This is a genomic window from Planomonospora antibiotica, assembly GCF_014647955.1.
Lineage (GTDB): Bacteria > Actinomycetota > Actinomycetes > Streptosporangiales > Streptosporangiaceae > Planomonospora > Planomonospora parontospora.
The window spans coordinates 171,348-227,916 of the sequence record NZ_BMQE01000003.1 but is presented as its reverse complement, the minus strand read 5'-3'; the positions used below and the strand labels follow the sequence as shown (position 1 = coordinate 227,916).

The 56,569-nt window shown below is 73.6% G+C and carries 50 protein-coding genes (2 of these 50 only partly in view); 27 read left to right on the top strand and 23 right to left on the bottom strand.

The window, feature by feature from the left end; translation table 11 throughout:
- Positions 1–273, top strand: the final stretch of a protein-coding gene (hpf, locus tag IEZ06_RS04290) for a ribosome hibernation-promoting factor, HPF/YfiA family (RefSeq protein WP_189235315.1). The gene continues 375 nt to the left of window position 1, outside the view; the window shows 273 of its 648 coding nt (coding positions 376–648); its start codon lies off the left edge, out of view; it ends in the stop codon at positions 271–273.
- 94 nt (positions 274–367) lie between these two features.
- Positions 368–1,072: a response regulator gene (locus IEZ06_RS04285; RefSeq protein ID WP_189235314.1), complete on the top strand. Its 705-nt coding sequence runs from the start codon at positions 368–370 to the stop codon at positions 1,070–1,072.
- A gap of 51 nt (positions 1,073–1,123) precedes the next feature.
- Here the strand turns inward: IEZ06_RS04285 and IEZ06_RS04280 are convergent, their stop codons facing one another.
- Positions 1,124–2,302 (bottom strand): winged helix-turn-helix domain-containing protein, encoded by a 1,179-nt coding sequence (locus IEZ06_RS04280; protein ID WP_189235313.1) that lies wholly within the window; start codon positions 2,300–2,302, stop codon positions 1,124–1,126.
- A 95-nt stretch (positions 2,303–2,397) separates the two neighbouring features.
- Positions 2,398–2,769 (bottom strand): HGxxPAAW family protein, encoded by a 372-nt coding sequence (locus IEZ06_RS36095; protein ID WP_229797769.1) that lies wholly within the window; start codon positions 2,767–2,769, stop codon positions 2,398–2,400.
- A 253-nt stretch (positions 2,770–3,022) separates the two neighbouring features.
- On the opposite strand from IEZ06_RS36095, the gene secA reads away from it, so the two are divergent.
- Positions 3,023–5,821: a preprotein translocase subunit SecA gene (gene secA / locus IEZ06_RS04270; protein WP_189235312.1), complete on the top strand. Its 2,799-nt coding sequence runs from the start codon at positions 3,023–3,025 to the stop codon at positions 5,819–5,821.
- Positions 5,822–5,977: 156 nt separating this feature from the next.
- Here secA and IEZ06_RS04265 read toward each other — a convergent pair whose 3' ends face one another.
- The 3 genes from IEZ06_RS04265 to IEZ06_RS04255 form a co-directional block, all read right to left on the bottom strand.
- On the bottom strand, positions 5,978–6,487 hold the full coding sequence (locus IEZ06_RS04265) for an Rv3235 family protein (protein ID WP_189235311.1): 510 nt from the start codon (positions 6,485–6,487) through the stop codon (positions 5,978–5,980).
- 389 nt (positions 6,488–6,876) lie between these two features.
- On the bottom strand, positions 6,877–8,217 hold the full coding sequence (locus tag IEZ06_RS04260) for a PTS transporter subunit EIIC (RefSeq protein WP_189235310.1): 1,341 nt from the start codon (positions 8,215–8,217) through the stop codon (positions 6,877–6,879).
- A gap of 94 nt (positions 8,218–8,311) precedes the next feature.
- On the bottom strand, positions 8,312–9,052 hold the full coding sequence (locus tag IEZ06_RS04255) for a GntR family transcriptional regulator (RefSeq protein WP_189235309.1): 741 nt from the start codon (positions 9,050–9,052) through the stop codon (positions 8,312–8,314).
- Positions 9,053–9,213: 161 nt separating this feature from the next.
- On the opposite strand from IEZ06_RS04255, the gene IEZ06_RS04250 reads away from it, so the two are divergent.
- The 6 genes from IEZ06_RS04250 (at position 9,214) to IEZ06_RS04225 (ending at position 14,798) form a co-directional block, all read left to right on the top strand.
- A complete protein-coding gene (locus IEZ06_RS04250; RefSeq protein ID WP_189235308.1) occupies positions 9,214–10,248 on the top strand; it encodes an SIS domain-containing protein in 1,035 nt (344 codons plus the stop codon).
- A 46-nt stretch (positions 10,249–10,294) separates the two neighbouring features.
- Positions 10,295–10,531, top strand: coding sequence for a PTS sugar transporter subunit IIB (locus IEZ06_RS04245; RefSeq protein WP_189235307.1), 237 nt, complete (start codon positions 10,295–10,297; stop codon positions 10,529–10,531).
- Positions 10,532–10,733: 202 nt separating this feature from the next.
- Positions 10,734–11,180 carry a PTS sugar transporter subunit IIA gene (locus IEZ06_RS04240; protein WP_189235306.1) on the top strand — a complete coding sequence of 149 codons (447 nt, stop codon included), beginning with the start codon at positions 10,734–10,736 and terminating at the stop codon, positions 11,178–11,180.
- Positions 11,181–11,437: 257 nt separating this feature from the next.
- Positions 11,438–11,695, top strand: coding sequence for an HPr family phosphocarrier protein (locus tag IEZ06_RS04235; protein ID WP_068894585.1), 258 nt, complete (start codon positions 11,438–11,440; stop codon positions 11,693–11,695).
- Positions 11,692–13,377 (top strand): phosphoenolpyruvate--protein phosphotransferase, encoded by a 1,686-nt coding sequence (ptsP, locus tag IEZ06_RS04230; RefSeq protein WP_189235305.1) that lies wholly within the window; start codon positions 11,692–11,694, stop codon positions 13,375–13,377. Before IEZ06_RS04235 ends, ptsP begins: the two co-directional genes overlap by 4 nt.
- A gap of 77 nt (positions 13,378–13,454) precedes the next feature.
- Positions 13,455–14,798: a glycoside hydrolase family 3 protein gene (locus IEZ06_RS04225; RefSeq protein ID WP_229797768.1), complete on the top strand. Its 1,344-nt coding sequence runs from the start codon at positions 13,455–13,457 to the stop codon at positions 14,796–14,798.
- Positions 14,799–14,960: 162 nt separating this feature from the next.
- Here the strand turns inward: IEZ06_RS04225 and IEZ06_RS04220 are convergent, their stop codons facing one another.
- The gene (locus IEZ06_RS04220; protein ID WP_229797767.1) at positions 14,961–16,406 is read right to left on the bottom strand and encodes an MFS transporter; all 1,446 of its coding nucleotides are present in this window, start codon (positions 16,404–16,406) and stop codon (positions 14,961–14,963) included.
- Between the two features lie 223 nt (positions 16,407–16,629).
- On the opposite strand from IEZ06_RS04220, the gene IEZ06_RS04215 reads away from it, so the two are divergent.
- From IEZ06_RS04215 to IEZ06_RS04190, 6 genes are all read left to right on the top strand, one after another.
- Entirely contained in the window at positions 16,630–17,001 is a 372-nt protein-coding gene (locus IEZ06_RS04215; protein ID WP_189235303.1) for a YciI family protein, read from the top strand.
- Complete coding sequence (locus IEZ06_RS04210; RefSeq protein WP_189235302.1) at positions 16,998–18,206, top strand: RNA polymerase sigma factor; 1,209 nt, start codon at positions 16,998–17,000, stop codon at positions 18,204–18,206. The genes IEZ06_RS04215 and IEZ06_RS04210 overlap by 4 nt, the downstream gene beginning before the upstream one ends.
- A gap of 91 nt (positions 18,207–18,297) precedes the next feature.
- Entirely contained in the window at positions 18,298–18,942 is a 645-nt protein-coding gene (locus tag IEZ06_RS04205) for an HAD family hydrolase (protein WP_189235301.1), read from the top strand.
- Between the two features lie 271 nt (positions 18,943–19,213).
- Positions 19,214–19,720, top strand: a complete 507-nt coding sequence (locus tag IEZ06_RS04200; RefSeq protein WP_189235300.1) for a DUF6912 family protein — start codon at positions 19,214–19,216, stop codon at positions 19,718–19,720.
- Positions 19,721–19,783: 63 nt separating this feature from the next.
- Positions 19,784–20,419, top strand: a complete 636-nt coding sequence (locus IEZ06_RS04195; RefSeq protein ID WP_189235299.1) for an HAD family hydrolase — start codon at positions 19,784–19,786, stop codon at positions 20,417–20,419.
- Between the two features lie 168 nt (positions 20,420–20,587).
- Positions 20,588–21,301 (top strand): HAD family hydrolase, encoded by a 714-nt coding sequence (locus IEZ06_RS04190; protein ID WP_189235403.1) that lies wholly within the window; start codon positions 20,588–20,590, stop codon positions 21,299–21,301.
- Here the strand turns inward: IEZ06_RS04190 and IEZ06_RS04185 are convergent.
- The gene (locus IEZ06_RS04185) at positions 21,276–21,494 is read right to left on the bottom strand and encodes a hypothetical protein (protein WP_189235298.1); all 219 of its coding nucleotides are present in this window, start codon (positions 21,492–21,494) and stop codon (positions 21,276–21,278) included. The genes IEZ06_RS04190 and IEZ06_RS04185 overlap by 26 nt on opposite strands.
- A gap of 118 nt (positions 21,495–21,612) precedes the next feature.
- Here IEZ06_RS04185 and IEZ06_RS04180 point away from each other — a divergent pair, with 118 nt between their 5' ends.
- From IEZ06_RS04180 to IEZ06_RS04160, 5 genes are all read left to right on the top strand, one after another.
- Positions 21,613–22,548: a LysR substrate-binding domain-containing protein gene (locus IEZ06_RS04180; protein WP_189235297.1), complete on the top strand. Its 936-nt coding sequence runs from the start codon at positions 21,613–21,615 to the stop codon at positions 22,546–22,548.
- Positions 22,545–23,459, top strand: a complete 915-nt coding sequence (locus IEZ06_RS04175; protein WP_229797765.1) for a serine hydrolase — start codon at positions 22,545–22,547, stop codon at positions 23,457–23,459. The genes IEZ06_RS04180 and IEZ06_RS04175 overlap by 4 nt, the downstream gene beginning before the upstream one ends.
- A 200-nt stretch (positions 23,460–23,659) precedes the next feature.
- A complete protein-coding gene (locus IEZ06_RS04170; protein ID WP_189235296.1) occupies positions 23,660–25,699 on the top strand; it encodes an acetoacetate--CoA ligase in 2,040 nt (679 codons plus the stop codon).
- 63 nt (positions 25,700–25,762) lie between these two features.
- On the top strand, positions 25,763–27,226 hold the full coding sequence (locus IEZ06_RS04165) for an AAA family ATPase (protein ID WP_189235295.1): 1,464 nt from the start codon (positions 25,763–25,765) through the stop codon (positions 27,224–27,226).
- A gap of 284 nt (positions 27,227–27,510) precedes the next feature.
- A complete protein-coding gene (locus IEZ06_RS04160) occupies positions 27,511–28,359 on the top strand; it encodes an endo alpha-1,4 polygalactosaminidase (protein ID WP_229797764.1) in 849 nt (282 codons plus the stop codon).
- A gap of 91 nt (positions 28,360–28,450) precedes the next feature.
- Here the strand turns inward: IEZ06_RS04160 and IEZ06_RS04155 are convergent, their stop codons facing one another.
- The gene (locus IEZ06_RS04155; RefSeq protein WP_189235293.1) at positions 28,451–29,104 is read right to left on the bottom strand and encodes a GNAT family N-acetyltransferase; all 654 of its coding nucleotides are present in this window, start codon (positions 29,102–29,104) and stop codon (positions 28,451–28,453) included.
- Here IEZ06_RS04155 and IEZ06_RS04150 point away from each other — a divergent pair.
- Positions 29,103–30,257: an ATP-binding protein gene (locus IEZ06_RS04150; RefSeq protein ID WP_189235292.1), complete on the top strand. Its 1,155-nt coding sequence runs from the start codon at positions 29,103–29,105 to the stop codon at positions 30,255–30,257. The two genes, IEZ06_RS04155 and IEZ06_RS04150, sit on opposite strands and share 2 nt — an antisense overlap.
- 58 nt (positions 30,258–30,315) lie before the next feature.
- On the opposite strand, the gene IEZ06_RS04145 is transcribed toward IEZ06_RS04150, so the two are convergent.
- The gene (locus IEZ06_RS04145) at positions 30,316–30,585 is read right to left on the bottom strand and encodes a winged helix-turn-helix transcriptional regulator (RefSeq protein ID WP_229797763.1); all 270 of its coding nucleotides are present in this window, start codon (positions 30,583–30,585) and stop codon (positions 30,316–30,318) included.
- Here IEZ06_RS04145 and IEZ06_RS04140 point away from each other — a divergent pair.
- Together IEZ06_RS04140 and IEZ06_RS04135 are read left to right on the top strand one after the other, a co-directional pair.
- Complete coding sequence (locus IEZ06_RS04140; protein WP_268245573.1) at positions 30,551–30,931, top strand: NAD(P)-dependent oxidoreductase; 381 nt, start codon at positions 30,551–30,553, stop codon at positions 30,929–30,931. The genes IEZ06_RS04145 and IEZ06_RS04140 overlap by 35 nt on opposite strands.
- 175 nt (positions 30,932–31,106) lie before the next feature.
- A complete protein-coding gene (locus IEZ06_RS04135; RefSeq protein WP_189235290.1) occupies positions 31,107–31,781 on the top strand; it encodes a hypothetical protein in 675 nt (224 codons plus the stop codon).
- Here the strand turns inward: IEZ06_RS04135 and IEZ06_RS04130 are convergent.
- The 5 genes from IEZ06_RS04130 to IEZ06_RS04110 form a co-directional block, all read right to left on the bottom strand.
- A complete protein-coding gene (locus IEZ06_RS04130; RefSeq protein WP_189235289.1) occupies positions 31,753–32,382 on the bottom strand; it encodes a response regulator in 630 nt (209 codons plus the stop codon). The two genes, IEZ06_RS04135 and IEZ06_RS04130, sit on opposite strands and share 29 nt — an antisense overlap.
- Positions 32,379–34,532 (bottom strand): sensor histidine kinase, encoded by a 2,154-nt coding sequence (locus IEZ06_RS04125; RefSeq protein ID WP_189235288.1) that lies wholly within the window; start codon positions 34,530–34,532, stop codon positions 32,379–32,381. The genes IEZ06_RS04130 and IEZ06_RS04125 overlap by 4 nt, the downstream gene beginning before the upstream one ends.
- Positions 34,529–34,786, bottom strand: coding sequence for an FAD-binding oxidoreductase (locus IEZ06_RS04120; protein ID WP_189235287.1), 258 nt, complete (start codon positions 34,784–34,786; stop codon positions 34,529–34,531). Before IEZ06_RS04120 ends, IEZ06_RS04125 begins: the two co-directional genes overlap by 4 nt.
- A 527-nt stretch (positions 34,787–35,313) precedes the next feature.
- Positions 35,314–36,570: an NAD(P)-binding domain-containing protein gene (locus tag IEZ06_RS04115; RefSeq protein WP_189235286.1), complete on the bottom strand. Its 1,257-nt coding sequence runs from the start codon at positions 36,568–36,570 to the stop codon at positions 35,314–35,316.
- Positions 36,571–36,652: 82 nt separating this feature from the next.
- Positions 36,653–37,942: a carboxylate--amine ligase gene (locus tag IEZ06_RS04110; RefSeq protein ID WP_189235285.1), complete on the bottom strand. Its 1,290-nt coding sequence runs from the start codon at positions 37,940–37,942 to the stop codon at positions 36,653–36,655.
- Between the two features lie 344 nt (positions 37,943–38,286).
- On the opposite strand from IEZ06_RS04110, the gene IEZ06_RS04105 reads away from it, so the two are divergent.
- Positions 38,287–39,342 carry a glycoside hydrolase family 26 protein gene (locus IEZ06_RS04105; protein WP_189235284.1) on the top strand — a complete coding sequence of 352 codons (1,056 nt, stop codon included), beginning with the start codon at positions 38,287–38,289 and terminating at the stop codon, positions 39,340–39,342.
- On the opposite strand, the gene IEZ06_RS04100 is transcribed toward IEZ06_RS04105, so the two are convergent.
- The 7 genes from IEZ06_RS04100 to IEZ06_RS04070 all read right to left on the bottom strand — a co-directional run bounded on the left by IEZ06_RS04100 (position 39,261) and on the right by IEZ06_RS04070 (position 47,899).
- The gene (locus IEZ06_RS04100) at positions 39,261–40,655 is read right to left on the bottom strand and encodes a glycosyltransferase (RefSeq protein WP_203871798.1); all 1,395 of its coding nucleotides are present in this window, start codon (positions 40,653–40,655) and stop codon (positions 39,261–39,263) included. The genes IEZ06_RS04105 and IEZ06_RS04100 overlap by 82 nt on opposite strands.
- Positions 40,652–41,431, bottom strand: a complete 780-nt coding sequence (locus IEZ06_RS04095) for a Wzz/FepE/Etk N-terminal domain-containing protein (protein WP_189235283.1) — start codon at positions 41,429–41,431, stop codon at positions 40,652–40,654. Before IEZ06_RS04095 ends, IEZ06_RS04100 begins: the two co-directional genes overlap by 4 nt.
- The gene (locus IEZ06_RS04090; protein WP_189235282.1) at positions 41,428–42,666 is read right to left on the bottom strand and encodes a glycosyltransferase; all 1,239 of its coding nucleotides are present in this window, start codon (positions 42,664–42,666) and stop codon (positions 41,428–41,430) included. Before IEZ06_RS04090 ends, IEZ06_RS04095 begins: the two co-directional genes overlap by 4 nt.
- Positions 42,663–43,379: a polysaccharide deacetylase family protein gene (locus IEZ06_RS04085; RefSeq protein WP_229797762.1), complete on the bottom strand. Its 717-nt coding sequence runs from the start codon at positions 43,377–43,379 to the stop codon at positions 42,663–42,665. Before IEZ06_RS04085 ends, IEZ06_RS04090 begins: the two co-directional genes overlap by 4 nt.
- The gene (locus IEZ06_RS04080) at positions 43,376–45,076 is read right to left on the bottom strand and encodes a lipid II flippase MurJ (protein ID WP_189235281.1); all 1,701 of its coding nucleotides are present in this window, start codon (positions 45,074–45,076) and stop codon (positions 43,376–43,378) included. Before IEZ06_RS04080 ends, IEZ06_RS04085 begins: the two co-directional genes overlap by 4 nt.
- On the bottom strand, positions 45,073–46,626 hold the full coding sequence (locus IEZ06_RS04075) for an O-antigen ligase family protein (protein WP_189235280.1): 1,554 nt from the start codon (positions 46,624–46,626) through the stop codon (positions 45,073–45,075). Before IEZ06_RS04075 ends, IEZ06_RS04080 begins: the two co-directional genes overlap by 4 nt.
- Positions 46,627–46,708: 82 nt before the next feature.
- Complete coding sequence (locus IEZ06_RS04070) at positions 46,709–47,899, bottom strand: sugar transferase (RefSeq protein WP_189235279.1); 1,191 nt, start codon at positions 47,897–47,899, stop codon at positions 46,709–46,711.
- Positions 47,900–48,539: 640 nt separating this feature from the next.
- Between IEZ06_RS04070 and IEZ06_RS04065 the strand changes: the two genes are divergently transcribed.
- On the top strand, positions 48,540–53,453 hold the full coding sequence (locus tag IEZ06_RS04065) for an NAD-glutamate dehydrogenase (protein ID WP_189235278.1): 4,914 nt from the start codon (positions 48,540–48,542) through the stop codon (positions 53,451–53,453).
- Positions 53,454–53,559: 106 nt separating this feature from the next.
- Here IEZ06_RS04065 and IEZ06_RS04060 read toward each other — a convergent pair whose 3' ends face one another.
- A complete protein-coding gene (locus IEZ06_RS04060; protein ID WP_189235277.1) occupies positions 53,560–54,609 on the bottom strand; it encodes a DUF8094 domain-containing protein in 1,050 nt (349 codons plus the stop codon).
- 123 nt (positions 54,610–54,732) lie between these two features.
- Between IEZ06_RS04060 and prfB the strand changes: the two genes are divergently transcribed.
- Positions 54,733–55,851, top strand: coding sequence for a peptide chain release factor 2 (gene prfB / locus IEZ06_RS04055; protein ID WP_189235276.1), 1,119 nt, complete (start codon positions 54,733–54,735; stop codon positions 55,849–55,851).
- A 44-nt stretch (positions 55,852–55,895) separates the two neighbouring features.
- On the opposite strand, the gene IEZ06_RS04050 is transcribed toward prfB, so the two are convergent.
- On the bottom strand, positions 55,896–56,087 hold the full coding sequence (locus IEZ06_RS04050; RefSeq protein ID WP_068894616.1) for a hypothetical protein: 192 nt from the start codon (positions 56,085–56,087) through the stop codon (positions 55,896–55,898).
- A 234-nt stretch (positions 56,088–56,321) separates the two neighbouring features.
- Here IEZ06_RS04050 and ftsE point away from each other — a divergent pair, with 234 nt between their 5' ends.
- Positions 56,322–56,569, top strand: the 5' portion of a protein-coding gene (gene ftsE, locus IEZ06_RS04045; protein ID WP_043620538.1) for a cell division ATP-binding protein FtsE. It continues 442 nt past the right edge of the window; 248 of the gene's 690 nt are visible here — the first part of the coding sequence; its start codon is at positions 56,322–56,324; its stop codon lies beyond the right edge, outside the window.

Below are 56,569 nucleotides of genomic sequence, written 5' to 3'. Positions count from 1 at the left end.
CGGCTGAAGACGGCCGAGGAGGAGCCGGAGGCCGGCGGCGAGGTCCTCGAGGACAAGACCATCGTCCCCATCGAGATGGAGGGCGACGGCCCCCTGGTGGTCAGGGAGAAGTTCCACAAGGCCGACCCGATGACCATCGATCAGGCCCTCCTGGAGATGGAACTGGTGGGCCACGACTTCTATCTCTTCCGCGACAAGGAGAGCGGCCTGCCCAGCGTCGTCTATCTGCGCAAGGGCTACAACTACGGCGTGTTGCGGCTCGTGGAGCCCTGACCGCAGCGTTCGAAGATCCTCTCCGACCAACCCGAGGACCCTGAACCCGTGTAATCATGGCGGTCCAACGGCTCTGGCCCCCCGAGGAGGAGGCGTGACGGAACCCGACGAGGCGGCCCGCGCTGCCGAGCGCGGCGATCCGATCCGCGTGCTGATCGTCGACGATCACGCGCTGATCCGCCGCAGCCTGGAGATGGCCCTGGCCGCGGAGGCGGACATCGAGGTGGTCGGCGAGGCGAGCGACGGCCAGGAGGCGGTCGAGCTCGCCGACCGCCTCACCCCCGACGTCGTGCTCATGGACGTCCGGATGCCCCGGCGGAGCGGCATCGAGGCCACCCGCGAGATCAAGGCCTCCGCGCCGAGCATCCGGATCATCATGTTGACCGTGAGCGACGAGGAGGAGGACCTCTTCGAGGCGATCAAGGCGGGGGCCACCGGCTACCTGCTGAAGAACGTCCAGCTCGACGAGGTCCCCGAGGTCGTGCGCGGTGTCCACGAGGGGCAGTCGCTCATCAACCCGGCGATGGCCACGAAGCTCATCAACGAGTTCGCGACCATGAGCCGGAAGGAGGCCGAGCGGCCTCCCCAGCTCCCCGTCCCCCGGCTGACCGACCGGGAGATGGAGGTGCTCCGCCTGGTGGCCAAGGGGATGAACAACCGCGAGATCGCCAAGCAGCTGTTCATCTCCGAGAACACCGTGAAGAACCACGTCCGCAACATCCTGGACAAGCTCCAGCTGCACTCGCGGATGGAAGCGGTGGTCTACGCGGTCCGGGAGCGGATGCTCGAGATCACCTGACCGCGCGGTGGCCGGGACCCGGCCACCGCGCGGCCCGCGGCGCCCCCCGGGTCAGGGGATCGCCGCGGCGAGGGCCTGCCGGAGGGCGGGCTCGGCGCGCTCGACGCGGACGGCGTCGCAGCCGACCCAGCCCGCCGCCTCGCGCAGGGCCTCGGCCAGCGGCTCGACCGCCCTGCGCGGGTCGATCCCCGGCTCGACGCCGATCTGGCGGGCGACCAGGGTGGAGCCCTCGCGTGCCGGGTCGACCCGGCCGATCAGCCGTCCCCCGCTCAGCACGGGCATCGCGAAGTAGCCGTGGACGCGCTTGTCCTTGGGGACGTACGCCTCCAGGCGGTGGTTGAAGCCGAACACGCGGGCGGTGCGGGCGCGGTCCCAGACCAGCGAGTCGAACGGCGAGAGCAGGGTGGTCCGGTGGCGGCCCCGGGCCGGGGCCGCCAGCGCCGCCGGGTCGGCCCAGGCCGTCGACGAACGACCGGTCCAGCCCTCGACCCGCACCTCGGCGAGCCCCGCGGCGCCGTCCGACAGCGCCGTGTCCAGCAGCGCGGAGTGCGGGCCGGTCAGGCGGAGGAAGTCGACGAGGTCGGCCCGGGTGGCGACACCGAGGGCGCGGCCGGCCGTGCGGGCGAGGCGGGCGACGCACTCGGCGTCGGTCAGGTCCTCGGCCAGCAGGGCGGCGGGCACGGCCCGCTCGGCGAGATCGTAGACGCGGCGCCAGCCGACGCGCCGGGTGCAGACGACCTCCCCGGTGTCCAGCAGCCACTCGATGGCGATCTTGGTGTCGGACCAGTCCCACCAAGGGCCGCCGTTCTTGGCGCCGCCGAGGTCGGTGGTCGTGACGGGGCCGCTCTCGCGGACCTGCTCCAGCACCTTGTCCACGACCGGCGGGACCTCGTGCCAGCGGTACTTCCGCTCCCGGAACGCGCGCCGCCGGAAGGCGTAGAGGGGCCAGTCGCCGAGGGGCAGGATGCAGGCGGCGTGGCACCAGTATTCGAAGGCGCGGGGCGGGACGTCCCAGTAGGCCTGCTCGACCTGCCGCCTGCCGACCGCGCCGAGGCGCGCGTAGGCGACGAGCTCGTGGGAGCGGGCCAGCACGGAGATCGTGTCGAGCTGGACGGCGCCCAGGCGGCGCAGGGCGGCGGGGGCGCCGCCGCGGCGGGCCTCGGCGCCCAGGAGGCCCTGGGCGCGCAGGATGATCCGGCGGGCCTCGTCGGCGGGGAGCGTGACCGTCACGGCCGCCCCCCGAGGGGATCCAGGAGGGAACAGCGCATCAGCATGAGGCGAGGCTAACGTCTCACACCGACGAGAACACTACGGCGGTGTTCCGGTCAGCCGAGGACGCCCTCCTGCCGTCCGGCCCGGGTGCGGGGGGCGTCGACGACCACGTCGCCGAAGGCGCCGAAGGCCAGCAGGAGGACCCCGCCCAGCGCGCACACCGCCGCGCCCAGCCAGAAGACGAACCAGTCGGGGCCGGCGGTCAGCCCGACGCCCCCGATGGCGAAGCCCAGCACGCTCACCGTCACGGCCAGCCAGGAGGAGGCCCTGCCTCCGTGGCCGCCGCCGGAACCCCCGTGCTCCCGGTCGCCGCGGTCTCCGTGGCCGTCGCGGCCGTCGCGGCCGCCGCGGTCTCCACGGCCGTCGCGGCCGTGGCCGCTCCCGTGGCCGGTCTCGGGCGCTGGGCCGGGTGCGGTCTCGGCCATGTTCCACGTCTCCTCGTGCAGGGTGGCGCGTCCGCCGTCTTTTTCGTGCGATGTGCGACAGCAGGCGACCTACCCCTCCACGCTGGGCCGTACTCCCCGCGAAGGGGACGCGGGAACACCGCGGCCGCGGGGCGCGTCATCCATGGTGGATGTGTCTGGTGATGGAACCGCCTACGATGGCAGCGGAGAACTATGTCTCGTCCTCATCCGGGCCTGCCCGGCCGCGGAAGACCTGCGAGGAGCTTTACCTAAAGTGCCAGCCTTTCTCGACAAGATTCTTCGCGCAGGCGAAGGCAAGCTTCTGCGTAAGCTCAAGCGGATCGCCGACCAGGTCAATTCCATCGAGGACGACTTCACGAGCCTCACCGACGCCGAGCTGCGCGCGCTCACCGAGGAGTACAAGCAGCGCCACGCCGACGGCGAGTCCCTCGACGATCTGCTTCCCGAGGCCTTCGCCACCGTCCGCGAGGCGGCCCGCCGCGTGCTGGGCAAGCGCCACTTCGACGTGCAGATCATGGGCGGGGCCAACCTGCACATGGGCAACATCTCCGAGATGCGCACCGGTGAGGGCAAGACCCTCACCTCGACGCTCCCGGCCTACCTCAACGCGCTGTCCGGCAAGGGCGTGCATGTCATCACGGTCAACGACTACCTGGTCACGATGGGCGCCGAGGAGATGGGCCGGGTCCACCGCTTCCTCGGCCTCGAGGTCGGCATGATCCTGGCCAACATGCCGCCGGACGAGCGCCGCAAGCAGTACAACGCGGACATCACCTACGGCACGAACAACGAGTTCGGCTTCGACTACCTGCGCGACAACATGGCCTGGTCGCTGGAGGAGTGCGTCCAGCGCGGCCACAACTTCGCCATCGTCGACGAGGTCGACTCGATCCTCATCGACGAGGCCCGCACCCCGCTGATCATCTCCGGCCCGGGCGAGCAGTCCGGCAAGTGGTACGCCGAGTTCGCCAAGATCGTCCCCCGGCTCCGCAGGGGCACCGAGGGCAAGGACGGCGAGGAGAGCACCGGCGACTACGCCGTCGACGAGAAGAAGCGCACGGTCGGCATCTTCGAGTCGGGCGTGGAGAAGGTCGAGGACTGGCTCGGCATCGACAACCTCTACAAGCCCGAGCACACCCACCTGGTCGGCTTCCTCAACAACGCGCTGAAGGCCAAGGAGCTCTACAAGAAGGACAAGGACTACATCGTCGTCGACGGCGAGGTCCTGATCGTGGACGAGTTCACCGGTCGCGTCCTGCACGGCCGCCGCTACAACGAGGGCATGCACCAGGCCATCGAGGCGAAGGAAGGCGTCAAGATCAAGGACGAGAACCAGACTCTCGCCACGATCACGCTGCAGAACTACTTCCGCCTCTACAAGACGCTCGCGGGCATGACCGGAACCGCGGTCACCGAGGCCAACGAGTTCCACCAGACCTACAAGCTCGGCGTCGTCCCGATCCCGACCAACAAGCCGATGATCCGCAAGGACCAGCCGGACGTGGTCTACAAGACCGAGGACGCCAAGTTCCTGGCCTGCGTCGAGGACATCGCCGAGCGCCATGAGAAGGGCCAGCCGGTCCTGGTCGGCACCACGAGCGTGGAGAAGTCCGAGCGGCTGTCCAGGGAGCTCAAGCGCAGGGGCGTCAAGCACGAGGTGCTCAACGCCAAGAACCACGCTCGCGAGGCCGCGATCGTGGCGGAGGCCGGTCGCAAGTACGCGGTCACCGTGGCCACCAACATGGCCGGCCGGGGCACCGACATCATGCTCGGCGGCAGCGTCGACTTCCGCGCCGACCTGGAGCTGCGCAAGCGCGGCCTGGACCCGGTCGAGACCCCGGCGGAGTACGAGAAGGCCTGGCCCGAGGCGCTGGAGAAGGTCAAGGAGGCGGTCAAGGCCGAGCACGAGGAGGTCGTCGAGCTCGGCGGCCTCTACGTCCTGGGCACCGAGCGGCACGAGTCGCGCCGCATCGACAACCAGCTCCGCGGCCGTTCCGGCCGGCAGGGCGACCCGGGCGAGTCGCGGTTCTACCTCTCGCTCGAGGACGACCTGATGCGCCTGTTCAACTCGGCCCGGGTCGAGATGATCATGACGCGGCTGAACATCCCGGACGACGTCCCGATCGAGTCGGGCATCGTCTCCAAGGCCATCGCCTCCGCCCAGCACCAGGTCGAGCAGCAGAACTTCGAGATCCGCAAGAACGTTCTGAAGTACGACGAGGTCATGAACCGGCAGCGCAAGGTGATCTACGCCGAGCGCCGCCGCGTGCTGGAGGGCGCGGACCTGCACGAGCAGATCCGCGGCTTCGTGGGCGACGTCATCGACGACTACATCGCCGGTGCCACCGCCGAGGGCTTCGCCGAGGAGTGGGACCTCGACAAGCTGTGGAAGGCGCTCGGCCAGCTCTACCCGATCACCCTCACCGTCGACGGCGTCGTCGAGGAGGCGGGCAGCCGCGAGGAGCTGTCCGCCGGGTTCCTCGCCGAGAAGGTCAAGGCCGACGCCCTGGCCGCCTACGACCGCCGCGAGGAGGAGCTCGGGCCGGAGGCCATGCGCGAGCTGGAGCGCCGGGTCATCCTGTCGGTCCTGGACCGCAAGTGGCGCGAGCACCTCTACGAGATGGACTATCTCCAGGAGGGCATCGGCCTGCGCGCGATGGCCCAGCGCGACCCGCTGATCGAGTACCAGCGCGAGGGCTTCGACATGTTCTCCCAGATGCTCGAGGGCATCAAGGAGGAGTCGGTCGGCTATCTGTTCAACCTCGAGGTCGAGGTGCAGACCAGCCCGATCGTCGAGGAGGCGGCGGCCGACGAGGACGAGTCGGTCGCGGAGGCCCGCTCCATCATCGCCCGCGGCCTGCGCGGTCCGCAGCGGCCCAGCGAGCTGCAGTACACCGCGCCCGGCGAGACCGGCGAGGTGGAGCACACCCGGGTCAGCACGAAGGAGGAGCGGGACGCCTACGGCGACGTCGAGCGCAACGCCCCCTGTCCCTGCGGCTCCGGCAAGAAGTACAAGCGCTGCCACGGCGACCCGAAGCACGCCGGGGCCTGATCCCGGGACCGCGGGACCTCCCGCGGACCCGGAGCCCGGACGGTGGGAGAACGGCCGGTGGCGGCGGACTTCGGTCCGCCGCCACCGGCCGTTCGGTTGCGGGGTGGGCTGTGCCCGGCCGTTCGGGCGCGGGGCCCCGGGTCCGAACGGCGGAGGTCAGGGGGTCGTCTCGAAGTCGGTGCACAGCCACTGCACGCCCCGGCGCTCCAGCCTGAGGGCCAGCCCGCGGGAGCGCTCGCCGCAGCGTACGAGCACGCACATCTCCACCGCTCCGTCCCGGGGCTGGGAGACGTGCGGCGCGCCCACCACCGGGGGCCGCGCGCAGTCGATGATCTTCCCTGTGCGGATCAGCTCCGCGTGGGCCCGGCGGGTCAGGTGGCGGGAGACGCTCGCCGGGGGCCGCCGTCCGGCCAGGATCTCGGCCACGGCCTGCGCCAGGGCCCGCAGCCGCCGCTCGTCCGGGACCGCGCCGGGCGGCCCCCAGACCAGCGGCCGCCGGATCGCGGGGGCGGCGGGCTCCGGCTCGGGGGCGAGGGCGAGGGCGCCCTGCACGTACGGCGGAGCGGCCGGAGACGTGCGGGCGGCCCGCTCGTCGTCGCCGGGCGGCTCGGCCAGGGGCGACGGGGCGATCCGGGGGAGTGGCGCTGGGGACGACGCGGGGGACATGGCGACTCCGGTTCGAAGGTCGGTGCGGAACTGACACCTCTAGGAGTTTCCGGTCCCCCGCCCAGATACGTCGCGCACCAGCTTTCCGGAGAACCGCGGCCGTTCCGTCCGTTGTGCGGGGAAGATCACCTCAAGCTGGAGTGGTTCCCGCCCACCGGGAAGCGGGTTCCGGACGCGTTCGCGGTTTCCGGAGGATGACCGGAACCGGCTTCGCGGAGGCGGCCGGGGTTCCCGGGAGGAGGGGTTCGAAAGGCTGCCTGAGTTCCCGGGAGGAGGGGTTCGAAAGGCTGCCTGAGTTCCCGGGAGGAGGGGTTCGAAAGGCTGCCTGAGTTCCCGGGAGGAGGGGTTCGGGAGGTGGCCGGGACCGGGGTTTCCGGGAGGAGGCGGGTTCAGGAGGAGGCGGCACCCGGCGCCGCGTCGCCGGAGTCCACGTCCGGCTCGGGTTCGCGGCCCGGCGTCATGATGTCCAGGCGTCTGATCAGGAAGCCGAACACCGCGTAGTAGACCACCGCGTAGACCAGCCCCATGGCGATGACGACCGGCACCCCGTGCGCGTTGGGGGCGGTGCCGTACAGGCCGAGGTCGATCAGGCCGGAGGAGAAGCTGAAGGCGAGTTTGGCCCCCAGCGCCGAGGCGACGGCGAGGGAGACCCCGGTCAGGACGATGTGCACGACGAACAGGACCGGCGCCACGAAGATGAAGGCGAACTCGATCGGCTCGGTGATCCCGGTGAGGAAGGCGGTGAGTGCGGCCGAGACCATGATGGAGCCGACCGCGGTGCGCCGGTGCGGCGGGGCGGCCCGCCAGATGGCGATCGCCGCGGCGGGCAGGCCGAACATCAGGACCGGGTAGAAACCGGCCTCGAAGCCGCCGTAGCCCTGGACGCCGTTGTTGAAGCAGACCAGGTCGCCCGCGAGCCGCTTGCCGGTCTCCGTCACGCAGGCGGGGACCTGGGTCCAGACGATGTTGTTGACGATGTGGTGCAGGCCGAGGGGGAGCAGCGCCCGGTTGACCATGCCGTAGACGCCGGCTCCGAGCGTGCTGTTCTCGGCGAGCCAGACCCCGAAGGCGCGGACCCAGCCGCCGAGGACGGGCCAGACGAAGCCGACGGCCACCCCGATCACCAGTCCGGCGAAGGCGGTGAGGATCGGCACCAGGCGGCGGCCGCTGAAGAACGCCAGCGCGGTGGGGAGCTTCGTCCGGTGGAAGCGCTGCCAGAGCGTCGCGGAGACCAGGCCCATGGCGATGCCGCCGAGCACCCCGGTCGGGTTCTGCGCGCCGAGGTCGAGCACGATCTTCGGCACGCCCGGGGTGGCCGGGTCGAAGACCTGCGTGGTGATCGACTTCTTCAGGCCGTCGTCGAACAGTGTGAAGAACATCTTCATGCTGACGGCGTGGAAGACGAGGTAGCCGACGAGCCCGGCCAGCGCGGTGGAGCCGTCGGCCTTCCTGGCGAACCCGATGGCCACGCCGATCGCGAACAGGACGGGCAGGTTGTCGAAGAGCGTGCCGCCCGCGGTGCCGAGCACGTGGGCCGCGTCGTCGGCGAAGGCGTTGTCCGTACGGCCCAGCAGGTCGTCCTGGCCCAGCCGGAGCAGCAGACCGGCGGCGGGGAGGACCGCGATCGGGAGCATGAGCGAGCGGCCCAGCCGCTGGAGCACGCCCATCACGGCGGAGCCGGGACCCGGTCCGGATCCGGACGCCGCCGCGCCCGCTGAGGTGGAGCTCATCGATTGCCTCCAGCGTGCAGATCCCCGCCCTCGGACCGGGAGCGTGTGACCGGACGTTTCCCCGGTGGGCGGGCGGGGCCGGGAGGGGGCGGGGTCAGGCGCGGCGCGCCGGCGTCTCCAGCACCGTGCGGAGCTGGTAGCGGTCGGCGCGGTAGGTGGAGACGCCGAGCTCGGCGCAGACGCCCCCGGCGAACGAGCGCCGCTGGAGCAGCAGGACGGCCCCGCCGCGCGGCAGCTTCAGCAGGTCGGCGTCGCCGGGGTCGGCGATGCCCGCGTCGATGGTCAGCTCGCCCGCGTCCAGCATCAGCCCGTAGCGGGTCTCCAGCAGGGCGTAGAGGGAGCGGCCCGTCAGGTCGTGGGCGGCGAGGTCCGGCGCGAGGGAGACGGGGATGTGGGCGCGCTCGATGCACATGGGTTCACCGGCCGCGGTGCGCAGCCGCTCGATGAAGTGCACCTCGTCGCCCGGCTGGATGCCCAGCTCCCTGGCGAGGTGGGCGCTGGCGCGGACCACCCGGCGGTCCAGGTCGCGCGAGCCGGGCTCCATGCCGCGGGCGCGCATCTCGTCGCTGAACGAGGTCAGCCGGAGCGGCATCTCGATCTTGGGCCGGGCCACGAAGGTGCCCTTGCCCGCGACGCGCTGCAGCCTGCCCTCGGAGACCAGGTGGTCGACCGCCTGCCGTACGGTCATGCGGGAGAGCCCGAAGCGCTGGCAGAGCTCGCGCTCGGACGGGATCGCCGTGCCGATGGCCAGTTCGTGGCTGTCGATGAGGTCGAGCAGGATCTCGCGGAGCTGGAAGTACTTCGGGATCGGACTGTCCGGATCGATCTGCGCCATGGGATTCCGCCCCCTCTCGATATGAAATGTCTGATGGGCTATGGTTCGTACTGGTCTAGTCCGGACTAGACCACAGGCCGGAAAAGGGTGTCAACGTACGGACCGGCGACGGATCGATAACGGCCCGATCGCGCCTGTCCCAACCGGAGGATGAGCGCGAGATGACGACCAAGATGCGCAGCGAGATCGCCGAGCAGCCCGCTGCGCTGCAGGCCACGCTGGACGCCCTTCTCCCCAGGGTCGGGGAGGTGGAGCGCCTGGCGCGGGAGACCCGGCAGCTGCTGTTCGTCGCCCGTGGCACCTCCGACAACGCCGCAGTCTACGGCCGATACCTCATCGAGGCGCACGCGGGCCGCCTGTCCACCCTCGCCGCCCCCTCGATCGCCACCACCTACCGGCGCCGGCTCGACCTCGACGGCGTCCTGGCCGTCGGCCTGTCCCAGTCCGGCCGGACCGAGGAGATCGTCGAGACCCTCGCCTGGGCCAGGGACTGCGGCGCCCGGACCGTGGCGATCACCAACGGCGGCGAGGGGAGCCCTCTGGCGCAGGCCGCCGACCTCGCCCTGTGCACCCTGGCGGGCGAGGAGAAGGCCGTCCCGGCGACCAAGACCTACACCACCCAGCTCGCCGCGCTGGCCGTGCTCGGCCTCGGCCTGGGCGCCGATGTCGACCCCGGCGACCTGCGGCGGGTCCCCGAGGCGGTGGAGAAGCTGATCGGCGACCCGGGCGACCTGGACGGCGTCGTCGAGGGGCTGGCGGACAAGCCGGGCGTCGTGGTCTCCGGCCGCGGCCTGGCCTTCTCCACCGCCCTGGAGACGGCGCTCAAGCTGAAGGAGGCCTGCTACCTGCACGCCATGGGCCTGTCCTACGCCGACCTGCTGCACGGCCCGATCGCCGTGGTGGACGCCGACACCCCCGCGATCCTGGTCGCGGCCGGGGACGGCCCGACCCTGGACGGCACCGTGGCGCTCGCCGAGCGGGTCACCGGCGCCGGCGCCGCGGCCTTCACCGTGGGCGGCGGCCCCCGGCTCGCGGCGGCGGGCACGGCGGCGCTGAACGGGCCCGACCTGCCCGAGTGGGTCGCCCCGCTCGGCCTCGTCGTCCCGGGCCAGCTGCTCACCGAGGCTCTCTCGCGCCGGCTGGGGATCGACCCCGACGCGCCGCGCGGCCTCAACAAGGTGACCCAGACGGACTGACCCCCGGACCTAGTCTGGTCGGGGACCGTCAAGGCAGGAGGGCGATATGGCGGCAGACGCCGGCGCGATCATCGCGGGGCTCGGTGGCGCGGAGAACATCATCGACATCGAACCGTGCATCACGCGGCTCCGGACCGAGGTGCGCGACGCCTCGAAGGTCGACCAGGCCGCGCTGCGGGCGGCCGGCGCCCACGGGGTCATGGCCGCGGGCAACGTCGTCCAGGTGGTGGTGGGGCCCCAGGCCGACACCATCGCCGGAGACATCGAGGACATCATCGGCTGAGGGCCCGGCAGGAGCCCGGCAGGGCGGGCCCGTCGGGCCTGTCGAGTCGGCAGTGCCCGCCGGGCCTGTCGGGTCGGAGGGCCCCCGGGCCTGCCGTACCCCCGGGCCTGCCGGGGCCCGCGGGCCGAGGGGCGCGGTGCAGGCCGAGGAGCGCAGTGGACCGTCCCCGCCGGCGCGGGCACGTACGGCCCGAGGGAGGGTGATGACCGCAGTTCTGGCCCCGGTCGCGGGGACGGCCGTCGGCCTCACGGCGGTTCCCGATCCCGTGTTCTCCGAAGGGCTGGTCGGGCCGGGGGCGGCGATCGACCCGGCGCGCCGGCCCGGTCGGGTGGTCTCGCCCATCGCGGGGCGGATCCACAAGCTGCACCCGCACGCGTTCGTGGTGGTGGGGGACGACGGCCGGGGGATCCTGGTCCACCTGGGCATCGACACCGTGCAGCTGCGGGGGGAGGGCTTCGAGCTGCTGGCCGCCGAGGGCGACCGGGTGAGCGCGGGCCAGCCCGTGGTGGCCTGGAACCCCGCCGGGATCGAGGCGGGCGGGCGTTCCCCGGTCTGCCCGGTGGTGGCGCTGGACGCGTTCGCCGAGGCCGTCACGGAGATCGCCGACGGGGTCGTGGACGCCGGGGACGAGCTGTTCCGATGGGCCTGAGGTCCGGGTGCGACGGCGGTGGAGGCGGAAAGTGGATCTTCGGGAAGAATAGGACTTAAGTGCAATTTGCGCTCTCGGGGGGAACGAGGCCCCGTGACCCGGTCTCGCGGAGGAGAGAGGCCGGGTCACGGGGCGGAAGCGCCGGGGACCGCGGGCCCGTCCCGCGGCCGTGACCCGGCGGGGCCGACCGGCCTTCCCCTGCCATATGGCGAGCCGGGTGGTCTAGACCGCCCGGCCGGATCTTTCAGGAGGAGCCCGTGCCCGAGCGTCACGTCATCGTCAAGGCCGAGGTCGGTCTGCACGCCCGTCCCGCCGCGACGTTCGTGCAGACCGCGGCCAAGGCCGCGCTGGACATCACGGTCGCCAAGGCCGGCGGCAAGCCGGTCAACGCCAAGAGCATCCTCGGCGTCCTCTCGCTCGACGTCCGCCAGGGCGACACCGTGGTGATCAGGGCGGAGGGCGAAGGGGCGGAGGAACTCCTCGACCGGCTGGCGGAGATCGCCTCGGCGCCGTGAGCGGGACGCTCCAGGGGACCGGAGTGAGTCCCGGCGCCGGGTTCGGACCCGCCCGCGTGATGTCCCGGGCGGCCCCGCCGCCTCCGGCCGACGTCCCGCACGGCGGGGACGCCGGAGCGGAGCGGGACCGGGCGCTCGGGGCGCTGGAACGGGTCGCCGCGGACCTCCAGGAGCGGGGGGAGCGAGCCGGCGGCGAGGGCGGCAAGATCCTTCAGGCCCAGGCCCTGATGGCGCGCGACCCCGGCCTGTCGGACGAGGTCGCCGAGCTGGTCCGGGCCGGGAAGAGCGCCGCCCGCGCGGTCTACGAGGGATTCGGCCGCTACCGGAGCATGCTCGCCGAGGCCGGCGGCTACCTGGGCGCCCGCGTCGCGGACCTGGACGACGTCCGGGACCGCGCGCTCGCGGTCCTGGACGGCCGGCCGGTGGCGGACGCGGTGCCCGCCGGGGCGGGGCCGTACGTGCTCGTCGCCCGCGACCTGGCCCCCGCGGACACCGCGCTGCTCTCCCCGGACCAGGTGGCCGCGTTCGTCACCGAGGAGGGCGGCCCGACCAGCCACACCTCGATCATCGCGCGGGCGATGGGCGTGCCGGCCGTGGTGGCGTGCCCCGGCGCGACCGCCGTCGCGCCGGGCACGCCGGTGCTCGCCGACGGATCCTCGGGCCTGGTACGGCTCGCGCCCTCCGCCGAGGAGGTGGCCGCCGCCCGCGGGGCCGCCGCCGCCCGCCGGGCCGCGCTCGCGGCGGTCACCGGCCCCGGCGCGACCGCGGACGGGCACGCCGTGCCGCTGCTGGCCAACATCGGCGGGCCGCAGGACCTGGCGGACGCGCTGGAGCACGGCGCGGAGGGCGTGGGGCTCTACCGGACCGAGTTCCTCTTCCTGGGCCGGGCGGAGGCGCCGTCCGCCGAGGAGCAGGAGGCGGCCTACCTGGAGGTGCTGGAGGCGTTCCCCGGCGGGCAGGTCGTCGTGCGCACGCTCGACGCGGGGGCGGACAAGCCGCTGGCGTTCCTGCCGCCGCCGGGCGAGGAGCCGAACCCGGCGCTGGGAGAGCGCGGGATACGGCTCCTCCGGCTCCACCCCGAGGTGATGGAGACCCAGCTGGCCGCCCTGGCGCGGGCGGCCTCCCGGGGTACGGCCGTGCTCCGGGTGATGGCCCCGATGGTGGCGACCGCCGAGGAGGCGGCCCTGTTCGCGGCCGCGTGCCGGGAAGCGGGCCTGCCGTCCGCGGGCGTCATGATCGAGGTGCCCTCCGCCGCCCTGCGCGCCGCCGACCTGGCCGCCGAGGCCGACTTCTTCTCGGTCGGCACCAACGACCTGGCGCAGTACGCCTTCGCCGCCGACCGCCAGGTGGGTGCGCTGGCCGCGCTGCACGACGCCTGGCAGCCCGCCCTGCTCGACCTGGTCGCCCTGGCCGCGGCCGGGGCCGCGGGGCGGGACCGGCCGTGCGGGGTGTGCGGAGAGGCCGCCGGGGACCCGGTCCTCGCCTGCGTGCTGGTCGGGCTCGGCGCGGCTTCGCTGTCGATGAGCGCTCCCGCGCTGCCCGCCGTACGGGCGGCTCTGGCGCGGCACAGCCGGGAGCAGTGCCGGCTCGCCGCGCGGGCCGCGCGGGCGGCCGCCTCGCCCGCGCAGGCGCGGGACGCCGCCCGGGAGCACCTGCCGGGCCTGTCCGAGCTGGGACTGTGAGACGGGGGACCGGCGGGATCTAAAGAGACGGCGAAGCGCCGGGCCGTCCGGTCGCCCGCGCGGATAGCGTGGTCGCCATGGTTCGGTGCATTCGTACGACGGGTCTTGCAGTGATCGTGACGATGGTGGCCGGCTGCGCCGGTTCGGGGGCGGCCTCGCAGGCCTCCGGCGGCCCCTCCGCGGGCAGGGCGAACGAGGCCGCCCCGGCGGTGCGGGAGACGGCCGCCGCCCGGCCGGAGGCGACCTCCGAGGGCGCGGCGCGCTCGTCCTCCTCCTCGGTGGAGGGCGTGCTCGCCGGGATGAGCGTCGAGGAGAAGGTCGGCCAGCTCTTCATGCCCGTCCTGTACGGCTCGTCGGCCACCACCTCGTCCGGGGAGAACCAGGCCCGCTTCGGCGCGGCCACACCGGCCAAGGTGATCGCCAAGTACCGGCCCGGCGGGGTGATCCTGTTCCCCTGGGCGGACAACGTGAAGAGCGTCCGGCAGCTCGTCGCCCTGACCAACGGCATGCAGAAGGCCTCGCCCGGTGTCCCGCTGCTCGTCGGCGCCGACCAGGAGAACGGGCAGATCTCCCGGCTCGCGCCGCTGGTCACCGAGCTGCCCGCGGCGAAGGTGATCGGTTCCACCGGTGACCCCTCGCTGGCGCGCAGGGCCGCGAAGGTGACCGGGACCGAGCTGCGGGCGCTGGGCGTCAACCTCGACTTCGCCCCGGTCGCCGACGTGAACGTCAACCCCCGCAACCCGGTGATCGGCCCGCGCGCCTACGGCTCGGACCCCGGGAAGGTCGCGCCGATGGTCGCCGCCGCGGTCAGGGGCTTCCACGACGCCGGGGTCGCCGCCACGGCCAAGCACTTCCCCGGCCACGGCGACACGAGCGTCGACAGCCACACCGGCCTCCCGGTGATCAAGCACTCCCGCTCCCAGTGGTCGAAGCTGGACGCGCCGCCGTTCGCCGCCGCCATCGAGGCGGACGTCGACGCGATCATGAGTGCCCACGTGGTCATGCCGAAGCTCGACCCGTCGGGGGACCCGGCCACGCTCTCCAAGCCGATCCTGACCGGGCTGCTCCGCGAGAAGCTCGGCTTCGAGGGCGTCGTCTCCACCGACGCGCTGAACATGGCGGGCGTGCGCGAGAAGTACGGCGACGGGGAGGTGGCCGTGCGGGCCGTCCTGGCCGGGGCGGACCTGCTGCTGATGCCGCCGGACTACCCGAAGGCGCACGGGGCGGTGCTGGCCGCGGTGCGGTCCGGCCGGATCTCCGGCGAGCGCCTCGACGAGTCCGTCCGGCGGCTGCTGAAGCTGAAGGCCGCCCGGGGCCTCCTGACGAAGGCGCCGGTGGCGGACCCGGCCGAGGCGGAGCGGGTGCTGCGCTCGGCCGCGCACCGCAAGGTCGCCTCGCTGATCACCTCCAGGGCCCGCTAGGCCCTGTGCGGAGCCCGGCCTGCAGCGGGGCCGACCATGGTGGAAGGAGGACTGGACGGGACCGGCGGTGGGCCCGTCGCCGACGGCCTGACGGGCCGGCCGACCGGCTCGCTCCGCCGGTCACCGAGCAGCCCGCGGCGGGAACGTCGGCCACGGCGGGCACTACGAGCGAGTCGCCTCGTAGTCGGGCAGCGCAGCCGGGGCGGCCGGGCGCATGGTCAGGACCAGTACGGCCAGCCCGGTGAAGATGATCGCGGCGACGGCGGCGGTGACGTGCAGACTGGCGGTGAACGCCTCCCGCGCGGTGTGCAGCAGTTCCGTGCCTTGACCGGCGGGCAGGTGCCGGCCGGCGGCGACCGCGTCGGCCAGTGAGTCGGACGTGCCGTCCATCCGGTTGCGGTAGACCACCGCGGCCACCACGCCGAGCAGCGCGAAGCCGAGCGAACCGCCGAGGTAGTTGCCGGTCTCCGACATCGACGCCGCCGAACCGGTCCACTCCGGCGGTACGGCCCCGACGACCAGCCCGGTGCCCAGCGCGAACAGCGGGCCGGTGCCCAGCGCCAGTACGGCGATGCCGACCATCACCAGCGGCAGGGAGCCCGCGCCGCCGACACCGACGAGCAGCAGGCTGCCCAGCGCCGCTCCCGCCATCCCGCCGGCGATCGCGGTCGTCCGCCTCATCCGTCGGGCCAGCGCCGGCGCGGCCATGGTCCCGGCCGCCACGCCCAGGCCCATCGGTGCGAACAGCACCGCCGACGCGACCGGAGAGAAGTCCAGCACGCTCTGCAGATACTGGGTCACCAGCAGGCCCGTACCGGCCATGGCGATGCCGGCGCCGACCAGCGCGACGAGTACGGCCGTGAACAGGCGGTTGCGCAGCAGCCGCAGGTCCAGCAACGGGGTCTCCAGCCGCAGCTGCCGCCGTACGAACAGCGTTCCGACAGCCGTGCCGACGACCAGGGCCGCCGCCGGCACGGCCCGCGCGCCTTCGACGGACAGCTGTTTGACGCCGTACACCGTCAGGAGCACCGCCGCGAGCGACAGCCCGACGCTGGCCGGATCCAGCCGACCGGTCCGGTCGCTGCGGAACTCCGGCAGGAGGACCGGCCCGGCGAGCACCAGCAGCGCCATCGCCGGCACGGCGGCCAGGAACACCGATCCCCACCAGAGGTGCTGGAGCAGGAATCCGGCGAGGACGGGTCCGAGCGCGCCGCCGGTGAACTGGCAGGCCGCCCAGATCGCGATGGCCCTCCCACGCTCTCGTTCGTCGCGGAACATGTTGGTGAGCAGGGCGAGTGTGGACGGCGCCAGGGTCGCGCCCGCGACGCCCAGCAGCGCACGCGCGACGATCAGCAGCAACGGGTCGGTCGCGAAGGCGGCCACGACCGACAGCACCGCGAACGCCGCCGCGCCGATGATCAGCAGCCGCCGCCGGCCGATGCGGTCGGCGAGTGTGCCCATCGTGATGACGAGGCCGGCCACCAGGAATCCGTAGCCGTCACTGATCCACAACTGCTGGACGCCGGTGGCACCCAGGTCGGCGCTCAGCTGCGGGAGCGCGAGGAGCAGCGCCGTCGTGTCCACCGCGACGACGAATGTCGGCAGCATGAGGAGGGCCGCTCCCAGCCATGCCCGGTTGATTCGCATATCCGAAGCTCTCTGTTCTCTCGATGTTTCGCCGGTCGGTCGGAGCGGTCGGGGGCTTCTTGACATCGGCGCGGGCGAGAATCCGTGCGAAAGTTCCGGCGGGGGATGTCAAGACGGAGACGACGGCTCCGACCGACCGGTCGAAGGGCCCGGTCCGGGGCCCGTGAACCACGAGGGGTGCGAGATGCAGTTCCTGATCAGCATGCACATCAACCCGGCCGTGCTGGATGCGCTGACCGACGAGGAGAAGGCGGCGATCGGCGACGGCCACGGCAGGTTCATCGAGGCGCTGAAGAGGTCCGGCGAGCTGATCACCACACAGGCGCTGGTCGACCCGTCGCAGGCCGCCGTGGTGTCCGTACGCAACGGTCAGCCGGTGGTGACCGACGGGCCCTTCCTGGAGGCCAAGGAGTATCTGGGCGGCTTCTACCTGATCGACTGCGAGAACAGGGAACGGGCGATCGAGCTGGCGGCGCGGATCCCGGACGCCGCGATCGAGGGTCTCGGGGTCGAGGTGCGGCAGGTGATGTTCGCTGACGGACAATTGGAGGCATGACGGCATCGGCCATCGAGGACCTGCTGCGCGAGCTCACGCCGCAGGTCCTCAGCGCGTTGGTACGCCGGTACGGCCGGTTCGAGGAGTGCGAGGACGCCGTGCAGGAGGCCGTCCTCGCCGCAGCCGTGCAGTGGCCGGCTAACGGCATGCCGGGCAATCCGCGAGGCTGGCTGGTGGCCGTCGCGTCCCGGCGGCTCATCGACCAGATGCGCAGTGACCGCGCGCGCCGCGAGCGGGAGTCGGCGACGGCCACCAGGGTGGCACCCGAGGTGCCGGACACCGATGACACGCTGGTCCTGCTGTTCCTGTGCTGCCATCCGGCGCTGACGGCGACCTCCCAGACCGCCTTGACGCTGCGGGCGGTCGGTGGTCTGACCACGGCCGAGATCGCCCGCGCGTTCCTGGTGCCGGAGGGCACGATGGCGGCCAGGATCAGCCGGGCCAAGCAGCGCATAAAGGCCGCCGGCAGCTCGTTCGGCCTGCCGGACGGCGCGGAGCGCGAGGAACGGCTGCGGGTCGTCCTGCACGTGCTCTATCTGATCTTCAACGAGGGCTACACCGCCTCCTCAGGCAGCGAGCTGCACCGCGTCGACCTCGCGCACGAGGCGATCCGGCTGACCCGGATGATGCACGCGCAGTTGCCTGAGGACGGCGAGGTGACCGGATTGCTCGCGCTGATGCTGCTGACCCACGCCCGCCGGAAGGCGCGGACGACGGCGGCCGGCGACCTGGTGCCGCTGGACGAGCAGGACCGTACGGAGTGGGACCGCGAGCTGATCGACGAGGGCGTCGAGCTGGTCAAGGCGTCGCTGGCCGGCCCGGCGCTGGGACCGTACCTGCTCCAGGCCGCCATCGCCGCCACGCACGCCGACGCGGCCACGGCCGGGGAGACCGACTGGCCGCAGGTGCACGCCCTCTACCTGGTCCTGGAACGGATCGCGCCCAACCCGATGGTCACCCTCAACCGGGCGGTCGCGCTCGCCGAGACCGCGGGCCCGTCGGCCGGGCTGGCCCTGCTGTCCGCCTTGGACGGTGACGAGCGCCTGGCCGGGCACCACCGGCTGCTGTCCGTGCGGGCGCACCTGCTGGAGAAGACCGGCGACACGGCCGGGGCGTACGAGCACTACCGGCGCGCCGCGCAGGCCACCGCCAGCCTCGCCGAGCGACGCTACCTGGAGTCCCGGGCAGGCCGGGTGAGGGCGTAGGCCCCGCCCGATCCCCCCACCGGCACCCGCCCGGTTCCGCCTCCCCGTCGGCTGCGCCTAACCTGTAACCCGTTCCAGACGAGGAGGCGGGATGTTCAAGGGCGTGCTGATCGACTGGGGCGGTGTTCTCACCACCGGGCTGCGCGAGGCGATCGACGTGTGGATCGCCGCCGAGCGGATCGACCCGGACCGCTACCGCGACGTGATGCGCGAGCTGATCATGCACGCCTACGAGGGCGCCGCGGACGGCGAGAACACGATCCACGCGCTGGAGCGCGGTGAGATCTCCGCCCTGGACTTCGAGCAGGACCTGGCGAGGAGGCTGCTCACGCTGGACGGCGTGCCGCCGGTCGCCGAGGGGCTGCTGACCCGGATGTTCGCCGGTTTCCAGCCGGTCCAGCCGATGTACGACATGCTGGGCGCCGCCCGCGCCGCAGGACTGAGGACCTGCCTGCTCTCCAACTCCTGGGCCAACGACTACCCCCGGGACGCGTGGGAGGACCTCTTCGACCACGTGGTCATCTCCGGCGAGATCGGCATGCGCAAGCCGGAGCCGCGGATCTTCCGGCACACCCTGGACCTGGTGGGGCTCTCCGGCCCCGAGTGCGTGTTCGTCGACGACATCGAGGCCAACATCGCGGCGGCCCGCGCGCTGGGGATCACCGGGGTGCACCACCGGGACGCGGAGACGACCATCACCGAGCTGGAGGGGCTCCTCGGCGTCGTCCTGCGCTGAGGGCGGTCTGGTCGTCCTGCGCTGAGGGCGGCCTGCCCGCCGTCCGTGCCCGCCGTCCGTGCCCGGTGTCCGTGCCCCCCGAGGGGTCGTGCCTATCGCGCCCGCCCCGCTGCGCCTACCGCGCCCGCGGGGCCCGCCCCGGAGCCCGGCTCGCCGCCGGGGGACCGGATCTCGCGGCCGGGTCGGGGGGACTGGCAGACTCGGGTGTCATCCGGCGCCGGCCTCCGCCGCCGCGCCGCAGCAGAGATCGTATGAGCAGATCGAGGAACGGATGCGCGTCTACCTGCCGGCCACGCTCCCGGCGCTGGCCCGCGTGGCCACCGCGAAGGAGTTCGGCCCGGCCCCGCTGACCGGCTACGCGGTGACCCCCGCGCTGATCGAGTGGTACGCCTCGGGCGACACCGAGGAGCTGGAGTACGTCGCCCTGACCGACGCGGCCAGGGCGTCCCTGCGGATGCTGGCCGCCGACCGCGCCGACGGCGTGGAGGTCGCCGCGCGCCGGGTGGTGATCGCGGTCGAGGTGCCGGACGAGGCCGTGGCCGTGGGCGCCGACCTCGCCGAGCGGTCGCGGGTGCGGCTCGCCCGGGCGGTCGCGCTGGAGGAGATCGCCGCCGTCCACGTGGACGAGGAGTCGGCCGCCGCCGACGTCGAGGCCGCCGTCGCCGCGCTGCCCGCGGCCGACGCCGGTGACGACGACGCGCGCTTCACCGTGGACGGCGCCGAGGCCCACGAGCTCCTGTGGTACGCCACCCAGGAGATCTCCGACCTGGCCGGCTGAGGTCCCGTCCCGGGTTTATCCCGGTGCGGGGCACGCGGGGCGCTGGCTAGGCTTGGTGGCGATATGAGACACATCGTTTGGGACTGGAACGGCACGCTCTTCGACGACATCGAGGCCGTGGTCGGCGCGACCAACGCGGTCTTCGAGCCGTACGGCGTGGGCGCCTACGACGCCGACGGCTTCCGCGCCGTCTACACCCGCCCGATCTGGACGGCCTACGAGCGCATGCTCGGGCGCCCGCTGGCCGACGGCGAGTGGGAGCTGATGGACCAGGGCTTCCACGACCACTACCACCGGCTGATGCTGGAGTGCGGCCTGACGGCCGACGCGCTCTCCACCCTGCAGGAGTGGGAGCGCGCGGGCGGCAGCCAGTCGCTGCTGTCGATGTGGTGGCACGAGCGTCTGGTCGCCAAGGTCGCCGACTACGGCATCGACCGGCACTTCACCCGCGTCGACGGGCTGCTGCACAGCGTGCCCGGCGGGCACAAGGCCGAGTCCATGGTGGCCCACCTCAAGGCCCTGGGCGTCGACCCGGCCGACGTGCTCGTGATCGGCGACAGCGTGGACGACGCCCACGCCGCGCAGCACGTCGGGGCCCGGGCGGTGCTCTACACCGGTGGCATGACCAGCCGCAGGGACCTGCAGGCGCTGGGCGTCCCGGTGGTGGACACCCTCGCGGACGCCGTCGACCACGCCTGACCGGCCTGCTCCCGGAAGCCGGGCTCCGGGAGGGGAGAACCTCTCCCGAGCCGAGAGGCTCCTCCCGGTTCCTCCCGGCTCGACCGAGCGGGACGGTTTCGGCATCGGGGGCGGCCGGAGCACGGCGGCGGCCGTACTCTGGCATCCCACCCATTTCCGGAGGCCACGATCAACCGCCTCGTTCTCTGGAACGTCGATCTGACCCTCGTCGACGTGTCCATCGTCACCCGTGACGCCTACGCCGACGCCTTCCGGCAGGTCACCGGGAGGCCGCTGGTGAAGCTGACCCAGCACAACGGCCGCCCGGACTCCGAGATCGTCTTCGAGACCCTGGCCATCAACGGGGTCGTCGCCTCCGACGAGCACCTCCCGAAGTTCCTGGACGCGCTGGCCGAGGCCTTCGGCGCCCGGCGCAGGCGGCTGGCCAAGGAGGGCAGGGCGATGCCGGGGGCGAAGGACGCGCTGAAGGCCGTGGCCCGGCTCCACGGCACGGTGCAGTCGGTGCTCACCGGCACGATCAGGAGCAACGCCGTGCACAAGCTGACCGCGTTCGGCCTGGACCGCTACGTCGACTTCGAGATCGGCGGCTACGGGGAGGAGGTCTACCCCAAGGCCAGCCTGCTCCAGGTGGCGCAGGGCCGCGCGGGACGCAGGCACGGCGCCGTCTTCGACGGGAGCAACACCGTGCTGATCGGCGACTCGGCCCGGGACGTGCAGGCCGCCCGGATCGCCGGCGCCTCGATGATCGCGGTCGCCACCGGTCGGTCCCTCCCGGCCGAGCTGCACGAGGCGGGTGCGGACGTGGTCCTGCCGGACCTGTCCGACCCGGCCCGGCTCGTCGAGGCGGTGACCCGCCTCACCGCTCCCGCCCGGACCGGCTGACGCCACCGCTTGCTCGCCGTCCCCGACCGCTCATCGGAGTCCGCCAGGGCGGCGGGAAGCGGGCGGCGAGGAAGCCCCGGGCCGTCTGCTCGGGCGAGCCCTGGATACGCAGGGCCCACACGACCCCGCCTGCTGCGACGGCCGGGACGAGCAGGGCCGCGACGGCGGCGATGACGCGGTTTCTCGGCTTCATGAGCGTCTCCCCTTGTCCCCGCCGGCAGAGAAGTCCGGAGGGGACCAGGGGAGACGCCTTTGTGTCCAATGACGATATATGTCAGCATTCAATAGCGGAAGCGATATCATCGCTGCTCATGGACCTGGTGAAGCATCTGCGCTACTTCACCGTCGTCGCCGAGGAACTGCACTTCGGCAACGCCGCGATCCGGCTCGGCATGGCCCAGCCGCCGCTCAGCCAGCGCATCCGCCGCCTGGAGGAGGAACTGGGCGTCCGGCTCTTCGACCGCTCCAGCCGCCAGGTCCGGCTGACCGAGGCGGGACGGGCGCTCCTGGCAGAGGCAAGGGAGATCGTCGACCGGGTCGACCGGCTCCGTGCCCTCGCGGAGCGGGGGGAGGGCGAGGTCCTGCGGGTCGGAGTCCCGCCCGACCTGGGCTCGGCGGTGATCGCCGCCCTGATCGACGGTTTCCGGGAGGCGGGCGGAGAGGAGCCGGACCTCCGGGTGCGGCTGGCCCCCGCCGAGATGTGGAGCACCGACCAGGTCGCCGGACTCGCCGCCGGCACCCTCGACGTGGGCGTGCTCCGGCACCCGGTCGCGGCCCCGGGGCTGAGCTTCGGCCCGGTGCTCGTGCAGCGCCCGGGCGTCCTGCTGGCCGAGCCGGACCCGCTCGCGGGACGGTCGTCGGTGCACCTGGCCGACCTGGCCGGCCGCCGGCTCGTCCTGTTCCCCGGAGAGCCCGGGCTGCAGGAGGAGACCCTCGCCGAGTGCCGCCGTCACGGGTTCGTCCCGGAGGAGGTGCACGAGGCGCAGACTCTCGGGCTGGTCATCGCCGGGACCGCCATCGCCTTCGGGCCCCGCGTGGAGCTGCCCGGCCTGCGCTGGCGGCCGCTGCTGGGGGAGCCGCTGGCCTGGCGGATCTCGACCGCCTGGCGGGGGGAGGCGGGACCGGCCGCCGCGGTCTTCGGGGCGGTGGCCGTACGAGTGCTCAAGGAGAATGCCGGGATGACGGACGACGGTGCGGCGCCGGTGCGGCGGGTGCGGACGCGCCCCGCCTCGGGATTCCTGGCGTGACGGGCGTGACGGGCATGGCGGACATGACAGGTGCGACGGGAACGGCGGGCGAGGAGGGCGCGGCGGACTTCGACGGACTGTTCCGCGCGGCGGGCGTCACCGGTTTCCTGCACGCCGTGGACCTGGACACCGGTGCCGAGATCGCCTATGGGGCGGACCGGGCCGTGGTCACGGCTTCGGTGTTCAAGGTGGCGCTGCTGGTGGAGTTCTTCCGGCAGGCGGACCGGGGGGAGCTGGATCCGGCCGAGCGGGTCAGGATCGTGGCGGACGCCCACACCCCCGGGCCCACCGGGGTGTCGGCCATGGCCGACGACGTGACGATCTCCCTGCGTGACCTGGCCTACCTGATGATCGCGGTGAGCGACAACACCGCCGCCGACACCCTGATCGGCCGGGTCGGCCTGGCGGCGGTCAACACCATGCTCGCCTCTTTCGGCCTGGTCGGCACGTGGCTGGAGCACGACTGCGCCGGGCTGTTCGCGAGCATCGTGGAGGACGCCGGTCAGGAGGACATGCCGACCGATCCGGCGGTGGTCGCCCGGCTGCGCGTGCTCGACCCGGCCCGCACCAACCGCAGCACGCCGCGTGAGACGACCCGGCTGCTCGGCATGATCTGGCGGGACGAGGCGGCCTCGCCGGAGTCCTGCGCGTCGATGCGCCGCCTGCTGGGCCTGCAGGTCTGGCCGCACCGGCTCGCCTCGGGCTTCCCGTACGACGACGTCGCCGTCAGCGGGAAGACCGGCACGCTGCCGACGCTCCGCAACGAGGCCGGGGTGGTGGAGTACCCCGACGGGGGCCGCTACGCCGTGGCGGTCTTCACCCGCTCGTACGGCACCGCGCAGAACCAGCCGCGCGCCGACGCGGTGATCGGCACCGCGGCCCGGGTCGCGGTGGAGCGGTTGCGCTCCTGAGACCGGGGTCCGGGCCGGTGGTGGAGCGGCCGCGCTCCCGGGGCGGCCCGGTTCGCGGCGGAGTGACTGCGCTCCCGGGGCGGCGCGAGAGCCGGCGGTCCGCTCCGCCGCCGGGCGGTGTGCGCGGCCCACATGCCGTGCGGCGGGGGTGTGTGGGTCCGGGGGATGACATCCGGACGGGGTGCGGGAAGGATGGGAGCATGGTCAAGGAAGGTGCGCTGCTCTGGGAACCCACCCCGGACGTCACGAAGAACGCCAAGGTCACCGCATACATGGAGTGGCTCGGCCGGCCGGTCGACTACCAGGCGCTCTGGCGGTGGTCGGTGGAGGCTCCGGAGGAGTTCTGGACGTCGGTCTGGGACTACTTCGGCGTGGTGGGGGAGCGTGGTGACGGGCCCGTCATATCAGGGACGATGCCCGGGGCCGAATGGTTCACAGGATCGGCGCTGAACTACGCGGAGAACGCGCTGCGCCGCGCCCAGGCGGAGCCCGACCGGCTCGCGGTGGTCTTCCGCGACGAGTCGGGCGGACGGCGCACGCTCACGCTGGGCGAACTGGCCGGCGAGGTCGCCCGGGTCCGCACCGGGCTCGCGGCCCTGGGGGTCGGCCGGGGCGACCGGGTCGCCGCCTACGCCCCCAACGTGCCCGAGACGCTCGTCGCCTTCCTCGCCACCGCCTCCCTGGGGGCGATCTGGTCCTCCTGCTCCCCGGACTTCGGCGCGCCCAGCGTGATCGACCGCTTCACCCAGATCGAGCCCAAGGTGCTCCTGGCGGCGGACGGCTACGACTACAACGGCAGGCACTTCGACCGGTCCGGCGTGGCCGGTGACATCGCCGCGCGGCTCCCCACGCTCGCCGCCCTGGTGCGCCTGCCCGCGCCGGGGGCGGGCCGTACGGCGGACGCGGGCACGGCGGCCACGGAGGAGGCCGGCCGTACGGCGGGCGCGGGAGACGCGACCGGCACGGCCGGCGCGGCGGGCGGTGCGGCGGGCGGCGGCGGAGCCCCGGACGGCCCCGCGACCGTGCTGACCTGGGAGGAGCTGCGCTCGGCCGACGGCCCCCTGGCCTTCGAGCGGGTCCCCTTCGGCCACCCGCTCTGGATCGTCTACTCCTCGGGCACCACCGGCCTGCCCAAACCGATCGTGCACGGCCACGGCGGCGTGGTCCTGGAGCACCTCAAGGCGCTCTCCTTCCACCAGGACCTCGGCCCCGACGACGTCTTCTTCTGGTACACCACGACCGGCTGGATGATGTGGAACTACCTCGTCGGCGGCCTGCTGGTCGGCTCGGCCGTGCTGCTCTACGACGGCTCGGCCACCCACCCGGAGACCGGAGCCCTGTGGCGGCTGGCCGCCGAGGAGGGCGTCACCTACTTCGGGACCGGCGCGCCGTACATCACCGCCTCGATGAAGGCCGGGCTGGAGCCGGGCGGGCTGGAGCGGCTGCGCGGCCTCGGCTCGACCGGTTCGCCGCTCCCGCCCGAGGGCTTCGCCTGGGTGCACGACACGCTCCCGGAGGTGCAGCTCGGCTCGTTCTCCGGCGGCACCGACGTGTGCACCGGTTTCGTCGGCGCGGTCCCCCTGCTCCCGGTCCGCGCGGGCGTCATCCCGTGCCGGTGCCTGGGCGCGAAGGTGGAGTCGTTCGACCCGTCGGGGAAGCCGGTGGTCGGGGAGGTGGGCGAGCTGGTGCTGACCGTGCCGATGCCGTCCATGCCGGTCATGTTCTGGAACGACCCCGACGGCTCGCGCTACCGGGAGAGCTACTTCGACGACTACCCCGGCGTCTGGCGGCACGGCGACTGGATCAAGATCCTGCCCGACGGCGGCTGCGTCATCTACGGCCGCTCCGACTCGACCCTGAACCGGGGCGGCGTGCGGATGGGCACCAGCGAGTTCTACCGGGTGGTGGAGCGCTTCGAGGAGATCGCCGACAGCCTGGTCATCGACACCGGCCAGCTCGGCCAGGAGGGGCGCCTGCTGCTCTACGTCACCATGGCCGAGGGCGCGGAGCTCACCGGCGACCTGGTGGCCCGCCTCCGTACGGCCCTGCGGACCGAGCTCTCCCCGCGCCACGTCCCCGACGAGATCACCGAGGTGCCCGGCATCCCGCGCACGCTGAGCGGCAAGAAGCTGGAGGTCCCGATCCGCAAGATCCTCCTCGGCGTCCCGCCCGAGCAGGCCGCCAACCTCGACGCCATGGCCAACCCGGAGGTGCTCTTCGCCTTCACTCCCGAATCCTGAGACGGGCGCATATCACTGGAGTACAGTCCACTGGTCTGTACTCCAGTGATATGCGGGGCATCCATGGCCGAGAAACCGGACCACGTCTTCGGTCGCGAGTGGGAGTGGGAGTCCCTGGCCTCCTTCGCCGCGGGCACGCAGGCCGAGGTGGCGTTCGGCGTGGTCAGCGGACGGCGCAGACAGGGCAAGACGTTCCTGCTCAAGGCGCTGGCCGAGCAGACGGGCGGCTTCTACTTCGAGGCGACCGAGGGGACGAGCATCGAACTGCTCCGGCTCTTCGGCATGGCCCTGGCGAGATACTCGGGATCGCCGGTGGGTTATCCCTTCGCGGACTGGCGGGACGCGCTGGCGTTCTTCTTCTCCATTCCGAAGGACCGGCCGCTCCCGCTGATCATCGACGAGTTCCCCTACCTGATGAAGGCCGAGCCCGCGCTGCCGTCCATCCTCAAGCAGGAGATCGACCTGCGCGGGCGGACCCACCGGGGAAGCAGCCTCGCCCGGGTGCTGATCTGCGGTTCCGCGCTCTCCGTGATGGGGAAGATCCTGTCGGGTCAGGCTCCGCTGCGGGGGCGCGCCCGGCTGGAGCTGCTCGTCCAGCCGCTGGGCTTCCGTGAGGCCGCGGAGTTCTGGGGGATCTCCGACCCCCGGCTGGCCGCACTGGTGCACGCGATCGTGGGCGGGACGCCCGCCTATCGGGACGAGTTCACGGCCGGCGACCTCCCCGCCTCGCTGGAGGACTTCGACGGCTGGGTGGCCCGCACGGTCCTCAACCGCCGCACCTCCCTCTTCCGCGAGGGACGCTACCTGCTGGCCGAGGAGGCGGACATCCGGGACCCGGCGCTCTACCAATCGGTCCTGGCCGCGGTCGCCGAGGGGAACGGCACGTGGGGCGGGATCGCGGGTCACATCGGCTACAAGTCATCCGACATCGCCCATCCGATCAACGTGCTGGAGGACTGCGGGCTCCTGGTGAAGGAGAAGGACGCGTTCAAGTCCGCCTCGCAGTACAGGATCACCGAACCGCTGATCTCCTTCTACCAGGCCGTCATGCGCCCCGAATGGACCGATCTGGGGCTGGGTCACGCGCAGGAGGTGTGGGAGCGGTCCCGGCAGCGCTTCCTCTCCAAGGTCATGGGGCCGCACTTCGAGGCTCTCTGCCGGGAGTTCGCGACCCGCCACGCGCGCGAGGTCTTCGAGGGCGGGGTGGGCGAGGTCGCGGCGGGCACCGTCGTGGACCCGTCCACCAGGAAGCAGATCCAGGTGGACGTCGCCGTCCTCGGCCCCGACTACCCGAACGAGGCCCGCGCGGTGCGTTCCCTGGGAGAGGCGAAGTGGGACAAGGTCATGGGGGTCAGGCACCTGCAGCGCCTGCGGCGGGCCCGTGACCTGCTCGCCGCCAAGGGCTACGACACCTCCCGCACCGTCCTGGCCTGCTACAGCGGAGCCGGCTTCGACTCCGCCCTCACCTCGGCCGCCCAGGGGGACGACCGCGTGCTCCTCGTGGACCTGCCCGCGCTGTACGGCTGAGGCCGGGGCGGGCGGCAGCCGCGACAAGGCGTGATATATGCATTCAGCGATGTGTTATCTAATAATTACACTGAGTATCTCCTTATGAGACGTTTAAAAATGGCGAATCGGGCGGGCCGGTAAGGCGTCGGTCTGTTAGCGTGCTGCCGCACCTGATGGCCGCTTCCGTCCGGCGTCCCCGGCCGGAAGCGGAGTGGATCCGTCCGCGTCCGGCCACCGGCCCTCCGGCATGCCCGCCGTGCGGGGTGCGGGGCGGGCGCCGAGCCGTACAGGAGAACCTCTTCGTGCCCTTCCCCCGAGCGACGACGCGTCCGACGCACCGCCTCCGCCGGAGCTCCGCGCTCCTGGCCGCGACCGCGGCCCTCCTCGGCGCCGTGCTCTCCGCCGGTACGGCGGGCGCCGCCGCGGCCCCCGCGCCGGTCCTCCCGCCGGTGAACGCCAAGGCCGACTACCAGCTCGGCGGCGGGTACACCCCGCCCGCCGGGACGCGGATCGTCTCGCGCGACCGGACCGAGGCCCCGGCCGCCGGTCTCTACAACATCTGCTACGTCAACGGCTTCCAGACCCAGCCGGACGAGACCGCCTGGTGGAAGCGGACCCACGACGACCTCCTGCTCAAGGATGCGGGCGGCGCCCACGTCGAGGACGAGGAGTGGGGCGAGCTGCTGCTCGACGTCCGGACCCCGGCCAAGCGCGCCGCCCTCGCCGGGATCGTCGGCGGCTGGATCGCCGGCTGCGCGGACAAGGGCTACGACGCCGTCGAGATCGACAACCTGGACACCTTCTCCCGCTCGGGCGGGCTGGTGAAGCAGGAGCACGCGCTGGCGTTCGCCGGGCTGCTCATCGAGGCCGCCCATGCCGAGGGCCTGGCGATCGCGCAGAAGAACTCGGCCGAGATCGCCGGGGCGGGCCGGAAAGCGGGCTTCGACTTCGCGGTGGCCGAGGAGTGCGGCCGTTACGACGAGTGCGGGACCTACGTGGGCGAGTACGGCTCCAACGTGATCGTCATCGAGTATCGCCGGGCGGACTTCACGAAGACCTGCAAGCGGTTCGGCTCGCGCCTGTCGGTGATGCTGCGCGACGTGCCGCTGCGCAGGGCCGGCCAGCGCAACTACGTCTACGACGCCTGCTGATCCGGCGTCCTGCCGCCGGGACGTCCGCCGGGCCGGTCGCTCCGCCGCCGGGCCGTGCCTTCGTCCCGGCGGTCTTCTCATGCCCCCGTTCTCACCGCTCCGTCCGGGCCGCGGTGCCGGCTCCGAAGAAGGGGAGGCACGGTCCGAGGCCGTGGATCCCGAATCCCGGCGGGGTGGTCCAGTCGTCGCGGGACAGGCGGAACCGCCGCGACTCGGCGGCCTCGCCCCGGCGGTTCAGGACCTCGAAGCCGTCGTCGCGGTAGCCGAGCTTGCGGGAGACCGCGGCCGAGGCGTGGTTGTCGGCGAACGCGCCGGAGAGCGCGTAGCGGGCGCCCAGCCCGTCGAAGGCCAGGTGGAGTACGGCGGTGCGCATCTCGGTGCCGATCCCCTGCCCGTGGAAGCGCCGCCCCAGCCAGGATCCGGTGGAGACCTGGCGGGTGACCGCGAAGTCGGTGCCCGCGATCTCCTGGGTCCCGAGGACCTGTCCCTCACGGACGACGACGAAGGAGCAGCCCCACTTCTCCGGCGACCAGGCCGACCATTGGCCGAACTGCCACCGGAGCGTGCTGAGGGCGCGCGCGGCGGGCTCCGCGTCGGTCCAGGGGACGGCGAACGGCATCTCCTGCGGGTCGTGCACGCCCTCGGCGGCCAGATCGGCGAGTGCGTCGAGGTCGTCGAGGGACGGGAGCCGCAGTTCGAGGCGGGGGGTGGTCACCCGGAGCCGGAAGACGGGAAAGCGCCGCATGCCTGCCGATCCTGCCCGCGCCGTCAAGGAGAATCCACCGGATTTCCCGGAGCTGCCTTCGATCCTCCAGCGGCACCTCGACAGACGGTGGCATGTCGACCGGGAGCCGTGTTTCGCGCGGGTCCTGCTCTGCGGCTCCGCGATGTCGGTGATGGGGCGCCTCCTCGCCGGCCAGGCGCCGCTCCGGGGGCGCGCGGGCCTCGAACTGGTCGTCAAGCCGCTGCGCTACCGCTCCGCCGCCGCGTTCTGGGGGGCGGACGATCCAGGACTCGCGGCGCTCCTGCACGCGGTGGTGGGCGGCACACCCGCCTACGGCCGCCAGTTCGTGCGCAACGACACCCCGGGCGGGCCGGCCGACTTCGACGACTGGGTCTGCCGTACGGCCCTCAACCCGCAGACGCCGCTTTTCCGGGAGGCGCGCCATCTCCTCGCGGAAGAGGTGGAAGCGCGTGACCCCGGGCTCTACCACTCCGTCCTCGGTGCGATCGCGGCCGGTAACGCCACCAACGGCGGGATCGCCGCTTACGTCGGCCGGAAATCTGCGGAGATCGCCCATCCGCTCCACGTGCTGGAGGACTGCCAACTGATCGTCAAGGATCACGATCTCATCCAGCGGAAGAAGCCCGTCTACCGTATCGCCGAGCCCCTCATCACCTTCTACCAGGCGGTGATGCGGCCCCGCTGGGCGGCGCTCGAACTGGGGGAGGCCGAACGTGTGTGGCGAGGGTCGAAGCCGCGTTTTCTCTCCCAGGTCGTCGGCCCGGATTTCGAGCAGATCTGCCGCGACTGGGCGATCCTGGCGGACGACTTCTTCGGCGAGCCGCCGGGCGAGGTCGGATCGGCCCTCCTGGTCGACCATTCGAAGAGGGAGAATAACAAGATCCAGCTTGACGTCGTGGTGATGACGCCCGCGCTTCTCGAGGAGCGGCAACGAGTGCTCTCGCTGGGCGAGGTCAAGTGGGACGAGGTTATGGGGCTTGGGCATCTGGAGAGGCTCCGCCGGGCCAGGGAGCTGCTCATCGCTCAGGGGCACCGGGCCGAGGACGCCGTGCTCGCCTGCTACAGCGGCGCGGGTTTCGACGAGGACCTCCGCGCAGAAGCGCACAGGGATCGGCGGGTCCTTCTCGTGGACCTGCCGATCCTGTACGGCTGACGCGCTCGAACCCTCCGTCCACCGGTGATCCGGTGTGAGGCGGTGGACGGTGCCCGGGTCAGCCGGTGGCGGACTGGCGGGCGGCCATGACCTCGTTCACGTGGCTCTCGGCCCAGTCGGCGACGGCCTGGATGGGGGCGTGCAGCGACTGCCCGAGCGGGGTGAGCTCGTACTCCACGCGCGGCGGGACCTCGGCGAAGACGTGCCGGGTCAGCAGGCCGTCGCGGGCCATCGCCCGCAGGGTCTGGGTGAGGACCTTGGGCGTGACGCCGCCGATCGCGTCGCGCAGCTCGGTGAACCGCCGCGGGCCGCCGCGCAGGCTCAGCACGACCGGCACGGTCGTCGGGGGCGCGGGCAGCCTGGCGGCGGCTCCGGGCGTCCGGCTCGTCGACACCCCGGACTTCCCCGCCGTCTACAAGGGCGAGGCGCTGGCCCAGGCCGAGCTGCTGGAGCTGGTCCGCGCCCAGGCCGGGGACCTGGACTGGACCTACGTCTCACCCGCGATCGTGATCGAGCCGGGCGAGCGCACCGGCTCCTACCGCCGGGGCGGCGACCAGGTGCTCGCCGACGCCGACGGCCGGAGCCTCATCAGCGCCGAGGACTACGCCGTGGCCCTGGTGGACGAACTGGAGACCGGCCAGGCCGTCGGCCGCCGCATCACCGTCGCCTACTGAGCCGCCCCTACTGAGTCGCCGCTGGGCCGCTCCTGCTGGGCCGTCCCCTCCGGTGACGCCGGCAACCCGGGGGCGGGGGCCTGCGGGACACGCCGGCCCGTCCGGGACATTCCTCCCGGGCGGGCCGGACAACGGTTCAGGCGGGCCGGGACCGCGGGCGGATTGACTCCGGCACATGCTGAAAAATCCTGACTCGTTCCGCCGGGTGGTCGCCGGGACCGCCCTGCTCGGCTGGCCGGTGCTGCTCTTCCTGGCCTTCCTGACCTCGCCCCCGGGCGCCGAGCACGATCCCGGGATCTTCCGGGAGAACCCGGGGGCGGTGCAGGTAAGCGCCCTGCTCTACCTCTGGGCGGCGCTCGCCTTCATCCCCGTCGTCCTGGGCCTGGCCCACCTGCTCAAGCACCGCGCCCCCCGGACCGGCGGCATCGGCGCGGCGCTCGGGCTGGTCGGCGCCGGGCACGCGCTGACCCTGTTCACCACCGACTTCTACGACCTGGCGCTCGCCCAGACCCTGCCCGCCGCGCAGGCCGAGCAGGTGACCGCGCGCGCGGGCGAACTGCCCGGATTCCTGTACGGCATGCTGCTGCCCGCGTTCCTCGCCCACGTCGGGCTGCTCACGCTCCTCATCGGGCTGGCCGCGACGAGGTACGCGCCCTGGTGGGTGCCGGTCGCGGCGCTCGTCGGCACGGTCGTGCCGTTCGCGACCATGGACCGACCGCCCGCCGTGCAGTCCGTCGGCGCGCTGTTCCACCTGGCGGCCTACGGCTGGATCGGGCTCCGCGTGCTGCGCGCGCCCCAGGCGGAGTGGGACCGGCCGGAGCTCACAGCCCGGCCTCCCGTGCCCGCATGATCGCCTGGGCCCGGTCGGCCACCTGGAGCTTGGCGAAGACCGCCGAGACGTGATTGCGCACGGTCTTCTGGCTCAGCCCGAGCCGGGCCGCGATCTGCGGGTTGGTGAGGTGCTCGGCCACCAGGGCGAGGATCTCCCGCTCCCGGGGGGTCAGCCCGGGCAGCGCCGGTTCGCTCCGCTCACGCTCGGCGAAGTAGGCCGTCATCCGGGCGGCGATGGCGGGGCTGAAGATCGCCTCGCCCTCGGCCGCCGCCTGCACCGACCGGACCAGCTCCGCCTTGCGGGCGCCCTTGAGGACGTAGCCGCGGGCCCCGGCCCGCATGGCGGCGAACACCGAGTCGTCGTCGTCCGACATGCTGAGCACGACCACCCGGACGTGCGGGTGGTCGCGGGTCAGCCGCTCGGTCGCGGCGACCCCGCCCATGCCGGGCATCGTCAGGTCCATGAGGACCACGTCCGGCTGCGCCCGCCCGACCAGGGCCAGCGCCTGCTCACCGCTCGCGGCCTCGTCGGCGACCTCGATCCCCTCGGCGGCCGAGAGCAGGGCCCGCAGCCCGCCCCGGAATCCGGCGTGATCGTCGACCAGCAGGATCCGGATCACCGCCGCCTCCCTTCCTCCCGGGCGGGGAGCACGACCCTGACCCGGGTCCCGCCCTCCGGCCGCTCCTCGACCGTGCACGATCCTCCCAGCTCCTCGGCCCGTTCCCGCATCGAGGCGAGCCCGACGCCCTCCCGCCCCCCGCTCTCCGGCCCGCCGTCCGCATGCCCGGCGCCTTCTCGCCCGGCTTCCCGCCACGCCTCAGGCGCGGCGCCCGCCGCCGTACCCGATCCCGGTACGGCGGGCCGCACGCCGCCGCCGTCGTCGAGGACCTCCAGCACGAGGGCGTCCCCGGCCACCGCGATCCGCAGTTCCGCGCCGGTCGCGCCCGCGTGCCGGCCGACGTTGGCCAGCGCCTCGGCCGCGACGCGGTAGGCCGCGACCTCGGTGGCGGCGGGCAGCGGCGGGATCGCGTCCGGGGCGTCGACGGTGACCCGCAGACCGGGCGGCTGCCGGGCGGCATGGGCGTGCAGCGCGCCGAGCAGGCCCAGCGAGTCGAGCGCGGGCGGGCGCAGCCCGTCCACGAGCGTGCGCACGTCGGCCGTCGCCGCCTCGGCGTCGCGGACGAGGCCGGCCAGCAGGTCCCGGGCCCGCTCGTCGGCGACCAGGTCGTGCGCGGCCTCCGCCCTCATGGTGAGCGCGGCCAGTGTGGGGCCGAGCCCGTCGTGCAGGTCGCGCCGGAGGCGGCGGCGTTCCTCCTCCCGGGCCATCACCAGCCGCTCCCGGGAGCGCCGCAGATCGGCGGAGAGCCGAACGGCGTGCGCGGCCATCGCCACCTGCCGGGCCAGATCGGACAGGACCCGCAGGTCACGCGGGCCGAAACCGCTCTCACCCGGCCGCGGGGACAGGACGAGATCACCGACCCGTGCGCCGTCGTAGGTCAGCGGCAGCCGTACCGCGCCGCCCGGTACACCCTCCCCCGCGGATGTCCAGGCGTGGCGCTCGCCGTCGGCCGTCTCCACCGCCGCGTACGGCAGGCGCAGGGCCTCGGCCACCGAGCGTGCGACCCCGGGCAGCACCGCGTCCGGCTCCCCGCTGGCCTCCAGGCGGCGGCCCAGGCGGGTGAGCGCCGCGTAGGGGTCGTCCCGCTCGCCGTACATCAGCAGGTTGACCCAGCTCTGCAGGCGCTGCCGGAGCGGAGCGAAGGCGAGGGCCACCAGGCCGGCGGCCAGCACGGAGGCCGGCAGGTCCGCCGAGGGAAGGACCGCGCCGAGATATCCGACCACCAGGACGTAGCCGCCGGTCACGCAGCCCGACAGCAGCGCGTAGACCAGAGTCCTGTTGATCACCAGGTCGATGTCGAACAGCCGGTGGCGCAGGATCGCGATGCAGATCGCGACGGGGATGAGCACCGTGGCCAGCGCGCCGACCAGCTCCCAGGCCGAGTGGACCGGCGGGTAGAGGTGCCCGGGGTCGTCGTCGGTCAGTCCCGCGGCCAGCCGCGCGTGAGCGGCCAGCAGACTGAGCGCGACCGCGTAGGCCAGCCACTTGACCTGGGCGCGCTCCCGGCCGGTGCTGCGCAGCGCCCGCACCAGCAGGTCGATCCCCCCGGCGGCGAAGACCATCGCCAGCAGGGCCACCAGCGCCGTCTCCATGACCTGGGCGGGCCCGGCCATCGCCGCGACCCCGAGCGGGTTCGGCACCCCGGGACCGGGGCCGACCTGCTCGTTCGTTCCGGGGCGTAGGGCGTTCACCACCGCGCCCGCCACCGTCACGGCGCCCACCGTCCGCACGAACGGCCGCCATCGGGACGAGGACGGCGCACCGCCGGGGAAGAAGAGGGGGACCAGGGCGAGGGAGAAGTTGGCCGGGATCCACAGCCAGGTCTGCGGCCAGGCCATGGCCTCGGCGAGGGGCGAAGGACCCGCACCGGGTGAAGCGGCCGGCCGGGTGAGCACGCCGTAGACGGCGTACTCGCCGCAGGATTCCAGGAGCGCGAAGCAGAGCGCGCTGAGCGAGAGCAACCGGCCCACCGGGTGCCCCGGCCGGTGCGCCCCGATCAGTCCGCCCGCCAGCGCGCACGCCACGTTGAGCAGCAGATGGCTCTGGGTGATCGGCTCGTGGCCGTTGAGCCGGGCCAGGACCGCGGCGCACGCGATCAGGGCCAGCGTCAGGGCGCAGGCCGCCCACGCGATGCGCGCCGCTGTGATCACTGCTCCTCCGGGTCCGGTCGGGCACACCGTACCCGCGCCCGGGCCCGGAAGGGACGGGACGGTGTCCCGGGACACGGCCCGCGCAGGGTGAAGACCGTGACCTCGCGGGCGGGGTGGGTCCGGAAGCCGAAGGAGACCGCCACCCCGAGGTTGCCGCCGCCCCCGCCGCGCGAGGCCCACAGCAGGTCGGGGTCGTGGTCCGCGTCGCAGTCCAGCACCCGGCCGTCGGCCGTGACGATCCGCACCGACTCCATACCCGCATCCGGCGGGCGAAGTTCACGCACTCGGCCACGTCGGACGGGTTCGCGCAGTAGGCGACGCCCGCCGGCCGCACCCCGTCGTAGGCGGGGTTGAACAGGCGGCGGGCGGCGTCGTAGGCGCCGTCGCCGGGCCGGACGAGCCTGCCGTCCAGCCCGCGGCCCAGCGCCTTCCAGTCCGACGGGCCGGGGCCGGAACGGGCGGGCGGCCCGGCACCGGTGGCGAGGGCGGCCAGGCCGCCGATCCGGAGGAATGCCCGCCGGTCCGGAGCGTGCTCCATGGTCTTCCCCCCGAGGGTCCCGTGTCGTCCGCTGGTGAGACGCCCGCCGGACCCGCCCGGTTCGTCACGATAACGTCACTCCCCGGTGAGCGGACGGAGCCGCACGGGGGCCGTACCGAGGCCGTACGGCGGTACCGGCGCCGCACGGGGCCATGCCGAGGCCGTACGGCGGTGCCGGCGCCGTACGGGGTCATGCGGAGCCGTACGGGGTCATGCGGAGCCGTACGGGACCGGGGCGGGGCCTCAGCCGATGTACTCGCGGGGCCGGGCCGGCCGCGCGGAGACCCCGGAGAGCATCGAGCGCGCCCGCACGGCGGCGACCAGGCCGCGGGTGACCCGGCGGGCCGCGAACTGCGTGCCGTGCACGAACCTCATGACCGGGCCGAACGTGCCGGCCGCGGCCAGCCCCACGGCGAACAGGCCGCTGACCGAGGTCTCGAAGTCCTTCGTCAGCAGGGGAGAGGTCCCGGTGCGCCGGATGGCGTAGCGGAGGTTGCCGTCGAGGACGTCCATCCGCTCCACGTCCACCAGGTAACCGGTGGCGGCGATCACGTGCTCGGTGCGGACGGTCCTGATGCTCCCGTTCTCGTCGCGGAGCGTCAGGCTCACGTCGTCGCCGTGGACCGCGCCCGCGAGCGTCTGCCCCAGCACCACGGGGACGTGCCCGTCGAACCGCTTGCGCAGCCACCACGCCCCGGCCGGGCCCAGGGTCGTGCGGACGATGCGGTGGCGGGTGGCGACGGGCAGGTGGCGCACGCTGCCGGGCAGCTCGGACCAGATCCACGAGCGCCAGCCGGTGCCCAGGCCGGAGACCGGGGACAGCAGCCGCCGCAGCGCCGAGGCGCGGGTCTCCGGCACGTTGTTCCAGAGCAGGGTGTTCACCCGGGCCACCACCCGGGGCCGGGCTCCGGCCTCCAGTAGCAGGGTCGCCGTCTCCAGGGCGGACTGCCCGGCGCCGACCACCGTGACGTCGCGGCCCGCGAACACCGACAGGTCGTGGTGCTCGGAGCTGTGCGTGCAGATCTCCGAAGGCAGGCCGGAGAGCACGGCGGGGCGGTGGGCGAAGGGCAGGAAGCCCAGCGCCAGGACCACGGTCCGGGTCATCACCGTCTCCCCGGTCGACAGCTCGACGGCGAAGAGCCTCCCCTGGGGGCGGATCTCGGTCACGGAGGAGGGGTCGAGGGCCTCCCCGACGGTCCGGGCCCGGAACCACTTGCCGTAGTCGACGAACGTCTCCACGGGCACGGGCTCGCCGTAGGCGCACGACAGGCCCCGGGGGCGGCAGTAGGCGTCCAGGCCGTAGCTCCGGTGCGGGTCGGCGAGGTTCGACGCGGCCGGCTCCGACTTGAGCAGCATCCCCCGGGGCATGTGCCGCTCCCAGGACTCCATGGGGCGGCCGTAGACGCGCACGTCCAGCCCGGCCGCGACGGCATGGGCGCCGACGGAGAGCCCGTAGGGGCCCGCACCGACGACGGCGACGTCGATTACCGGCGTGCGCATGCTTTCTCCTTGCTCATTTAAAATCCCCCGTAAAGGAATCGACCCGCGGCTGATCCCTCGTTATCCGAATGCTTCGAAAATTCTAACGCGGTGCCGCGGGAAGGCTCCGGCGGCGGCGGGCGAGGCGGTTAAAGCCTCGTTTCATTGTCTGTCTCGCCATGGTCAGGAAAGGGAGGGGGTCGTCGCCGGCGAACCAGGCGAACTCGTCGGCCTCGCGCAGCGACCGGAGCCAGCCGGCACAGGTCAGCCGGTGCGCGCGCCGGTCGTGGAGGGCGGGGAACGCGTCGTAGTTCTCGACCAGGTACGTACGGCCGTGCACGGGACGGCCCGGGGGCGGCGGTGCGCCGGTGAGGTCGAGGTGGAGCACGCGGACGAGGTCGAGGCCCCGCTCGTCGGTGAACAGCCGGAACTGCGCGCCCAGCCGGGGGTTGAAGTCCAGCAGGTGGTAGGCGTCCGCGGCGGCGTCGTACCGGAAGTCCAGGTCCAGGACGCCCCGGTAGCCCAGCCCGGAGGCGAGCGAGCGCGCCGCGGCCTCGACGCGGGGGTTGGGCAGCCACCGGCCGAGCGTGGTCAGGCCGGCGCGGGGCGGGTAGGCCCGCTCCTTGCGGCCGGCGCCGCCGAACAGGCAGGAGGAATCGTCGCCGAAGTAGCCGTGGAAGAACCAGTCGGAGCCCGCGGTGCCGGGCACGAACCGCTGGAAGAGCAGGTCGCCGCCGGGTCCGCCGGTCCGCGCCGCCAGCCGTGCGGCCTCCTGCGCGGTGCGGACCTGCGTCGTGCTGCGCAGTCCGGAGCCGGGGGGCAGCAGCCAGGGTCTGGCCCACTTGGCCATCAGCGGCAGGCCCAGCCTGCGGACGGCGGCCGCCGCGTCGCCTGCGGTCGCGATCACGTGCGTCTCCGGGTGGGAGACGCCCAGCCCGGCGCAGAGCGCGGACAGGGAGGCCTTGTCCGCCAGGCGGCGGGGCAGGCCGGGGACCTGCCCGGGCAGCAGGAAGAGGGGGGTCAGGGCGGCGGCGTGCTCGGCGGCGAAGACGGCTCCCGCGTCGTCCATCGGGATGAGGACCGCGCGGCGCCCGATGACCGAGGCGATCGCCTCCAGCGCGGAGGTCAGCGCCTGCGGGGTCCTCGGACCGTCCGGCCAGACGTGCGTCCGGACGAGGTGGCGCGAGCGGGAGGCCGGGGCGTGCCGCCCTTCGAGGACGGCGTGCACCTCCACCCCGGCGCGGCCCAGGGAGCGGACGGCCGCCAGTGTGCCGTGGTGGAGGACGTTGTCGTCCAGCCGGAGCACCAGGGCCGGGACGGCCGGGTCCAATCGGACCGCGCAGGGCCGGTCGACGTGCGGCAGGCCGCTCTCCACCGGCTCGATCGTGCTCATGAATACGCCCGCCACATGAATTGATTAATCTGGACCCGTCGTCGTCCGCCGCTCACTATATAAGCTTTCCGCGGATAACGGTGAACCGCGGGAGGCGTTTCCTGGATATGTGCAACTAATATCGGAACCCCTCCGGTAACCGGCTTCGAACATGGCTTTCACGGAAAAATCCGGACGTTGTGCGCATTCATTCGGCGGCCGTGCGGATCCCCGCCGGGCGGCGGGGGCCGAGCCCGGCGGGCGGCGGCCACCGGGAGGCGGTGTCGGGGCGGCGGGATGTCGGGGCGGCGGGATGTCGGGGCGGCGGGATGTCGGGGCGGCGGGATGTCGGGGGCGGCCGGGCGATGAGGACGGGGCGCGGGAGACGGGCGAAGGCGCTCGGCTGGGGGATGCTCGCCGTGCTCGCGGTCTCGGGACCGCCGTGGGAGACGCCCTCGACCGACGGTGCCGGCGGTGCCGGCGGCGGGCGGGCCGTACGGCCCGCGGCGGCGGTCCCGTTCGGGGTGTTCCTCGCCTCCGACGCGCGCGGCACCGAGCGGCTGCCCCGGTTCGAGGCCTGGCTCGGCGGCCCCCGGGCGACCGTCGGCCGGACGTACCTGCCGGGGGAGAACTGGACCGCCCTGCGGGGGCCGGACTTCATCCTGGACCCCTGGACCCGCTGGCGCGCCGCCGCGCCGGGGCGCGTGCTGGCGGTCAACGTCCCCATGGTCGCGCCCAACGAGGGGCGGCTGCCCGACACCGAGGTCGCCGGGCTGCTGCGCGCGGGCGCGAAGGGGGCCTTCGACCCCGTCTTCCGGCGGCTGGCGGCCCGGCTGGTGGCGGCACGGGCCGCCGACACGATCGTCGTGCTGGGCTGGGAGATGAACGGGACGACCTACTCCAGCCGCTGCGCGCCCGACCCCGCGGCCTGGAAGGCCTACTGGCGGCGGATCGTCGCGGTGATGCGGGCGGTGAAGGGCCAGGGCTTCCGGTTCGACTTCGCGCCGAGCCGGGGCCGGGACGCCATCCCGTGGACGGAGTGCTACCCCGGCGACGACGTGGTCGACATCATCGGCATGGACAGCTACGACCAGGCCCCCGGCGGGACCTTCGACGACTACCTCGACCAGCCGTACGGCATGCGCCACCACGCGCGGTTCGCGGCGGCGCGCGGCAAACCGATCTCGTTCCCGGAGTGGGGGCTGTTCCGCCGGGGCGACCGCCCCGAGTACGTGCGGGGGATGCTGGAGTGGATCCGCACCCACGACGTGGCCTACCACTCGATCTCCGACTACTGCCCGCACGGGGTCTGGCAGTGCCGGGACAACCCCCGCTCGGCTCAGGTGTTCCGCGAGTCGATGGGCTCGCCCGGCCGGCCGGGCGGCGGGACCGGGTCCCCGGCGGCTCCCGCGCCGCCCTGACGTCCGCCGCCGTCGTCCCCGCCGCGCTCGTCCCCGGCGGCTCCCGCGCCGCGCCGGCGCCCACCGCCGTCGTCCCCGCAGCCCCCGTCGTCCCCGCAGCCCCCGTCGCCCTCGTCCCACCGGGAGGCCGGGACGCTCCCGATCGGCGCCCCGGCGGCGGTTCCGGCCGAGTCCACCCGCACGTCCCGGATGACGCGCCAGGTCAGCGCCGCCAGCCGGTCCAGCACCGGCCGGACGCCGAAGTCCGCGGCCCGGGAGACCGCGGCCTCCCCCTCCTGGTGGGCGAGCACCGGATGGCGGAGCCGGAGGGCGACCGCCTCGGCCAGGGCCCCGGCGTCCTCCGGCGGGACGAGGGCGCCGACCCGGGGGGTGACCACCTCGGACAGGCCGGGGACGTCGGCGGCGACCAGCGGGCGGCCGCTCGCGAGCGCCTCCAGCGCGGTCAGCGGCAGACCCTCCCAGCGGGAGGGGAGGACGACCACGTCGGCCGCCGCGTACCAGGGGCGGACGTCGGCGACGGCGCCGGCGAACATCACGCCGGGCCCGGCCGCCGCACCCAGGGCGGACCGGAGGTCGCCGTCCCCGACGACCGCCAGCCGGGCGTCCGGGCAGACCCGGATGACCCGCTCCCACACGCCGACCAGCAGGTCCTGGCCCTTCTGCCGGGTGACCCGGCCGACGCAGACCGCCAGCGGCACGTGCTCGGGCAGGCCGAGCAGCCGCCGGGCCGCCGCCCTGCCGTCGGGACCGGCCGGACGGAACCGGTCGAGGTCGACCCCGTTGCGGACCACGGTGAGGTTCCCCCGCAGCCCCCGCTCCCGGGCGAGCGCGGCCTCGCCCTCGCCCACGCACACCAGCAGGCCCGCCCAGCGGGCGGCGGTCCGCTCCCACGCCAGGGCCGCCCGCGCCGCGGCGCCCCGGGCGGCCAGCCACGACCAGCCGTGCGGCTGGAACAGCGTGGGGATCCGGCCGCGGAGCACGGCCCGGCCCGCCAGCCCGGCCTTGGCGGAGTGCAGGTGGACGGCGTGCGGGGCGAACCCGTCGATCAGCCGGCGGAGCCGCCGCGCCTCGCCGGGGACGCCGATCCCCGGCGACCTGGACGCCTCCCAGCGCAGCCACTGGACGCCGAGTGCGGCCAGCTCGTCCGGCAGGCGCCCGGAGCCCGGGCAGGCGACGGCCACGTTCCAGCCCCGCCGCGCCTGGTCGGCGGCGAGGGCGGCGACGTAGCCCGCCACGCCGCCGTCCACGGGCCGGCTGACGTGGAGCACGGAGGGGGCCAGCGCCGCGGGCCAGCCCCGTCGGGAGGCGGTCATGCCCGGACCTCCCCCAGGGCCGCCCGGCGTTCGGCCGGTCGCACCCGCACCGTCACCTTCCGGGTGACGGGCCGGGCCGGGGCCGTACGGGTCCGGCCGCAGGCGGCCGAGGACCGGACCGGGACCGTGAGGCAGACGAGGGCGCCGACCAGGACGCCGCCGGTCGCGCCGAGCGCGGCGCCGACCGCGGGCGGCGGAGACGAGGGGGAGGCCGGCGGGAGGGCCTTGGTGAAGCGGACGAGGCGGACACGGGTGTTGACCGCCTGGTAGTTCGCATACGTGATCAGGGCGGTCGCCACGGCGTTGGCCCGGTCCGCGGCCTGCCGAGGACCGGGCGCGGAGGCGCTCAGCCCGACCAGGGGGGCGTCCGGCGAGGCCGACGCCTGCACCGCGCGCCGCAGCCGCTCGACGGAGGACTCCGGGGAGGCGGCACCGCCCGGAGCGGAGGACTCCGGTGGGCCGCCGGGATCCGGGGAGGTCCCCGGCGGAAGGAGGCCGGGGTCCGGAACGGAGGACGGCGGGGAGACGGCGCCGTCCAGGGCGAGGGTGAGGATCTCCGGCTGGGTGGCGACGCGGGCGTAGGTCTGCGCGAAGTTCACCGCCTGGGCGGTGTCGCTCCGGTCGGCGGGGACCGCGACCACGTACGCGTCGGCGGTGTAGACGGGCTCCTTCAGCAGGGAGAAGGCCAGCCCGGCCAGCGTTCCCACGAGCACGGCCGCCCCCAGCGGCCACCAGCGTCGCAGCAGGCCGGTCCGGGCCGGCGCCGGATCTCTCATCGGTACTCCTTTTCGGCGTCGTACATCGTGGCGGGAAGCACCCCGGCCGGCACGGCGGAGGGGACGTCCTCCAGGACGCGCTCGTACAGCGCCTCGGCCCGCGCGGCGTGCCGCCGGGCGTCGTAGTGGGAGACGTCCTCGAGGAGGCGCTCGTACAGCGCCTCGGTCCGTGCGGCGTGCCGCCGGATGTCGTAGTGGGAGACGGCACGCGGCGGCGGCAGCCGTACCGGTCCTGCGGCGGCCAGCGTGCGCAGCCTGGCGCGGAGGCGGCGGGGGTCGGGGGGCACGCGCCGCGCCCCGGGGGCGGCGTCCGGCGGCAGCTCCTCCAGCGCGGGGCAGACGGAGTAGAGGACGGGCAGCCCCGCCGCCAGGCCCTCGACGGCGGCCAGCCCGAACGTCTCCTCCACCGACGGGGCGGCGAGCACGTCCATGGCCGACAGCAGCGCGGGCACCTCCGTCGACTCGCCGGTGAACACCACCCGCTCCCCGATCCCCAGCGCGCGGGCGCGCTCGGTGAGCGCCCCGCGGGCGGACCCCTCGCCGACCAGCAGCAGGACGCTCCCGTCCAGGCCCGCCAGGGCCTCCAGCAGGACGTCGAAGCGCTTGCCGGGCTCCAGCCGCCCCACGCCGCCCACGACGTGCGCGTCCGGCGGGATGCCCAGGCGGGCCCGTGCCTCGTGCCTGAGGTAGGGGTCGTAGTGGAAGGCCTGGCTGTCGATCCCGTTGGGGATCACCTCGATCCGGGAGCGCGGCACCCCCCACCGGGCGAGCCGGTCGGCCACGGTCCCGGAGACGGCGACGGTCACGTCGCCGAGCGCCTCGGTGATCCGGTACAGCGCGCGCACCCCCCGGGTCACGCGGCGCCCCTCGACCCGGTCCTCGCCCAGGGAGTGCTCGGTCGAGACGATCGCGGGCACGTCCGCCAGGCGCGCCGCCAGCCGTCCGTACACGCAGGCCCGGTACAGGTGGGTGTGCACCACGTCGTAGCGCCCGGCGCGCATCAGCCGGGCCAGCCGCCGTACGGCGCGCAGGTCGCGGTTGCCCCGCATGCCCAGGCAGTGCACGGGCACGCCGGTGGCGGCGATGGCCTCGGCGACGGCCCCGGGGTTGGTCAGCGTGACGACCTCGCACTCGGCGTCCAGGTGCGGCAGCAGGGTCCGCAGCTGCTGCTCGGCCCCTCCGGTGGCCAGGCCGGTGATGACGTGCAGGACTCTCGTCCGCTGCCCTCCCCTCATCGGTTCCACCCCCAGCGCAGGCCGTGGCGGAGGTGCTTGGCGCGCAGCCGCAGCGGCCCGTCGCGGTCGCCGACGTAGGTCCGCGCGAGCGCGTGCCGCCCGCTGAACTCGGAGGGCCGGACGGCGCAGGCGTAGGAGTAGCCGGCCGAGCGGACCGCGTCCACCTCCCGGGCGCCCGCGTGGCCGTACGGGTAGGCGAACCCGGAGATCTCGCGGTCGAGCACGTCCTCCAGGACCGCCCGGCTCTCCTTGAGCTCCATCTCCAGTTCGGCGTCGGAGGCGCCGGTCAGGGACACGTGGTGGACGGAGTGCGAGGCGACCTCCATGCCCGCGCCGGCCACCCGGCGCAGGTCCGCCGCGGTCATCAGCGCCTTGCGCGGGCAGTCCCGGTCCCACACGTTGTGCCCGCCGAGCAGTCCGGCGACCGCGAACACGGTCGCGGTGAAGCCGTGCCGCAGCAGGACGGGGACCGCCTCGGCCGCGAAGTCGGCGTACCCGTCGTCGAAGGTCAGCCCGACCATCCGGCCGGCCTGGCCGGACGCCTCGGCGACCAGCAGCTCCCGCACCGAGACCCCGCGCAGGCCGCGCCGCCGGAGCCAGTCCATCTGGCCGGCGAACCGCCGCGGGGAGACGGTGACGAGCAGCGGGTCGCTGCCGTACCTGTCCACCGAGTGGTACATCAGGACGTACGGCATGGCCGCTCTGCCGGTCACGTCCGCCTCGTTCCTGGCATGGAGCCGATCATTCGCGTGATCTCCTTGGATCCGGTGAGTACTGCTACGACGGTGAACACGAGCGCGACCGCGGTCGCGCCGAGGGCCAGGGCGGCGGGGGCCGGCAGGCCGCCGAGGAGGGGGCGCAGGAGCAGCCCGGCGGCGCCCGCCGCCGCGGCGGCGAGGACGGGCCGGCCGAGGGCCGCCGCGACGGCCCGCACCGGCAGGGCCGGCTCCGCGTTGCGCAGGCCCAGCAGGAGCGCCGCCGCGGTGAGCGTGATGCCCGCCGCGTTGGCCGCGGCGATCCCCGCGGTCCCCCGGGCGGGCGCGGCGGCGACGGCCAGGACGGCCAGGGCGGCCGTGGCGGCCAGGCCCGCGGCCATGGCGGCCGCGGGATACCAGGGCGGGCGCCCGGAGCAGAAGAACACCCGGGAGACGGCCCCGACGACCGTCTGGCCGAGCAGCCCCAGCGAGTAGACGCGCATGATCTGCGCGGTCGCCTCCGTGTCCGCCGCGGTGAACTCGCCCTGCTCCAGCAGGAGCGCGACGATCTCCGGGGAGAACGCGACGAGGAAGGCGGAGGCGGCCAGCACGATCGTGCCGGACAGTCCGAGGTCGCCGGTGATCCGGCGGCGGGCCGCGGGCAGGTCCCCGGCGGTGATGGAGCGCACGAGCGCGGGGAACGAGACCGTGACGACGATGAGCGAGAGCACCATCGGCACCTGGGCGATCTTCTGCGCGTAGTTCAGGTGCGAGATGGAGCCGGCCGGGAGCGAGGAGGCGAGGAACCGCTCCACGTAGACCTGGCCCTGGCGCAGGAGGGTGAAGGCGGCGATCGGCGCGAACGCGCCCAGGGAGACCAGCGCCGCGGCCGACGGCCCGCGGGGCGGCCCGACGTGCCGCAGGAAGGCGGGCGTCTGCACGGCCACCATGAGCAGGCCGCCGAGCGCCACCCCGAGCGCCGCGCCGGTCACCCCCAGCCGGTCGTGGAAGGCGGCGATGCACGCGATGATGCCCGCGTTGTAGGCGACGTAGATCGCTGCCGGCGGGCCGAACACCCGGTGCGCGCGCAGGGCCGCGCTCAGGTACCCCGCCAGCCCGAACAGCAGCACCGCGACCGAGGTGATCCGCGTGCACCGTACGGCCAGGTGCGGGTCGGCGAAGCCGGGGGCCAGCGCCTCGACGAGCAGCGGCGCCCCGAGGAAGGTGGCGGCGGTCACCGCGACGAGGGCGGTGAGGACGTGCGGCAGCGTGGCGGAGACCACCCGCCGGATGTCCTCGCTCCGCTCCACGGCCCGGCTGAAGAGCGGGACCAGCAGGAACGCCATCGCGCCCTCGATGAGCAGCGGCGCCGCCGTCTCCGGCACGGTCCAGGCCAGCAGGAAGGCGTCCGTGCGGTGGGTCGCGCCGAAGAGGCGGGCGAGGAGGAGGTCGCGGGTGAACCCGAGGAGGGAGCCGAGCGCGACGAGCACCGCCGTGACGGAGGCGGCGCGCAGGAGCGGGGAGCCGCCTGGCCTCCGGCCGGGTGCGCGGCGCGCCGGAGGCCCGGCGGGCCGGGCCTCCCCCGCGGGCTCCGCGGTGCGGGTGCTCTCCGTGGTGCGGGTGCTCTCCGTGGTGCGGGCGTTCTCCGCGGTGCGGGTGCTCTCCACCGTCCCGGCCGTCCGGGGCGGCCGGTTCGGCTGGGCCGTCCGGGTCATCGGCACCGTCCAGGGCCCGCCGGGAAGGCCGCCGCGGGCGCTCCCGCGGCGGCCCAACGCAGGGCGAGGCCCAGCATCACGGACATGACCAGCGTCGGCGCGCCGCCGATGTCGGAGTAGGCGAAGTCGACGAGCTGCCAGGTCAGGAAGCCCGCCGCGACCAGCCCCAGGGCGCGGTCCGGGGGGAACGGCCCGGAGCGCGGGTACGGCGGGCGGGCCGCACTGCGGACAGCGCAGGCGGCGCAGGCAGCGTGGACGCAGTGGACGTCGTGAGCGCCGTGGACGCAGTGGACGTCATGGACGCCACGGGTCCGGCGGACGCGCCGGACCGACCAGACCGCCAGGGATCCCAGCAGCAGGCAGAAGGCCGCGATCCCGGCCAGTCCCTGCTCGCTCAGCACGAGGAGGTACATGTTGTGCGGGGACAGCAGCGGCTGCCGCCGGAAACCGCTCACCGGGTCGGCGGTGTCGCTGCCCGACGACAGGCCGAGGGGCGCGTGGGCGTCGCGGAAGGCCGGGAACCCTCGCGGTCCCGCCCCCGTGAGGGGATGGTCCCGCCAGATCCCCGCGGCGGTCCGCCACAGGTCGTAGCGGTCGCTCACCGACCGGTCCGGCTGCGTGACCGACGAGCCGATCGAGGTCAGCCGCCGCCCGACCGTCTCCGCTCCGGCCGAACCCGCCGGGCCCCCCGGTCCCACCGCCGACCCGGCGACGAGCAGGGCGGCGGCCGCGGCGAGCAGCCCGGCGCCCGCCGCGGTCCGGCGGCCGGACAGCGCCGCCATGACCGCCGCGGCGCACGCCGTCGCCAGCCACGCGCCCCGGCTCAGTGACAGGGCCAGCGGGGGCAGCAGCAGCGCGGCGCCCAGGAGGGCCGTCGCCCGGGGCCGCCCGCGCAGGGCCAGGCCGAGGCCGAGCAGGACGACCAGCCCGTGGCTGACGACCGTCGCCATGCCCATCACGTCCTGGGCGCCGAAGGTGCCGACCGCCCGGACGTTCTCGCCCGCGTACGAGGCGCCGGTGCCGGTGAGGGCCTGCAGGCAGCCGACCGCTCCCTGGACCAGGGCGGCGCAGACGACCGCCCCGCCGGTCAGCCGGAGGGCCGCCCGGTCCCGCAGGGCCACCGCGACGGCCAGCGGGACCAGCACGAACACCTGCAGGTACCGGACCAGGCCGGGAAGGCTCGCCAGGACGTCGTGCGACGCGGCGGTGGCCGCGCAGGCGGCGGCCACCGGCGGGACGAGCACCAGGACGCGCACCGGCAGCCGCCGTCCTCCGGTCAGGAGGCTCGCCGCGGCCGCCGCGACCAGCACGACCGACGCGAGGTCGGCCGGCGTCACGTGGAAGGCGGAGGCCAGGTCGTCGCGCCGGTCGGGCACGCACACGCAGAGCACGACCGCCGCGGCGAGGACGGCGGGGCCGCGCCGCACCGCGATCCCGGCGGCGCGCCGTACCGCGCCCGCCGCGCCGTCCGCGCTCACCGCGCCGTCCGCGCTCACCGCACCGTCCGCGCCCGCCGCACCGTCCGCGCCCGCCGCACCGTCCGCGCTCACCGCACCGACCACCGGTGGGCCCGCGGCGGTGTGCGGACCGGGGGCGCCGTGCGGACCGGGGGCGCGGTGCGGGCCCGCCTCCCTAGCCTCCACTGGGCCGGAGCACGGATCCGACGGTGCGGATGATGATCTTGATGTCGGACCGGAGGGTCCAGCCGTCGATGTAGTGGTTGTCAAGGCGGGCACGGTCCTCGATGGAGGTGTCCCCCCGCAGGCCGTGGACCTGCGCCCACCCGGTGATCCCGGCGGGGACGCGGTGGCGGCTCTCGTAGTGCGGCAGGGAGCGGGAGAACTGGTCGACGAAGAAGGGGCGCTCGGGCCGGGGGCCGACGATGCTCATGTCGCCCCGCAGCACGTTCCAGAGCTGGGGCAGCTCGTCCAGCGAGGTCCTGCGCAGCAGCCGGCCGACCCGGCCGACGCGCTCGTCGCCGGCGATGCTCCAGCGCGTCTCGGACTCGCGGGGGCCGGAGGGGTGGAGCGTGCGCAGCTTGAGCATCTCGAAGCGGCGGCCGCCCAGCCCGACCCGGCTCTGCCGGAACAGCACGCCGGGCCCGCCCTCGCAGCGCACCGCCAGGGCGCACAGGGCGAGCAGCGGAGCGGTGACCACCAGGCCGGTGAGGGCGAGGGCGACGTCCAGGAGCCGCTTCAGCGGCCAGGACGGCCGCGTCTGGGGGACGGGGCGCATCCGCAGCAGGGGGAAGCCCCGGACGTGGTCGTGCGGGGGCAGGAAGTCGGTGAGCAGGCCTCCCGGCTCCGGCGCGAGGAAGACCTCGCAGCCGAAGTCCCTGGCGATGCGGGCCAGCACGGGGGTGTCCGCCCCGGGGGCGGGGTCCGAGGCGACGATCACCGCGCGGACGCGGTGCTCCCGCAGTGCCGCGGCGAACCGCTCGGGCCGGTCGGACGCCTGCCCCGACGCCCGGGCAGGCGCCTGCCCCCACAGCCGGCCCGGCGCCTGCTCCGCCGCGCGTCCCGCTCCCGGCCCGTCGTCGACGAAGCCGATGGGCGCCAGCCCGTGCTCCGGATGGTCGAGCAGGACCGAGGCGAGCCGCCGGGCGTGCCGCCCGGTGCCGAGCACGATCGTGGGCCGCGCGCCGCGGCGCGACCGCCGGCCCCGCCGGGTGGGGAGCCGGTACCGCATGGTGTCCGGGGCGCCGGTACCGCTCTCCGGGCCGGTGGGAGGCCGTACGGCCGGTCCGGACGGGGAGGCCGCCCCGCCCCCGCCGGTCCCGGCCGCCCCGCCGGACAGGTGGTCATCCCTGGTGGTCGCGGACATCGGTGCCTCCGTATTCGAATTGTCTTTCCGCGACCGGCCTGAATTCAGTCAAGCTTCCCCCAACTCGGCGGTTCCATTTTGACACCGCGAATATCGCGCCGATCTCGCGGAAGGCCTGCCGGTGATTTCCGGAATGCCTCGACCGCAATGGATGCAGGTCTTCTCCGAATGCGAGAACCTCGGCCCCTGCGAGCTTCTCGATGCTACTGACGGAAGCGGCGCCGATCTCGCATCTGACCACGCGTTTGCCGGTCGGCTGCGGCAAGTTTCCAATGGGCTGGTTTTCGCGCCGACATATCGGATGGCGGGGACGGTATATCGGGCGGACCGGGGAGCGGAGAACGCGCGGGGACGGCCGGCGCTCTGATTCCGCCCGCCCCGCCGGGGAGCCGGCGGCGGGGCGGCGAAGCGGTGGCGGCCGGGTGACGGTGACCGGTCGTCACGTTGACGTTTCGCAACTTTTCGGGTGGTATCAGGAACGGTGCCGCGCACCGGTCGACGATGACCGGCGCGGATGGTCACCGCCGTGCCCGTGGACCGAGCATCATTTCCCCTTGTACGGGCACCTGTACGGCGCCGCGGATCTGGTGTAGATCCGGTCAAAAATGAGCAATACCCCTCACAAAGGAGTGAGAGCGACATGCCGCTCGAAGAGGCCAAAGACGAGCTGCTGAGGAGTGCCGCCGCGAGCTGTGCGCACACACCCGGCGGCGACTGCGGGAGCGCCGAGGAGGCGCTCGCCTTCCTGCGGCTCTACTACCGGCACGTCGCGCCGGAGGACCTGCTGGACCGCGACCCGGTCAACGTGTACGGCCCCGCGACGGCCCACCGCCAGCTCGCCGAGCGGCGCCCCCAGGGCCGGGCCCTGGTGCGGGCCTACACGCCGAACCTGGAGGAGCACGGCTGGGACCCCGGCCGCTCGGTCGTCGAGGTGGTCACCGACGACATGTCCTTCCTGGTCGACTCGGTGACGATGGAGCTGAACCGCCACGACATCGGCACCCACCTGATCATCCACCCGCAGATGCGGGTGCGCAGGGACATGACGGGCAGGCTCCTCGGCTCCGGCGAGGAGGACGTCACCGGGCAGATGCTCGTCGAGTCCTGGATGCACTTCGAGATCGACCGGCAGACCGACCCCGCCGTGCTCCGGCGGCTCGAGACCGACCTGCAGCGGGTCCTGTCGGACGTGCGCTACGCCGTCGAGGACTTCCCGAAGATGCGGGCGCTGGCCGTGCGGACCGCCGAGGACGTCTCGGTGAACCCGCCGCCGCTCGACCCCGCCGGGGTCGAGGACAGCCTGGAGCTGATGCGCTGGCTCGCGGACGGGCACTTCACCTTCCTCGGCTACCGCGAGTACCGCCTGGAGCGCGGCGAGCAGGGCGACGAGCTGCACGCGGTGCCCGGGACCGGGCTGGGCATCCTCCGGCACGACAAGGCGGGCTCGGGCAGCTTCGCCGCGCTCCCGCCCGAGCTGAGGGCCAAGGCCCGCGAGAAGCAGCACATGCTGATCGTCACCAAGGCCAACAGCCGCGCCACCGTGCACCGTCCGGCCTACCTGGACTACGTCGGCGTCAAGCTCTTCGACGCGGCGGGGGAGGTCGTCGGCGAGCGCCGGTTCCTCGGCCTGTTCACCCACGCGGCCTACAACGAGTCGGTCGCCCGCATCCCGGTGCTCCGCCGCAAGCTGGCCGAGATCCTCGACCTGGCCGGGTTCTCCGCCGAGAGCCACGACGGCAAGGACCTCATCGAGATCCTGGAGACCTACCCCCGCGACGAGCTCTTCCAGACGTCGGTGCAGCAGCTCCTGCCGATCGCGCTCGGCGTGCTCCGGCTCCGCGAGCGCAAGCAGGTCAAGGTCTTCCTGCGCCCGGACGACTACGGCCGCTACGTCTCCTGCCTGATCTACCTGCCGCGCGACCGCTACACCACCAAGATCCGCATCAGGATGCAGGAGATCCTCCTCAAGGCGCTCGGCGGCGCCTCCCTCGACTACAGCGCGATGATCGGCGAGTCGGCCCTCGCCCGGCTGCACGTCGTCGTCCGCGGGGAGCGGGGCCGGGCGCTGGGGGCCGACTCCGTCGACGTGGGGGAGCTGGAGGCCGTGCTGGCCGCCGCCACCCGCTCCTGGGAGGACGACCTGGCCGCGGCCATCACCGACCTGAGCTCGGAGGCCGAGGCGCCCCGCCTCGTCCGCCGCTACGCCTCGGCCTTCCCCGAGGGCTACAAGGCGGACTTCCCGCCCCGGATGGCGGTGGCGGACCTGCGCCGGCTGGAGGCCCTGGCGGCGTCGTCGGGGACCTCGACGGCCTCGGGCGCGCCGGAGCCGTCCGACGCGATCGGGATGAACCTCTACGAGCCGTACGACGCGCCCGAGGGCGAGCGCCGGTTCAAGCTCTACCGGATCGGCCGGCCGATCTCCCTGTCGCAGGTGCTCCCGCTGCTCCAGCGGATGGGCGTCGAGGTGGTCGACGAGCGGCCCTACGAGATCGACCTCGACAACGACCCGGCGACGAAGGACGCCTGGATCTACGACTTCGGCCTGCGCTACACCCCCTCGCCGGAGGTGGACCGGGACGTCTTCAAGCGGCTCTTCCAGGACGCGTTCGACGCGCTGTGGCGGGGCCGGGTGGAGAGCGACGGCTTCAACGCGCTCGTCCTGACCGCGGGCCTCACCTGGGAGCAGGCCGAGATCCTGCGGGTCTACGCCAAGTACCTGCGCCAGGCCGGGACCGCCTTCAGCCAGGACTACATCGAGCGCGTGCTGCAGGGCAACGTACGGCTCGCCCGCCTGCTGGTCGGCCTGTTCGAGGCCCGGCTCGACCCGGCCCGCCCGGAGGAGGCCCGCCAGGACCTGGCCGCCGCGCTGCACGAGGAGATCCTCGGCGCGCTGGACGACGTCGCCTCCCTGGACGAGGACCGGATCCTCCGGGCCTACCTGGAGATGATCCAGGCCACGCTGCGGACCAACTACTTCCAGCGGGTGGACGGGGAGCGCAAGCCGTACATCGCGGTGAAGCTCGACTCGCCCTCGATCGGCGTGCTGCCGCTGCCCCGGCCGAAGATCGAGGTCTTCGTCTACTCGCCCCGGGTCGAGGGCGTGCACCTGCGCTTCGGGAAGGTCGCCCGCGGCGGCCTGCGCTGGTCGGACCGGATGGAGGACTTCCGCACCGAGGTCCTGGGCCTGGTCAAGGCGCAGATGGTGAAGAACACCGTGATCGTGCCCACCGGCTCCAAGGGCGGCTTCGTGGTCAAGAACCCGCCGAAGTCCGGCCGGCGGGAGGACCTGCAGGCCGAGGGCGTCGCCTGCTACCGGATGTTCATCTCCGGCCTGCTCGACCTCACCGACAACCTCGTCGACGGCCAGGTGGCCCCGCCCGCCGACACGGTCCGGCACGACGGCGACGACACCTACCTGGTGGTGGCCGCCGACAAGGGCACCGCGACCTTCTCCGACATCGCCAACGGGGTCGCCAAGGAGTACGGCTTCTGGCTGGGCGACGCCTTCGCCTCCGGCGGCTCGGTCGGCTACGACCACAAGGGCATGGGCATCACCGCCCGCGGCGCCTGGGAGTCGGTGAAGTACCACTTCCGCACCCTCGGCGTGGACGTGCAGGCCGCCGACTTCACCGTCGTCGGCATCGGCGACATGTCGGGCGACGTGTTCGGCAACGGCATGCTGCTCTCCCAGCACATCCGGCTGGTCGCCGCCTTCGACCACCGGCACGTCTTCATCGACCCGCACCCCGACGCCGCCCGCGGCTTCGCCGAGCGCTCCCGGCTGTTCGCGCTGCCGCGCAGCTCGTGGGAGGACTACTCGCCCGAGCTGATCTCCGCGGGCGGCGGCGTCTGGCCGCGCACGGCCAAGTCGATCCCGATCTCGCCGCAGGCGCGCGCCGCGCTCGGCATCCCCGACGGGATCGCCGCCATGGCGCCCAACGACCTGATCGGCGCGATCCTCAAGGCCCCGGTGGACCTGCTGTGGAACGGCGGCATCGGGACCTACGTCAAGGCGTCGTCGGAGTCGCACGCCGACGTCGGCGACAAGGCCAACGACGGCCTGCGGATCGACGCCGCCGAGCTGCGCTGCAAGGTGGTCGGCGAGGGCGGCAACCTGGGCCTGACCCAGCTCGCCCGGATCGAGTACGCCCTGGGCGGCGGGCTGGTCAACACCGACTTCATCGACAACTCCGCGGGCGTGGACACCTCCGACCACGAGGTGAACATCAAGATCCTGCTGGACCGGGTGGTCCGCGACGGCGAGCTCACCGACAAGCAGCGCAACCAGCTCTTCCTCGACATGACCGACGAGGTCGCCGAACTGGTCCTGCGCGACAACTACGACCAGAACGTGGTGCTGGCCGCGGCCCGCGCGCAGGCGCCGGAGATGCTGCACATCCACGCGCGCTACCTGCGCCGGCTGGAGCGGGACGGGCTGGTCAGCCGGGAGCTGGAGTTCCTGCCGTCGGACAAGGCGCTCGCCGAGCGGCGCCAGGCCGGGCTCGGCCTGACCGCGCCGGAGTTCTCCGTGCTGCTGGCCTACACCAAGCTGGTGGTGGACGCCCAGATCCTCGGCTCCGACCTGCCCGACGACCCCTACCTGGCGTCCTGGCTGGTCTCCTACTTCCCGTCGGCGCTGCGGACGCGGTTCCGCCCCTTCATGGACGACCACCCGCTCCGCAGGGAGATCATCACCACCTGCGTGGTGAACGACCTGGTCAACTCCAGCGGCACCACTTTCATGTTCCGGGTGGGCGAGGAGAGCGGCGCGTCCGCCCCGGACATCGCCCGCGCCTACCTCGTCACCCGGGAGGTCTTCGACCTGCCGAGCCTCTGGCGGGCGGTCGAGGAGCTGGAGAACAAGGTGGACGTCTCCACCCAGCTCGCGATGGAGCTGGAGGCGCGCAAGCTGTGCGAGCGCGGCACCCGCTGGCTGCTCGGCAACCGCCGCCCGCCGCTGGACCTGGCCTCCACGGTGGGCTACTTCACCAAGGGCATGAACGGCCTGCTCCCGCACCTGCCCAAGCTGCTGACCGGCTCCGACCTGGCGGCGTTCGAGGACCGCAGGGACTCCTTCATCGCCCGCGGGGTCCCCGACGACCTGGCCGAGCGGGTCGCCGCGATGGTCCCGGCCTACTCCACCTTCGACCTGGTGGAGATCGCCACGAGCACCGGCCGCCCGGTGGACGAGGCCGCCGAGGTCTACTTCGACCTCGCCGACCGGCTCCGCCTGGCCGGGCTCCGGGAGCGCGTCATCGCGCTGCCCAGGGACGACCGGTGGAACTCCATGGCGCGCGCCGCGCTCCGCGACGACCTCTACGCCGCGCACGCCGCGCTCACCCGGGGCGTGCTGATGGGCAGCGAGTCCGGGCTGTCGCCCGAGGAGAGGCTCGCCCGCTGGAGCGAGGTGAACTCGGCCGCGGTCGCCCGGGCCCGGCAGACGCTCTCGGAGATCTGGGAGAGCGACGACTTCGACCTGGCGACGCTCTCGGTGGCGCTGCGCGCGGTCCGGACGCTGGTCGCCTCCACCGGCCTGCCGCACGCGGAGGCCTGAGCCCCCGCCCGGTCCCCGGGGAGCGGACACCCCGGGGACCGGGCGGGCCGGGCCCGCGCGTGCCGGTCCCCCGGGCCGCCGCGTCCCCGAGGGACCGGCGGGGACGTCAGGACACGAAGACCTTGGTGATGCCGCCGAGGTAGCCGACCACCCTGGCCGGCTCGCCGCTCTCCTTCGCCGGGACCACGCTCACGTACTGCTGCGTCTCCACGGTGCGCAGCTCCTTGCGGGCGTAGGGCTCGGTGGTCAGCCCCCGCGCCTGCCGGGGGACCGCGATGTACGGCGCGCAGGGATCGACCTTGATCGTCCTGGTCGTCGTCCTGACCAGGGAGTACATCACCAGGGCCCCGCCGTCCCCGGTGCGCAGCGCGTGGACCGGGTAGCCGGCCGCGGCGAAGATCGAGTCGTAGCCGAGGCAGCCGTCCCGCTTCTCCTCCGTGCGCGCGGCGGCGATCTCGGCCGCGTGGGCGGTGGTGTGCGGGCCCTCGGCGATCAGCCCGGCGGAGAACCCCGCCGCCCCCTCCTCGGCCGTGGTCGCGTGGAGCGGCGCCATCAGCCGGGGGCTGATCGCCACGGTCATGTCGTCCTCGGCCAGGGCGGTGGCGTACCCCTCGGCGTCCAGGGCGACCTCGGGGAGCGCGTCGTCCAGCAGCGACAGGGAGCTGACCTGCCAGTCGTCCGCGCCCTGCCGTACCACCGTCAGCACGGCGGGGCGGGCGCGCCCGGCGGCGTCCCGGCGGTCCACCACGGCGGCGAACCAGACGGGCCCCCGCGCCAGGCGGGGGACCAGCAGCCGCGGCTCGCCCCAGGTGTAGCGGGGCGGGTCCCCGCCCTCGGCCTCCGCGCTGTCGTAGGCGGCCTGGGCGAGCGCCAGGTGCCCGTCGCGCGCCTGCTTGAGCAGGTGGTGCCGGTCGGCCAGCAGACGCGGCGCGGCCGAACCGAGGACCTCGTCGGCGGAGAGGATGTCCCGCAGCGCCCGGCCCGCCTCCTCCAGCGTGACCTGCGGGCGCACGGAGGGCGTCGGCGCGGGGGCGGTGCCGCCGGCCGAGGCGCTCGGGGAGGGGGCGGCGTCGCCGGACCCGGAGCAGGCCGCCGCGGACGCCACGGCCAGGGCCAGGGCCAGTGCGAGCACCCCTCGTCGCCCGTGTCCCCGCACGCCAACCTCCCGATGGTCCCCGTCGCGGCGCCCATGCTATGGCCTGTCCGGTCGTGAGGGCTCGTGCCGTGCACAACCGTGCCGTACACAACGGGGTGCGGTGGTCGCGTACCCTTTACAGACGTGGCAGTCATCGATCCGGCAGAAGAGATCAACGAGCTTACCGGCACGCTGAGAAGCATCCAGGACGTGCTGGACCTCGACGCGATGCGCAAGCAGATCGAGGAGCTGGAGGAGCAGGCCGCCGCGCCCGACCTGTGGAACGACCAGGAGCGGGCCCAGAAGGTCACCAGCAAGCTGTCCTACATGCAGGGCGAGGTCAACAGGATCGAGTCCCTGGGGCGGCGCCTGGAGGACCTGGTGGTGCTCTACGAGCTCGCCGCGGCCGAGGACGACGCCGACACCCTGGAGGAGGCCGGCCGCGAGCTGGAGTCCCTCAGGGGCGACATCGGCGCCCTGGAGGTCCGCACCCTGCTCTCGGGCGAGTACGACGCGCGCGAGGCGGTCGTCACCATCCAGTCCCAGGCCGGCGGCGTGGACGCCGCCGACTGGGCGCAGATGCTCCAGCGGATGTACCTCCGCTGGGCCGAGCGCAAGGGCTACCCGACGGAGGTCTACGAGACCTCCTACGCCGAGGAGGCCGGGATCAAGTCGACGACCTTCACGGTCAAGGCGCCCTACGCCTACGGCACGCTCCGCGGCGAGCACGGCACCCACCGGCTGGTCCGGATCAGCCCGTTCGACAACCAGGGCCGCAGGCAGACCTCCTTCGCGGGCGTGGACGTGGTCCCCGTCGTCGAGACGACCGACCACATCGACATCAACGAGGACGACCTGCGGGTCGACGTCTACCGCTCCTCGGGCCCCGGCGGGCAGGGCGTCAACACCACCGACTCCGCGGTGCGCCTGACCCACCTGCCCACCGGCATCGTGGTCTCCTGCCAGAACGAGCGCTCCCAGCTGCAGAACAAGGCGACCGCCATGGCCGTCCTGCAGTCCAAGCTGCTGGAGCGCAAGCGGCAGGAGGAGGCGGCGGCGCTCAACGAGATCCGGGGCGAGTCCACCACCTCGTGGGGCACCCAGATCCGCAACTACGTGCTGCACCCGTACCAGATCGTGAAGGACCTGCGGACGGGCACCGAGGCGGGCAACCCGGGCTCGGTGCTCGACGGGGACATCGACGGGTTCATCGAGTCGGAGATCCGCTGGCTGCGCCGCCAGGAGGCGGGCACCGACGCCTAGACCGGGTCCGGGCGGTCCCGGCGGGCCGGGAGGCCCCCGGGCGCTCAGCCCTTCGCCAGGTGCTCCAGCACCAGGGTCAGGAAGAAGAGCACGATCAGCGCCAGCGAGACCATCGCCGGGGTCATCCCGCCCAGGCCCGCCTGGTGCATCCGGTCGCGGTTGGCCCGGCACAGAGGGCAGCGGCCCTCGGCGACGGGATGGGCGCACCGCGCGCAGACCAGGTCGTCACAGCTCATGGGGTCCTCCCCTTCGGAGTCGGAACCACTTTATGCGGTCGTTACCGGGCGCCGAATCGTTTTGTTTCCGTTATGGACCTTCCATGCCGGTCTTCCCCCTAGACTGGGCTCCGGCCAACCGGAACGTCGACCCAGGTAAAGATCGGCGCCCCCCGGCCGGCGAGAGGCGGAAAGTGGACCTCTGCCACTACCGCGACCGTCCTAACCCCTAGACTGGCATGCCGTGATGCGCCCGTGATCCATTTTGATAATGTCACCAAGGTCTACGCGAACCAGAACCGCCCCGCGTTGGACCACGTCAGCGTCGACGTCGACAAGGGTGAGTTCGTGTTCCTCGTCGGCCCCTCGGGGTCCGGGAAGTCGACTTTCCTCCGACTGATCCTGAAGGAGGAGCGCCCCAACTCCGGGGCGATCCACGTCGCCGGGAAGGACCTCGCCCGGCTGTCGAACTTCAAGGTCCCGCACCTGCGCCGCCGGATCGG

Coding starts and splice junctions, on each gene's coding strand:
- IEZ06_RS04090 (WP_189235282.1), bottom strand. CDS start 42,666: ATGAGGGGAGGGCAGCGGACGAGAGTCCTGCACGTCATCACCGGCCTG.
- IEZ06_RS04220 (WP_229797767.1), bottom strand. CDS start 16,406: ATGCTGCCGACATTCGTCGTCGCGGTGGACACGACGGCGCTGCTCCTC.
- IEZ06_RS04215 (WP_189235303.1), top strand. CDS start 16,630: ATGCAGTTCCTGATCAGCATGCACATCAACCCGGCCGTGCTGGATGCG.
- IEZ06_RS04195 (WP_189235299.1), top strand. CDS start 19,784: ATGAGACACATCGTTTGGGACTGGAACGGCACGCTCTTCGACGACATC.
- IEZ06_RS04070 (WP_189235279.1), bottom strand. CDS start 47,899: ATGTCCGCGACCACCAGGGATGACCACCTGTCCGGCGGGGCGGCCGGG.
- IEZ06_RS36095 (WP_229797769.1), bottom strand. CDS start 2,769: ATGGCCGAGACCGCACCCGGCCCAGCGCCCGAGACCGGCCACGGGAGC.
- IEZ06_RS04155 (WP_189235293.1), bottom strand. CDS start 29,104: ATGCGGCGCTTTCCCGTCTTCCGGCTCCGGGTGACCACCCCCCGCCTC.
- IEZ06_RS04100 (WP_203871798.1), bottom strand. CDS start 40,655: ATGACCGCCTCCCGACGGGGCTGGCCCGCGGCGCTGGCCCCCTCCGTG.
- IEZ06_RS04120 (WP_189235287.1), bottom strand. CDS start 34,786: ATGGAGTCGGTGCGGATCGTCACGGCCGACGGCCGGGTGCTGGACTGC.
- IEZ06_RS04265 (WP_189235311.1), bottom strand. CDS start 6,487: ATGTCCCCCGCGTCGTCCCCAGCGCCACTCCCCCGGATCGCCCCGTCG.
- IEZ06_RS04240 (WP_189235306.1), top strand. CDS start 10,734: ATGACCGCAGTTCTGGCCCCGGTCGCGGGGACGGCCGTCGGCCTCACG.
- IEZ06_RS04250 (WP_189235308.1), top strand. CDS start 9,214: ATGACGACCAAGATGCGCAGCGAGATCGCCGAGCAGCCCGCTGCGCTG.
- IEZ06_RS04065 (WP_189235278.1), top strand. CDS start 48,540: ATGCCGCTCGAAGAGGCCAAAGACGAGCTGCTGAGGAGTGCCGCCGCG.
- IEZ06_RS04135 (WP_189235290.1), top strand. CDS start 31,107: ATGCTGAAAAATCCTGACTCGTTCCGCCGGGTGGTCGCCGGGACCGCC.
- IEZ06_RS04260 (WP_189235310.1), bottom strand. CDS start 8,217: ATGAGCTCCACCTCAGCGGGCGCGGCGGCGTCCGGATCCGGACCGGGT.
- IEZ06_RS04225 (WP_229797768.1), top strand. CDS start 13,455: ATGGTTCGGTGCATTCGTACGACGGGTCTTGCAGTGATCGTGACGATG.
- IEZ06_RS04080 (WP_189235281.1), bottom strand. CDS start 45,076: ATGACCCGGACGGCCCAGCCGAACCGGCCGCCCCGGACGGCCGGGACG.
- IEZ06_RS04180 (WP_189235297.1), top strand. CDS start 21,613: ATGGACCTGGTGAAGCATCTGCGCTACTTCACCGTCGTCGCCGAGGAA.
- IEZ06_RS04245 (WP_189235307.1), top strand. CDS start 10,295: ATGGCGGCAGACGCCGGCGCGATCATCGCGGGGCTCGGTGGCGCGGAG.
- IEZ06_RS04165 (WP_189235295.1), top strand. CDS start 25,763: ATGGCCGAGAAACCGGACCACGTCTTCGGTCGCGAGTGGGAGTGGGAG.
- IEZ06_RS04095 (WP_189235283.1), bottom strand. CDS start 41,431: ATGAGAGATCCGGCGCCGGCCCGGACCGGCCTGCTGCGACGCTGGTGG.
- IEZ06_RS04150 (WP_189235292.1), top strand. CDS start 29,103: ATGCCTGCCGATCCTGCCCGCGCCGTCAAGGAGAATCCACCGGATTTC.
- IEZ06_RS04255 (WP_189235309.1), bottom strand. CDS start 9,052: ATGGCGCAGATCGATCCGGACAGTCCGATCCCGAAGTACTTCCAGCTC.
- IEZ06_RS04115 (WP_189235286.1), bottom strand. CDS start 36,570: ATGCGCACGCCGGTAATCGACGTCGCCGTCGTCGGTGCGGGCCCCTAC.
- IEZ06_RS04200 (WP_189235300.1), top strand. CDS start 19,214: ATGCGCGTCTACCTGCCGGCCACGCTCCCGGCGCTGGCCCGCGTGGCC.
- IEZ06_RS04170 (WP_189235296.1), top strand. CDS start 23,660: ATGGTCAAGGAAGGTGCGCTGCTCTGGGAACCCACCCCGGACGTCACG.
- IEZ06_RS04050 (WP_068894616.1), bottom strand. CDS start 56,087: ATGAGCTGTGACGACCTGGTCTGCGCGCGGTGCGCCCATCCCGTCGCC.
- IEZ06_RS04210 (WP_189235302.1), top strand. CDS start 16,998: ATGACGGCATCGGCCATCGAGGACCTGCTGCGCGAGCTCACGCCGCAG.
- IEZ06_RS04110 (WP_189235285.1), bottom strand. CDS start 37,942: ATGAGCACGATCGAGCCGGTGGAGAGCGGCCTGCCGCACGTCGACCGG.
- IEZ06_RS04185 (WP_189235298.1), bottom strand. CDS start 21,494: ATGAAGCCGAGAAACCGCGTCATCGCCGCCGTCGCGGCCCTGCTCGTC.
- IEZ06_RS04105 (WP_189235284.1), top strand. CDS start 38,287: ATGAGGACGGGGCGCGGGAGACGGGCGAAGGCGCTCGGCTGGGGGATG.
- IEZ06_RS04205 (WP_189235301.1), top strand. CDS start 18,298: ATGTTCAAGGGCGTGCTGATCGACTGGGGCGGTGTTCTCACCACCGGG.